Genomic DNA, 57,238 nt, shown 5'->3' on the forward strand with positions numbered 1-57,238 from the left:
CCAGCAACTGTCATAGCGGACTGCGCCGGATCAGCCCAGGGTTCCTGCGCTGACATGTTGTAACCGGACATTTTCGGCGGCGCGTTTCCCGGCCAGGAAGGCGTGATCCGAGTTGTAATATTCCCACTCGCTGTAGCGACCCGACAGATGAATGTCCTGGGTCAGCAGCCACTGGCGGATCAGCGCCACGTTATCGCTGCGCGCATGGTCATAGACCACGTAGGCATAAGGCATATCGACCTCCGAGGCGCAGAGCAGCGGATCGTCCTCAGTAATCATGCCGACCCGGATGCAATCCTGACGGCAGCGCTCGATCAGCGCATCGCCCTCCAGCGGCAGCGGATTGGCCGCGTTGTAGGTGATTTCGCAGGTTAAGCCGAAACCGCCCGGCGGGTTGCAGTGCGGACTGGCATTGCCCTGCACAAAGATGCGGTGAAACAGCGTATCGCCAGGATAGTAAATCCAGTGCTTTTCGGTCAGGTCAGCCCGGCCGATCCCCAGATTCACGCAGCGCACTGAGACAAACTGCAGCTGCTGCGCTGCCTGTTGCACACTCTGCGGTACCTCATCGCCCATCAGTTTAATCAGCTCCGGCAGCGGCATGGTGCTAATCAACTGCTCATAACGGTAGTGGCGACCATCCGCCAGCAGCGCGACATGCGCCTGCGGATAGATGCGGGTCAGCGTCGTATTCGTTTCCAGCGTACATTTCAGGTGCGGCAGGAAGCCGGACATCAGGGCCTGGAAACCACCGCGCAGCGGATAGCCGAATCGGGCATTGGGGCCGACCGGTTTCGCCAGCGGTTGCAGCGCGCCATCGATGATCTGCGACAGATCGGGTAGGGGTACGCGTCCGCCCAGCCACGATGTTTCCATATCGGTTAATGGCACTTTCCACAGTTTCTGGTTGTAGGGCAGGGCGAAGTGACGCGCGATGCCTTTGCCCCAGGTGCGCATAATGAAGTGCTGGAAATCCTCTTCGCCTTCCACCACGCCGCTGCTGCTGCCCTCATCAGGAATCGCGCCATCTGCACAGCAATCCCGTCGCGCCCGCGCCCGGTCCAGCGGTACGGCGGCGGCCGCCGTTTCGCCATAACGCGCCTCAATCGCCCCCAGCACGCACTCTTTCACCACCTCGACCGGCAAGCCGTGCAACGCAGACTGGAACGGGTAGCGGGTATAGACGCCGTCGCTGTAGACCCAGGCTTCACGCGCCTGCCAGTGCAGATTATCGCCCAGCAGCATTTCATAGAGCTGCAACACGTACGGGTCCTGCGAAAACATAATGTGACCGGCATAATCAAAGGTGAAGCCCTGATCGTCAATCTAGCGGCACCAGCCGCCAGGGGTGCTATTTTTCTCCAGCAGCACGGCACCTTCGCCATAGTGATAACCGGCGCTGAGCCCGGTCGGTCCGGCGCCGATAATCAGGCACGGCAAGGCTTCGCTCTCCAGCATCGCTGGTGTTAAACGCGTGACGTTGGGCTGCGCGCAGGTCTGGCTGGCTGACTTCAGCGCAGGCTGACGCTGCGTCAGCGCCTGCTGGATCAGTCCGTGAATCTGCTCAGCGGTGCGATCCCACGAGGTGGCATCCACTTTGGCCTGCATCCGTCCCGCCAGCGCCAGCCGTTCTGCGGCACCGATCGCTATTGCCTCTTCACAGGCGGCAATAAACTCTGCGTGAGTCTCTGCCACCGCCACTTCCTCGGCGTAGTGGCGTGCGACATCGACAATGGCGGTGATGACAATCGGCAGCTGCGCCGCCATATACTCCAGCACCTTGGTTGGCGAGATGAAGCGGGTCGAGGCATTAATCGCAAACGGCATCAGACAGACATCCCAGCCCGCCAGGAACTGCGGCAGCGCCTGATAGGGCTGCTGGCCGAGCCAGTGAATGTTGTCGCGCTGCGGCAGGCTGGCGGGATCAATTTTCACCACCGGCCCGACCATAATGATCTGCCACTCCGGATGGCTGTCTGCCAACGCCGCAATTAGCGGCAGGTCGATGCGCTCATCCAGCACGCCGTAATAGCCCAGGCGCAGCGGCGGAATCGCATCCTGCAGCGGATGACGGTTAGTGCGATCGCGCGCCTGCTCAAAATGGATGGCATCGACACTGCTGGGGAAGCAGTAAACCTGCGGATGTTTATCACGCTTCGCTTCATAGAGGCTGGAGCCGCCGGTAAAGACCAGATCGGCGCGGGTCATCAGCGCGGATTCACGCTGCTGCAGCTGGCGCGGCGCATTCCGGAAGGCGGAAAGCTCATCCATGCAGTCGTAAATCACCAGTGACGGATCAAACGGGGTCAGCAGCGGCAGCGCCATTGGCGTATAGAACCAGATCAGTGGCTGTTCATCCTCTTCCAGCAGCGGCGTCAGCAACAGATGCAGCGTGGCGATCTGGCTGTCGTGAAAGCCTGGCGCGTCGCTGTCGGTATGCGGCTGGATCACCGTGATGTTCGCGGCAGGCGAACTCTGATGCAGGCCCGGTGGCCCCGCCTGCCTGACCGGTTCCTCGACAAACAGCACGCGATAGTGCTGAGCCAGACGTGTCAGTAGCTGCTGCGGGCGTTGAAAAACAAAACCCCAGCGTAAATGGCTGAAAACGATGAGAACAGGTGGTTTCATGGTGTGCTCCTGGCTGGGATGTAATGGGGACTGGAGGTGCTGCAAAAAGCGCTGCGCCTGTTGTAAGGCGTCGGCATAAGGCTGCTGTAACTGGCGGGCGTAAGGATCCGGCCCCAGCAGATCGAGATCCCACAAACCGCTGCGGGTCCAGAAGGTGGTTTCCTCCCATAAGGGACGATCGAGAATCGGATAGAGGCAGATGCCGAGCAGTTCAGCGCCTGCCAGCTGCGCCTGCGCGACCTGTGCGGTGATTCCACTGATCCAGGCACCGCGTCCGCTGCCGACGTGGCTGGTTTCTGCCAGCAGCAGTGGCCGCTGATAACGCTGCCAGACCTGTTGCAGCATCTGATGCAGCGGCAGTCGGCGGCTGTCGCCCAGATGCCAGTAAAGTCGCTGGTTCGTTCCCTGTTCCCACTGGTTGTCGTGGTAATAATTCACGCCAATCAGATCGAGATAGCGGGGCGCACCGCCCAGCTCCGGATTGCGTCTGCCGCTGAGCATGTCCCACGCCTGATACTGGGTGTCGCACATCTCACGCGCCAGCACGTCGCTGGCCGGATCGGCAGGATCGGGCACGATATGGATCAGCGGATCGCAGTGCAGTAAACGGGCGCGCGGATCGGCCTGCCAGATTGCATCACAGGCGGCCAGCGTGGCGCGCACCAGCTGCTGCTTGGCGGCATCCGCCCGATCCGGCGCCGGGATTGCCTCACAGGCGAACAGCCCCACCGAGATGCCCCAGCTGACAAAGGAGATCTCATTCATCGGGGCGTAGACCGGCGGCTGCGAATACCAGGGAGCCAGGAAATGGGCCAGTGCGCCACAGAAGGCAGCGAAACGGCTGACAAAGTCGTGGTCAAACAGGCTGACGCCTGCAGGCCAGCCGTAGTGACAGATCGTCCAGCTTATCTGGATGCCCTGCTGCTCTGCGGCCTGCATCCGGGCGGCGACCGTCGAGAAGTCATAGCAGTCATCGCGTTCACATAAGCGCCAGCCGACGCTTTCGCGCACCGTGCAGATGGAAAAGTGGGCCAGCGCGCCATAGTCCTCTGCTACACGCGCCTGATGCTGGTTCAGATCGTTCATCGATAGCGCAAGGCCGGCAGGATTGATATGGTCGGCTCCTTCGTAGCCGGCCTGCCAGAAACTGGTAAAGGGCGTCATGGCATCTCCCGGAAAAAAGCAAAACGCTTCCCGCTGACGAGCCGTCGCGAAACGGGTCAGGGCGTGAGGTTTGCATTGCAGACTGGACGATCTGACCACTCTGAACGGATGGGCGATCCTTGCCATAAGGTACAGCCACTGAGGGACAGGCATCAGGTCCTGTGGCGATCTTGACGAGTGAGATAGCCGGTATCTACGTGCGGCGCTATCGGCAGGAAAAGGCCGGCTTCTCTGGATGTTATCGGGTTTGCGGAAGCCTTACTGGAAAGTATAGGTGTGAAGGGGTGGTTAGCAACTTACTGAAGTGAAAAGAAAAAAGCGTAGCGGTAAAAATCAGTCAGCCATAAACGGGAAGTTTCTGGATTAAATTTTATGAGATGTTCGATAAGCGCAGCGTGAACAGAATCAGCGCTATTTTCAGCTTTGTGAACCTTTTCCTCAACATGCAGAGCGGTCAGACTCGACTGCTTTCACGTTACTGCTTCGCTTGCCTTTTGGCGGACTGGCGACAAGATTTACTTATCACTGGCCTGAATCTGCGGGCCATCATTGGGCGGCTGTAACGATGTGCGCCCCTTTAAAACAGGATGTTTAGCAGACTATGTTCTCATTCGACTGGCACCGTTTCTTACTCAACGATCAACCGGCCACCTTTTTATTTGAAGTGGTGGCGCGTGTCCTGATCGCCTATCTGGTGGTTTTTACCTTTCTGAAAGTTTCAGGACGGCGCGGCGTGCGCCAGTTGTCGCTGTTCGAACTGGTGGTGATCCTGACGCTGGGTTCCGCGTCCGGTGACGTCACGTTTTACGATGATGTGCCGGTGCTGCCGGTCATTATGGTGTTTGTAGTCCTGCTGGCGCTCTACCGCTTCACGACCTGGCTGACGTCGCACAGCTCGCGCTTTTCACGGCTTATTCAGGGGGACGTTATCACGCTGATTAAAGACGGGCTGTATGTGCTGGAGAGTCTGGATCGGCTGAATATTTCTGAAGATGAGTTCTTTATGGAACTGCGCCAGAGCGGCGTGGAACATCTGGGGCAGATCCGGCTGGCGCTGGTGGAGGTGGATGGTCAGCTCAGCCTCTATTTCTACGATGACGATGAGATGCGCGCCGGGTTAAGCATCCTGCCGCCGGAGCACCGGCAGGATTACAGCACCATGCCGGTCAGCGCGCTCTACGCCTGCACCCATTGCGGCCAGACGCAGAGGATAGAAGCGAAGCAGCAGGCCGTCTGTCCGCGCTGCCAGCGACAGCGCTGGTCTGCGGCACTGAGCGTGCGTCGGCTGCATTAAAGGCCTCAGCGCTCCTGGCTTGTCGCGTCTGCATCGCCCCGATTAACCCCAGCGAAGCAGGCGCTGAGTGGGCGCTTTTGCTGACCGTCAGCGGTGAAATTATCCGCGCTCAGCCAGTCGCTCAGGGCGTGCTGAACCCCGGGCCATTCACCATCAATCATTGAGAGCCAGTCGGTATCGCGGTTGCGCTGTTTTCGCGTCATCACCTGACGAAAACGCCCCTCAAAGCGGAAGCCGAGCCGTTCTGCTGCGCGTCGGGACGCGACATTGGTGGAATCGCAGCGCCACGCCACCCGCCGGTAGCCGAGTGAGAAAGCCTTTTGCAGCAGCAGATAAATCGCCTCGCTGCCTATCACACTGCGCTGCATCAGCGGCGACCAGGTAACGTGCCCGATTTCAAGGGTGCCATGTTCGGGCTCAATGCTGGCAAAGCAGACCACACCGCAGGGCTGCTGATTCGGCGTGCAGACCGTGAAGGGCACCAGAGCCGCATCCGCCACTTTATCTGCAATCCAGCGCTGCATCTGCGGCAGTGAGGCGGGCCGCTCCGCGCTCAGCCAGGTCCAGTCACGATCGTCCGGTGCCAGCATAAAGGCCTGTAACAGCGATTCCGCATGATCCACGCTCAGTGGCACGAGAAGGCAGTGCTGACCGGTGAGTGGCGTGCGGGGCGGTCGGGTGACGGGTTGCCAGTCTGGCAGAGCCTCACCGACCGGCTGATCAAACTGATTGATGTTCAATAGCATCTTCCTGAAGGGAAACGGACGGTAAGCGGGGAAACTTAAAAACTATTCTGACGGGCTATCCTGAACCGCAGTTAAACCCGTCGCAGCTTGTTCCCGCTTCCCACATAACTTTGCCTGTTACTGACAGAAAATGAAAACCCTTCGGGCAGCATAGCGACACCGTTTTCAAAGAGGTGTGCGTATGAAGGTGAGGCTGGCCAGTGCAGTACTGTTTTTGCTGTTATCGTTTGGCGCGTTTTCACAACAGGTGATTAGCGAAAGTCATCCCCATTCACGCAGTGCGCGATTGCTGGAGCAGGGGAGTCAGGTGGATACGGCGGATTCGCCGGATGAACATTTGCTGGAGAGACGGGAGTGGAGAAGCAGTCTGGAACGTAAGCCATATTAACAAGACAATCCCGGCAGAGTGCTCTGCCGGGGACCCGTTCAGGGTCAGGCGATCAGATCGTGGCCTGTGTCGCCGCCATGCCAGGCACCAGAATCACCTTGCGGCACTCCTCTTCGCGTTTGGCGAAAATATCGTAGCCGCGAGCGGCATCTTCCAGCGGCAGATGGTGGGTCACAATCTCTTCCGGCGTCAGATGGCCCTGCTCAATCAGCTTCAATAGGTCAGGCAGATAAGCATGCACGTGCGTCTGTCCCATCTTAAAGGTCAGCCCTTTATCGAAGGCATCACCAAACAGGAAGCCGTGAATGAATCCGGCGTAGACGCCCGGCACGCTGACGATACCGCCACGTCGCACGGCGGCAATACACTGACGCAACGCTTTACCACTGCTGCCTTCCAGCTTGAGATTGGTGAGCACGGTCTCAGTCAGGCTGCCTTTCGCCTCGAAACCGACGGCATCAATCACCGCATCCACACCGCGATTGCCGGTGCTGTGCTCGATAATCCAGCCTGCCGGGTCATCGATCTCATCGAAGTTAATCGGGATAACGCCGTAGCGCTCGCGGGCAAAGTTTAAGCGATAGTTGTTGTGGTCAATCATATAAATCTGTTCGGCACCCTGCTGTCGGGCGCAGGCGGCACTGAGCAGGCCAACCGGGCCGGCACCGAAAATCGCCAGGCTGGAGCCAGGTTTAACTTCGGCGTTTTTAACGGCCTGCCAGGCGGTGGGCAGAATGTCTGAAAGGAACAGCACTTTCTCATCCGACAGTACCGACGGCACTTTGAACGGGCCGGTATTCGCTTTCGGCACCCGGACATATTCCGCCTGACCGCCGGGCACACCGCCATAAAGTTTGCTGAAACCAAACAGCGCCGCAGGTGGGGTGATGTTCTTGCGATTCAGGATGGCTCCCCGTCCGCTGTTGGTATTTTCACAGGCAGCATACTGGCTCATCAGGCAGAAAAAACAGTCGCCACAGGCGATAACGAACGGGATCACCACCCGATCGCCTTTGGCGACGGCGGTCACCGCGCTGCCAGCCTCAACCACTTCGCCCATAAACTCATGACCAAAGATATCGCCGTGCCCGGTGCCAGGGATTTTGCCGCGATAGAGGTGCAGGTCTGAACCGCAGATGGCGGTGGCGGTCACGCGCAGAATAATGTCATCGGCGGCTTCCAGACCCGGATCGGGCACGTTATCCACGCTGACTTTATGGGGGCCGTGATACGTTAATGCTTTCATCTGTTCATCTCCTGCTGACAAAGGGATGGCGGCCCGGCCAGAAGGCGTGGCTACCCGCGGGAAAGACTCAGGGAACCTGAAATCGCAACCCGTCTGAAGTGTAGTAACCCTTTGAAGAGTAAGCCGAGCGGTGCAGCAGGATGGCCTGTTTTAAACCTCTGGAGAGGGCAGATGCAACTGGGTGATGGCGACCGTCACGGGGGCAGAGTCGGGCTGCCAGCGTGTCAGATCGGCAAACGCACGACGATAAGCCGTGTCGATTTGTGCCGGAACCTGATCGATATAGTTATACGCGTGCTCACGCGTTTCACCGGTGAGACTCTGCAGGTAGTGTCGCGCGTCATCCAGCGTCGGGATCTGGCCTTCGACACCCGCCATGCGGGCAGGCAGACCGGTCCAGATTACCCCTTCGATGCCTTTCGCCTGCGCCCACTCCGCCAGTGGTCCCACCGAGGTTTCTGTTACCGTCATCATCCCGATGCCATCGGCACGGCTGTCCGGGATCGCCTCACGCAGGCGCAGTGCGCGACAGGCGCTCTCCAGTGACGCCGTGTTCAGCCAGGCCCATAAAACCGGCACCGGACGGGCATTCAGGCAGATCGCGGTCGACAACTCGCCGCCGTCCGCGATGCGCACAAACTCAATCGGGATCTCCGGGCCATCATGATGCCACTGACTGGCGACCGGCAGTGCACCGGTTTTCCAGATTAACGATCCCCATCCCAGGCAGGCAATTTTCATTTTTATCTCCTTTGCGGCTGTGCGATCGCGACAGCGTCCGTTTAAGCGTAGCCCGTTGCGCTGAATCGTTACAGGGATCACCTTTTCAGGGGCAGTAAAACCGCCACAAAGATGGCATGATCGTCGCGCAGTCACGTTGCACAACCTGACGGTTTTTTAGCCGATCCATGCGTGTTTATCTGCACGGCTTGAACTTTTATCGTCAGGTAGTGTAAAAAGTGGCGCACGCAATCGATTACCTATGCACGGGCGGGTCAGCATCACGCTTTTCTGATCCGGTTGCAGCTGAGGCGGAGAGCGGGGCAGACCTTTACCTGTCTGACGGCTCAGGTTAATGGCGGCTTTTAACACGGAAAATCTGATGAAAACCACGCAAACTGGCACGCTGGGCGCGCTTGAGAGTGACGTCGATACGGGATGGCGTAAAACCGACACCATGTGGATGCTGGGTTTATACGGCACGGCGATTGGCGCTGGTGTACTGTTCCTGCCCATTAATGCGGGCGTCGGCGGGCTGATTCCGCTGATCATCATGGCGGTGCTGGCCTTCCCGCTGACCTTCTTTGCGCACCGCGCGCTGACCCGATTTGTCCTCTCCGGTAAAAATCCAGCCGGTGATATCACCGAGGTGGTCGAGGAGCATTTTGGCGTCGGTGCGGGCAAGCTGATTACGCTGCTCTACTTCTTCGCTATCTACCCGATTCTGCTGATGTACAGCGTGGCGATTACCAACACGGTCGAGAGCCTGATGGTGCATCAGCTCGGCCTGGTACCGCCGCCGCGTGTGCTGCTGTCGCTGCTGCTGATTGTCGGACTGATGAGCATCGTGCGCTTCGGCGAGAAGATGATCGTCAAAGCGATGAGCGTGCTGGTTTACCCGTTTGTGGCGGTGCTGATGCTGATGGCCTGCTACCTGATTCCGCACTGGCACGGCGCGGTACTTTCGACGCTGAACGTTCAGCCCGCAGGCAGCAGCCTGTGGATGACACTGTGGCTGGCGATTCCGGTGATGGTCTTCTCGTTTAACCACTCGCCGATCATCTCCTCCTTTGCGCTGGCGAAGCGCGAAGAGTATGGCGATGCCGCTGAGAAAAAGTGTTCGCGCATTCTGGCCTGTTCGCACCTGATGATGGTGGTGACGGTGATGTTCTTTGTGTTCAGCTGCGTACTGAGCCTGTCGCCTGAGGATTTACTCGCCGCCAAGGCGCAGAACATCACGATTCTTTCCTATCTGGCTAACCATTTTAAGGTGCCGATGATTGCCTGGATGGGGCCGCTGATAGCGATTGTGGCGATCACCAAATCGTTCCTCGGTCACTATCTGGGTGCACGCGAAGGGTTCAACGGCATGGTCAATAAGGCGCTGCGCAGTCGCGGTAAAACCATCGCGCCCGCCAGACTGAATCGCCTGACCGCACTCTTTATGCTGCTGACCACCTGGCTGGTGGCGACGCTGGACCCGAACATTCTCGGCATGATTGAGACGCTGGGCGGACCGATTATTGCCATGATCCTGTTCCTGATGCCGATGTATGCCATTCAGAAGGTGCCCGCAATGCGGAAGTACAGCGGTCACATCAGCAATCTGTTTGTGGTGCTGATCGGACTGATTGCTATCTCTGCGATCTTCTATTCGCTGGTGAAGTAAACCTGAGCCAGCAGGCGCATCTCCCTCCCGTGGAGATGCGCCTGCCAGTCTTCCCGCCATTCGCCATTCTCCCTGTGACTCTACTGCCATTCAGCGACATCGCTCCCGTAATGTAATCCTGCAGCCGCGCCATGAATCCGCTCTCTCAGTAGCATCTGGTCAGCAATATTTACATTTGTTACTTTTTCGCATGGTAAAGTAAACGCGAATAATTATTATTCCTTTAAAGGACAGGAGACAAATGAAAATCGGGATAGCGGCTGCCACCACACTTTTACTCTCAACCGCCTGTGCGGCCACCACCTATCCGGTCACCGTGACCGATATGGATGGTCAGAAAATTACGCTGCAGAAAGAGCCGCAGCATGTGATTTTGCAGGACGGACGCGATGTGATGGCGCTGGCATTACTGGATCGACAGAATCCGTTTCAGCGCGTCGTCGCCTGGAACAACCTGCCGAAAAAGCAGGATACTCAGACCTGGGACCTGCTGAAGCAGCGCTGGCCGCAGGCGGCATCGATTGTGGACATGGGCTTTAACGATCAGGGGCAGGTCAATCTGGAGAGCGTGCTGGCGAAGCAGCCCGATATGATGATTGCGCAGCTGCGCGCCAAACCGGCCCTGACGCAGTCGGGCGTGCTGGCGACCCTGAAAAACCTGCACATCCCGGTGCTGTTCCTGGATGATGAGCTTCATCCGAAAGAGAACACCCTGAAGAGCGTGAAAGTGCTGGGTACCGTTCTGAACCGCGAAGCCGAAGCAAAAGCCTACGCCGATTTTTACCAGCAGCGCTGGGAGATGCTTCAGCAGAAAATTGCGCAGGTGCAGCACAAGCCGACGGTGTTTATTGAGCCGATTGCCGGTAACAGCGACAACTGCTGCTTTACCCACGGTCACAACGGCTGGGGCGGGCTGGTAGAAGCGGTCGGTGGAAAAAATATCGGCTCCGCGTTGCTGCCCGGCAGTTCCGGCTTTGTGTCGCTGGAGAAGATCATCGCCATGAAGCCGGACGTCTACATCATGACCGGCTCTAAACGCCCGAACAGCAACGTGCTGCCGTTTGGTTACGGTGCCAGCCAGGCCGAGGTGACTGCCACCTTCAACCGCCTGCAGAGCCGCACCGGTCTGGAGCAGATCGAACCGGTGAAACAGAAACGGGTTTATGGCGTTTATCACCATTTCTATAATCATCCTTACAACATCATCGGCATGGAAATCCTGGCAAAAGATCTCTATCCGGAGGTGTTCCGCGATCTGGATCCGACGGCCGATTATCACCATATCGTGACGCACTTTACCGGACTGCCGGACGCGCCGGTGATCCTCAGCACGCCATAATCACTCTTAACCGGTCAGCCTGATGCGTGATGCCCGGGCTGGCCGGTTAATCTGGATTTCGTCAGGAAAGATGTCCGGGCATGACCCGTGTTAAGAAAGCGCTAAGTAAGCGTAATAGTGTGTAAGTTACCGGATTTTAAGAGTTTTACAGATGTCTCCTGCCTTAATTATTGCCATCATGCCGATCAACGGTGCCTGAACAGCCGTTATTTTCGGAGGCAGTATCATGAAAAAAACAACACTCACGCTTATCGCTTCACTTTTGACATGCAGCACGCTCTTTTCTCAGGCCTCACGGGCAGACGATCACGATCACGATGACGGGCAACGTAAGCCGGTGCCGCATCAGAATGATGATCATCGTTCTGATAATCGCGGTCCTGAGCAGAATCGTGGCCGCGACAACAGTCGTCATGACCAGGATAATAACCGCCGTGGCAGAGACGCCCGCAATGACCGCGACCATTTCGCCTGGCAGGGGCACGACTTCCGTCGCGGCCATGCTATTCCTCAGGAGTATCGTGGCGACCATTACCGTGTCGCCGACTGGCATGAACGCGGTCTGCGTGAACCGCCGCGCGGTTATCACTGGGCAAACATCGACGGCAACTATGTGCTGATTGCTGCTGCAACTGGTGTCATTACCGCGCTGGTGCTGAACAGCGCCCTGAACTGATCCCCCGGGGATGGCTGTGCGGCCATCCCTGACTGCTGACAAACCCAATCAGGGTTGCTCTGACAGCAAAGTAATAGCTAAAAGCGCAGGGAACTCGGTCAGAAGAGGGAAGCGTCCCGCGCCACGGATGGCGCGGGCCGAGCGTGTCATGGATGACAGCTTTTGCGTCTTTCCGATCTGACCGTGTTCCCTAAGCAGGCTCGGTCTTACCGCTACCGGGCCGGAGTTTGTCAATAATCTCGGGGATGGCTAAGGCCATCCCTCTTTCTTTCCGTTTTGCTGCGCCAGCGGCTATCCTGAGACTCCACTCTGAAATTTCCTGTGTAAGGAGTTATGATGACGACGGTTAAGATGGTTGCGGTAGATATGGATGGCACGTTTCTGGACGATAACAAGCAGTACAATCGATCCCGCTTTCTCGCCTGCTATCAGCAACTCACCGCCCGTGACATCAAATTTGTGGTGGCCAGCGGCAATCAGTATTACCAGCTCAAATCTTTCTTCCCGGAGATCGCTAGCGATATCGCCTTTGTGGCGGAGAATGGCGCATGGATTATCGATCGCGATGAGGAGCTGTTCTGCGGTGCCTTTGAACGCCGGGATGTCGACGCGGTGATCGACACGCTGCAAAACGGCGACTATCCGGGCCTGCGCTACCTGCTGTGTGGACGTGACAGCGCTTACTACTTCGAGGGCATGGAAGAGACCTGGCTTAAGAAGATGCGCCATTACTGTCACCGGCTGAAGCCGATTCATCATCTGGATGACGTGCAGGATGACCGGTTGTTTAAGTTCGCGCTGAATCTCTCTGACGACTACATCGAGCCACTGATGGCGGATATTGAGCGACTGCATCAGGGCCGCGTAGCAGCGACCTCCAGCGGTCACGGCTCGGTTGATTTGATCGTGCCGGGAAATCATAAAGCGCACGGTCTGGATCTGCTGGCACAACGCTGGGGGATTACGCACGATCAGGTGCTGGCCTTTGGCGATGGCGGTAACGATCTGGAGATGCTTAAACAGTCCGGCTTCAGTTTTGCCATGGGCAATGCGCCACAGCGGGTGAAGCAGGCGGCGCGCTATGAAGCGCCCTCTAACAACGAGCAGGGCGTGCTGCAGGTGATTGAACAGATGCTGGCAGGCGAGGGGCCTTTCAGCGCCACGCAGGCTTAGCTGACGGGCTTTGTATGACCTGCCAGGGCTGGCAGGTCAGTGAAGGAGGCCAGCGGATTGATCACGCCGTGATGTGCCAGGCCTGCGCAATCATCATCTGCATCTGCTCGCGGCTGTAATTCACCAGCGAGTTTTTACTATTGGCTCGCGCCAGAATCCACTCTGCTTCGGAGTGGCTCAGCGAAGGACCCTCCTGCCAGAACGGGGTGATCGCCTGCTGCTGCAGCCACTGCTTCAGAAACTGTGCCGGTGAGTCCGTGGTTTCGCTAAAGAGCTGCGGATGCAGTTCCGCCATCAGCTTACGCTGTAACGGATGATCGCTGTCGGACAACAGATCCAGGAACGGAAACAGCAGACGCCCACAGACTTCGCCATGATGGAACGGCTTAATCGCGCCCAGTTCCCCCGCAATACCGTGGATCACGCCCAGACCCGCGCTGCTCAGACTGACTCCCCCCAGCCATGAGGCCATCATCATTGCCTCACGTGCCGCGTCGCCAGCCGCATCCTCGCGATTCAGTGCAGGCCAGGCCTGAACAAACTGACGCAGGCCGGTCAGCGCCAGCTGCCGGGTGAAGAAGTTGCCTTTGCTGGAGAGATAGGCCTCAAACAGGTGGGTAAAGGCATCGATACCGCAGGTCGCCAGCACGTGATCAGGCGCGCCTTTCAGCAGATCCGGATCAAGGATTGCCACCTCCGGCACAAAGACCGGATGGCGCAGCGACGCTTTGATCTGAATATCCTGCTGGTCGGTTACCACCGCATTTTGCGTCACTTCACTGCCGGTCCCGGCGGTGGTCGGGATCGCAATCAGCGGCAGCGTGATGGGCTGGACCGCGCTATCACCCACTTTTTCCAGATAGCGGGCAGTGGGCAACGGATGCTGAATCATCGCGCTAAACGCTTTCGCCGCGTCCAGCACGCTTCCCCCGCCAATCGCCACCACCCGATCGACATGACCGCGCCAGCGCGCCACCCAGCCATCGATCTCGGCGGGTGAGGCTTCATGGCTGACAATTTCATAACCGATGATGTGATCGTTGAGTCCGGCTTTCAGCCGGGCATAGGCCGGTCCCTGCAGGAAGGATTGCCCGCAAAACAGCAGGGTAGGCTGTGATTGGGCGGCCAGCAGCGGCACCAGCTTATCCAGGCTGCCCCGGCCAAAGAGGGTTCGTTGATTACTGTACAGCTCACTCAGGTTCTCACTCACCAGCGCATCCTTTTACATTTCGCTAAAATCTGAGTGTAACGAAAAGCGCGGCGTCGACACTGGCAAACTTTCTGATAACGCATCGGCAAAAAGTTGATCACCTTCGCAAAACAGAAATTCACCCCCGGCGGGGTGGTGCTTTCCTGCGGATGTTACCCTTAACATGTTATCGGTAACAGCGTTTGTCGGGATGTGTAAACATCTTACAGATGCACTGTTTTGTCGCCCTCCGGGGATCATGATAATAATTCGACACTGAATTCGGTTCGGTGCACAAGGTGGAGAAAAGCTATGCCATTACTCTATGTGGCGATCGGCGTCGCGCTACTGCTGCTGCTGATGATTCGCTTTAAGCTCAATGGATTTATCGCGCTGATCCTGGTGGCGCTGGCTGTCGGCGTGATGCAGGGCATGCCGGTCAATAAAGTCATTACCTCAATCAAAGCGGGCGTAGGCGGCACGCTGGGCAGCCTGGCGCTGATCATGGGCTTTGGTGCCATGCTCGGTAAGTTGCTGGCCGACTGTGGCGGCGCGCAGCGTATTGCCACCACCCTGATTGAAAAATTTGGTACGAAGCACATTCAGTGGGCGCTGGTGCTGACCGGTTTTATCGTCGGATTTGCGCTGTTCTATGAAGTGGGCTTTGTGCTGATGCTGCCGCTGGTGTTCAGCGTGGCGGCATCGGCGCGTGTGCCGCTGCTCTATGTCGGGGTGCCGATGGCGGCTGCTTTGTCTGTGACGCACGGTTTTCTTCCACCGCATCCTGGCCCGACCGCCATCGCCACGCTGTTTAACGCTGATATGGGTAAAACACTGCTTTTTGGTACGCTGCTGGGAATCCCAACGGTGATTCTGGCGGGTCCGGTTTACGCCCGTTTCCTGAAAAATATCGACAAACCGATTCCGCAGGGACTCTATAACCCGAAAACCTTCACCGAAGCGGAAATGCCCGGCTTTGGCGTCAGCGTCTGGACGGCACTGGTGCCGGTGGTGCTGATGGCGCTGCGTGCCGTGGCGGAGATGCTGCTGCCAAAAGGTCACGTGCTGCTGCCGTATGCGGAGTTCTTTGGCGACCCGGTGATGGCGACGCTGATTGCCGTGCTGATTGCGATCTTCACCTTTGGACTGAATCGCGGCCGCACGATGGAGCAGGTGATGGATACCCTGACCGACTCGATCAAAATCATCGCCATGATGCTGTTGATTATCGGCGGTGGCGGGGCCTTCAAACAGGTACTGGTGGACAGCGGCGTGGATAAATATATCGCCAGCATGATGCACTCGACTCAGCTGTCACCCATCTTTATGGCCTGGTCGATTGCCGCAGTGCTGCGTATTGCACTGGGCTCTGCCACGGTAGCGGCGATTACCGCCGGGGGCATCGTGGCACCGCTGATTGTGACCAGTGGCGCCAGCCCGGAACTGATGGTGATCGCCGTAGGGTCCGGCAGCGTGATCTTCTCGCACGTTAACGATCCGGGCTTCTGGCTGTTCAAAGAGTATTTCAACCTGACCATTGGCGAAACCATCCGCTCCTGGTCGGCGCTGGAGACCATTATTTCGGTCTGTGGTCTGGTGGGTTGTCTGCTGCTCTCCTGGGTGATTTAACCTCTGGCCGCTGGCAACCCTGCCAGCGGCTCTCTGCTTTAACCTCGTACGCAGCCTGCAAAATAAAAAGGGCCGCAAAGTGCGGCCCAACCTGTCACATCAATCTGACGCCTTAGTGAGGCGGTTCAAAACCGGCTTTCACCATCTGTTCCCGCAGCGCGCGTGCAATTTCACGGTTGCCGCCGGTGACCGGGTAGATCACGTTATTTACCACATCATCAAGGTAGTGCTCGTCAAACTCCTGCATAGAGAGCTGCGTGCCGCCTTCATCGTTGATGGCGAAAGAACCTTTGATGTGGTTACCGCTGTTTTTGGCCTTAAGGCTGTAGCGGCCCATGCTGGTATTAATCGTGCTCATAAGATCTCCTCGCGACTCATTTCAATCTCATCACTACTGAGGCCTGCCTTGCCGCCTAAATTTTAGCCAGGAGTGGGGAGGTTAACGAAGAAAGAGGGCCGGTAATAATGGGTGTTGCGATCGCTCTCTCAGAATATAAATAAAGGGCAGAATCGGTGAACTTTTGACCAGTTGAGGCCTAAGTGAAGCGGCATGACAAATTTTCCTGTCTATACTGCTTACAGGAAATGTGTCTAATCAGTGAGGGGAAAAGGAAATGAAAATTATTCTGTGGATTATCGCGATTATCTTTATCGTCGGCCTGCTGACCCTGACCGGGGTGTTCAAACTGATTTTCTGATTTCTGTTAAAACTTCAGCGACAGCGGGCACCTAATCAGGTGCCCGCACTGGTTTCTGGCTGGCGAGAAGAGACTGTGTAATGGGATCCATCGGCGTCCTGGGCAGCAGATCCTGCGAATCCAGCCGTTTTTTACAGCTCGCACAGCGGGCACCATGAACGTTGCGCTGGCCCTCCCGGTAATCGGTAAAAAAGAACCGGGCGCTTCCACATTGGCTGCAGCGTATCTTCATCACCATCCTGTGTCTTACCCTCCTTTAATCCTGCATTAACGGATGCCCGTCCCTGACCGCTTAAGCGGACGTTATCTATTGCCAGGTAATACTATTCCGGACGGCGATCAGAAAAGTAGTTTCTTATGAGGTTGATTGTTTGTTGCCAAATGCGAATCCAGCCCCTAAAAAGCACTTCATTGATCTTGCTCAAGGTTTCTCTCTTGTTGGCTAAAATATCTGCGAAAAGCCTGCCCTGACTGGTGTGGATGGCACGACAGGCTCATTTTTGCCAGGACGTGAGGCGGATTTGTGTTAAGAAATTTAAGATTTTCTGCTCATTTATTCACCAGCTGGCTCGCGGAGCCTGGTTGAAGCAGAAAATTCGGATTCAGGAGAGGGGAATTACGCTCGGCAGAACGACAAAAAGAGTCTCTTTTGAGACACTGACTGCCAGTAAGAACAGGAATACGTCTTGGTAAGATTTTTCTTTTTAACGTCAATGACGTAACTGTTTAATAGTGAAAAGGTGCGCCTTTCCAGCAGGTTAGCCGCAGGAGGACGTTACCGGCCTGATACCTGGTGAGGGGGGTTACGCAAGTCGAAAAGCAGGAAAGTGTGATGGATGTACGAAAAGTCGATATTTATCACTTTTTCATCAAATCATGCTGGACAAATCCCTCAGCAATTGCTGTACTAGACCCCGACACAGTTTAGTGTCCATTTTTCATGTAAAGGTAATATAGATGTCTAAGATCAAAGGTAACGTTAAGTGGTTTAATGAATCTAAAGGATTCGGTTTCATTACTCCTGAAGATGGCAGCAAAGATGTATTCGTACATTTCTCTGCAATCCAGAGCAACGGCTTCAAAACTCTGGCTGAAGGTCAGCGCGTAGAGTTTGAAATCACCGACGGCGCTAAAGGCCCATCTGCTGCTAACGTTATCAGTCTGTAAGTTAACAGTCAGAATTCTAAAAACCCGCCTTATGGCGGGTTTTTTTATGGCTGTAATCTGTGCTTCATCCCTTTCATCGTAACCTCCTTAATCGTCCCTGTTGCCGCACAAACTGCGCGGCGGTTCACAATAAATCCCCGTAACATATTTATAACAACCCGATATGCAGCTTTTTAGCTTGCGACGCTATATAACTGTGCGACAGAACCCGGTGAGTGAGGAGAGAGGATGAACATACGTCAGGCAGAGTTGAAAGACAGTTTTGCGTTGAGTGCCTTGCTGAGTGAGTTAGGCTACGGCGGCACGGAAAGCTTTATAGAACAGCGTCTGGCACAGTTGTGCAGCGATCCCAGTGAAGCGCTGCTGGTGGCGGAACATGGCAGTCAGGTGCTGGGTTTCCTTTCCCTGCATTTTATTCCTCAGCTGGCTCTGGCCGGTGATTTTGCCCGCATCAGTTACTTCTGTATTGCAGAGGGTGAGCGCAGCAAAGGCGTCGGCCAGCAGCTGCTTCAGCATGCCGAAGCGCTGGCGGCACGTCGTGGCTGCGATCGCATGGAAGTCCATTGCCACCAGTCACGTATCAAGGCGAATCAGTTCTACGCCCGCGAAGGCTATGCTGAGTCACCCTGTTATCTCATCAAAGATCTGCAAGCGGGTTAACTTCTCGTCCTGAGGCGATGACCAGCGCCTCGGCAATCATCTCCCGCTGTTCATCCCTGAGGCTGGCGATGCTGACGCGAATAAACTGCGTGGGACCAAGCCGGCAGCGCTCGCCCGGCACGACTGCAATACCGCGGGCCGCCAGGGTAATCATGGCAAACTGCTCCGACGCCACCGGGATATAGAGGCTTAACCCGTCGCGAAGCGGCAGAGAGAGGCCGCGCTGCGCCAGCGACGCCAGCATTGCTTCGCGTCGTTGCCGGTAGATGGCGCGTGCGTTTGCAATCTGCCGTTGCGTCTCCTCATCCTCCAGTAGCCATGCGACCGCATCCTGCAGAATGCGGCTGGTCCAGCTGACGCCAAAATTTCGCCATGACTGAATGCGTCTGACCATCTCCGAAGTCGCAGAGAGCACGGCCAGCCGCAGATCCGGTCCGTAGGCTTTTGAAAACGAGCGTATGTGCAGCGTTCGCTCAGGAAAACAGACGCCCAGGCTCCAGCTCGCTTCCGCGGAGAGATCGCCAATCCCATCATCCTCAACGATCAGCGTGCTGCTCTTTTGCAGAACCTGCGCCAGCGCCAGACGTCGCGCCGCGCTGATACTGTTCCCGGTAGCAGAGTGCGTGCGGGGCTGATAGATCAGCATCACCGGTGCCTGCTCCAGCAGAACAGACAGGACTTCAGGCAGCGGACCCTGCTCATCACACGCCAGCGGCAGGATTTCTGCGCCAACGTTATCCAGCATATCGAGCAGCCGGGTTGCAGTCGGGTCTTCAATAATTACCCGGTCGCCCGGCGAAACCAGAGTCTGCACCAGCAGGTTCATCGCATCAAAGCCGCCATCCGTTGCCAGAAACGCTTCTGCCGCGTAGGGCCAGCGCGGCTTAATCGCCTGAAGCAGCGGCGCTGAAATCGCTTCACGGGTGTAGCTGTTGAGCTGGGGTGAGTGCAGGGCCGCCTGCAGCGCGCGCTGCAGATCAGGCAGCAGGGCGGGGTCGGGCGAGGCCAGAGTCAGGTCAGCCCGGATGTTTTCGCCGTAGTTGCCAATCTTCTCAAAGCGAATCGGACGCGGCATCACCGTGTTGCCACTGACCCAGACACCACTGCGGCCCTTGCCCGCCAGTACTTTCTGCTTTCGCAGTTGCGCCCAGGCAGCAGAAACGGTTGCCGGACTGATACCCAGCTGCTCCGCGATATCCCGCACTGCAGGCATCTGCATACCCGTTGCAATCTGTCCGTCACGAATCAGCACGGAGGCGGCCTGGGCGATGCCTTTCACGGAAGGCGATTTTATCTGGCTGCAAAACCAGTTGAGGTCGACGCTCTCTGTCATAAGAAAATACTTTGTTCAGTAACATAATAGTGATTGTTCAGATAAGTATTCCGGATCTAGTATCAAATTCAAGCACTATTTATGAGCGTCCCAACGGCGCAGCGTAAACGGAGAGATCATGGCAAGGCTACTCATCAGACTGGCGGTACGCGACTGGGATTATTTCACCCCACTGGCGCTGGGCGATATCAGACCGGAAGGCTTCGAGTTACAGATCGACCGCGTCGGCACGCTGGTGAATGACCTGGCGACCAGCCCCGATTACGACGCCGGTGAAGTCTCATTCAGCCGTTACGCCCAAAGCCGTGCCAGAGGCGACGAATCACTGCTCGGCCTGCCGCACTTCCTGATGCGCGGCTTCCGCCAGCGCTGCATTATTACCACCGCCAGCAGCCCCATCACTACGCCAGCAGAGCTGAAAGGCAAACGAATTGGCGTCACCGGCTGGCAGGATTCGGGCAATACCTGGACACGCACGGTGCTGCGTGAAGCAGGCGTCGAAATTGATGATGTCTTCTGGTATGCAGGCCGTCTTACAGCCGATCATCCGATCGTCGATCGGCTGGCGGGATTTGGCCGGCCGGGCCGCATTGAAACGGCTCCCGGCGAACGCCCGCTGATAGAGATGCTGCAGGCGGGTGAGCTGGATGCCATCTTCACGCCGTTTATGCCGGAGGGCTTTTTCCTGCCTGATTCGGGTTTGCGGCAGCTGCAGACCGATTTTTATCAGGCGGAGCGGGACTACTTCAACCGGGTCGGCTACGTGCCGGGCATTCACATTCTGGCGCTTAAACCGGCGCTGGCGGCGGAGCATCCCTGGCTGCCTGCGGCGTTAAGTGAGGTCATCGATCGCTCTTACCAGCTGTGGATGCAGAAGAGAGAGAAATATGCCGACACCACGCCGTGGCTGCTGGACGATTTGCGACGCACTGCGCAGGAATTACCGGCGGACTGGAATCAGAATGGTTTTAGCGCTAACAGGAAGATGATTGCGGACTTTGGCCGCGAGCTCTATCAGCAGGGGCTGACCCACCAATTACTGACGCCGGAAGCGATGTTTCCGGCCGCTGCGGGAGAAGTGAAATGATGAAAGTGGCACTGGGACAATTTGCGGTGAGCCGTGAATGGCAGGACAACGCCCGTATCTGTCTGGACTTAATGCAGCGGGCGTCAGAAGGGGGAGCCGATCTGCTGGTCCTGCCGGAAGGCGTACTGGCGCGTGATATTGCCGACCCCGATTTAGTACTGAAGGCGGCGCAGCCGCTGGATGGCCCTTTCCTGAGCCAGCTGCTGGCTGCCAGTAAGCACACGGCGCTGACCACCATGATGAGCGTTCATGTTCCCACCGAACAGCAGAAAGCGCTCAACGTGCTGGTCGCTATCCGCAACGGTGAGATCATCGCCGCTTATGAAAAGCTGCATCTGTACGATGCTTTTGCAATGCAGGAGTCGCAGCGGGTCAATCCGGGCCACGTCATCCCGCCGTTGATTGAAGTCGCGGGTATGAAGGTCGGATTAATGACCTGCTATGACGTGCGCTTCCCGGAGCTGGCGCGTCGGCTGGTGCTGGATGGTGCAGACGTCCTGGTGCTGCCCGCTGCCTGGGTTAAAGGTCCGCTGAAAGAGATGCACTGGGAACTGCTGACCCGCGCCCGTGCGCTGGAGAATACCTGCTATATGGTGGCAGTGGGCGAGTGTGGCCCACGCAATATCGGCAACAGTATGGTGGTCGATCCGCTGGGTGTCGCGGTGGCGAATGCGGCGGAGTCGCCAGCACTGCTGTTTGCCGACCTCGATCCTGAGCGCGTCGCCTATGCCCGCCAGGTATTGCCGGTGCTGGAGAACCGACGCTTCGCCCGTCCCGAACTCAACTGATCCGCTGAACCAGGAATCCATTATGACGAAGAGAGCTACCGCCTTAATCGTGGCGCTGGGGCTGACTGCTTCCCTGGCGCAGGCTGCCGACGCTATTCCGGTGCAAAAAGTTGACCAGGCCCTGCACGATCGGCTGCCGGATGAGATCAAAAAAGCGGGCAAAATGATTTCCGTGAACAACGGTTCATTTCCGCCCTATGAAATCGTTAATGGTCCGCACTCAATGGAGGGGGCCTCAGCCGAGTTAACTACCGCGCTGGCGCAACTGCTGGGCGTGAAGATCGAGCACGCGACGGTGAGCGGTCTGTCAGGCGTACTCACCGGCATTAATGCGGGCCGTTACCAGCTGGCGATTGGCCCGATTGGGGATTATCCGGACCGTCAGCAGAAAGTGGACTTCATCGATTTTGTGCAGGAGTTTGTGGTGTTCGGTGTGCAGAAGGGCAACCCGGCAAAAATCAATCAGCTGGATGACACCTGTGGCAAGCGCATAGCCGTGATGGCGGCCGGTTCGGCAGAACAGGTCATCCGTAAGCAGTCAGCCCAGTGTGTGGCCGACGGGAAACCGGCAGTGACGGTGCAGGCCTTTACCGATCAGCCATCCTCTATTCTGGCTGTGCGCTCTAAACGTTCCGATGCGTTTTTCTCTTCCCAGGCGCCGCTGACTTACTTTGTGAATCAGGCGAAAGGGCAACTTGAGCTGGCGGGCAAAGGGCAGAAAAACGGTTTTGGCGATATCTTCCAGGGCACGGTCGTTCCCAAAGGCTCACCACTGGGTCAGGTGGTCCTGGATGCCTACAAAGCGCTGTATCAGAACGGCACCTATGCGGCGATCATGAAAAAGTGGCAGCTTGAGGGCAACATGACCCAGGCACCTGGACTGAATCTGGCGAAAGAGGCCAGCAAATGAGCCCGCCTCGCCATCTACACCGCGATGACAGTGGCGAGGCGCAACTGCGCGACGTGGCGTTCGCCCGCAGTGCGCCCACTTACGGACGCTGGATCAGCTGGATTCTGGTGCTGGTCATCGGCTCGAATCTGCTGTGGCTGGTGGCGACCAATCCGAACTTTGAATGGCAGGTGGTGCTGAAGTGGTTTACCGAAGAGTCCGTGCTGAAAGGGTTGCAGGTTACTCTGGGGCTGACGGTCGTGTCGATGATACTGGGAACACTACTGGGTCTGCTGCTGGGTGTCTGGCGGCTCTCTGAGAACAGGCTGCTGCGCGGCGTCGCCGGGCTCTATATCTGGTTCTTCCGGGGCACGCCGCTGCTGGTGCAGCTGATCTTCTGGTACAACCTCTCCACGCTGTTTCCCGCATTGTCGCTGACGCTGCCGTGGACCGACATTACGCTGGCCAGCTGGAACACCAACGATCTGATTACGCCGCTGACGGCAGCTATCGCCGGGCTGGCACTCAATGAAGCGGCTTATATGGCAGAGATTATCCGCGCCGGTCTGCTGTCGGTGGATAACGGTCAGGTGGAGACCACACAAGCCTTTGGCATGAGCCGGTCGCGGGCGTTGCGACGCATCATTATTCCGCAGGCGATGCGGTCAATTATTCCGCCCACCGGCAACCAGTTGATCAGCATGATCAAGGCGACGTCGCTGGTCAGCGTGATCGCAATGGGCGATCTGCTCTACTCGGTGCAGGCGATCTACAACCGCACCTTCGAGATTATCCCGATGCTGATGGTGGCGGTGATCTGGTATCTGCTGATCACCTCGATCCTCAATCTGGGCCAGTCCGCTATCGAGCGCTATTACGCGCGTGGCACCCGCCGGGTGGCCAGCGTCCCCAGACGCGCCGCCGCCGTAGCAGGTAATGCGCAACCCCAGCAGGAGGAGCGATGAGTCAGAGTGAACCCCTGGTCTGTGCCCGCAACGTGCAGAAGAATTATGGCGATAATCAGGTTTTGAAAGGGATCGATCTGGATGTTTATCCCGGAGAAGTCGTTGTGATTCTCGGGCCATCCGGTTCCGGCAAATCCACGTTTCTGCGCTGCATCAATCACCTTGAAGAGATGAACGCCGGATCGATTCGGGTCGGCGAAGAGCAGATTGGCTATGTGCTGAAAGGGCAGGTGCTGCACCGGCTCTCGCCACGCCAGATTGCCCGTCAGCGTCAGAAAATTGGCATGGTGTTTCAGCAGTTCAATCTCTATCCGCATATGACGGTGCTGCAGAACATCATTGAAGCGCCCATCGGTGTGCATAAATTCCCACGTCAGGAAGCGATGGCCCATGCCCGATCGCTGCTGGCGACAGTGGGATTAAGTGATAAAGCGGACGCCTGGCCGCGTCACCTGTCGGGTGGACAGCAGCAGCGTGTGGCGATTGCGCGGGCGCTGGCGATCAAACCGCAACTGATGTTGTTTGATGAGCCGACCTCGGCGCTCGATCCGGAGCTGGTGGGAGAAGTCCTGGCGACCATGCGTACCCTGGCCGATCAGGGATTAACGATGATCGTAGTGACCCATGAAATCAGTTTTGCGCGGGAAGCCGCCGATCGCGTCGTCTTTATGGATGGGGGAGTGGTGGTGGAGCAGGGCACGCCGGAAGAGGTGATTGCGAATCCGCAGCATCCACGAACTCAGGCGTTTCTCAGCCGCTTCATCTGAGTGCTTACTTACTCTGTTACAGATTCCACTTGTAGCCACAGGCAAACTGCGCGTAAATAACAGTCACCGTGATTCGATAAAGTTGAAAGGTTAAATATGGAAGGTATCAGTATTGCCAAGCTGCTGATTATCGGTGCGCTTATCGTACTGCTTTTTGGTACCAACAAGTTGCGCTCACTGGGTGGCGATCTGGGCTCCGCTATTAAGGGCTTCAAAAAAGCCATGAAAGACGAAGATACCAGTGCAACCCGAACAACGGCTGAAGACGTGCCTGCAGAACGCGTCGTTCATAAAGATTAATCGGTTATTTGCTGCAAATAACTGTTACTTTTTATTTCAGGCCATTTCAGGCACCTATAAAAAAACCAGGCTGTTTCCAGTCTGGTTTTTTGTTTTTCAGGCGTCTGATAGCAGAGGCGTGTTTATTTCACTTCTTCGCCTTTGGCCTGCATGTCCGCATGATAGGAAGAGCGGACAAACGGACCGCACGCGGCATGGGTGAAGCCCATCGCCATCGCTTCTTCTTTCATCTCATCGAATTCAGCCGGACTGACGTAGCGCTGAACCGGCAGGTGGTGACGGCTCGGCTGCAGATACTGGCCCAGCGTCAGCATGGTGACGCCGTGGCGACGCAGATCGCGCATCACTTCCACGATTTCGGCGTTGGTTTCACCCAGGCCAACCATCAGACCCGATTTGGTCGGGATATGCGGATGTGCTTCTTTGAAACGCTCCAGCAGCTTCAGTGACCACTCGTAGTTAGCGCCCGGACGCACCTGACGGTAGACGCGCGGCACGTTTTCCAGGTTGTGGTTAAACACATCCGGTGGCGTCGCGGTGAGAATCTCCAGCGCGCGATCCATACGGCCACGGAAATCCGGCACCAGTGTTTCAATTTTGATGGTGGGATTTTTTTCGCGAATCGCGCTGATGCAGTCGGCAAAGTGCTGAGCGCCACCGTCACGTAAATCATCGCGGTCAACTGAAGTGATCACCACATAACGCAGGCCCATATCGGCAATCGTCTGCGCCAGTTTTGCGGGTTCATTCGCATCGGGTGCATTAGGACGGCCATGTGCCACATCGCAGAACGGACAACGACGGGTACAGATTGCGCCAAGGATCATAAAGGTGGCAGTGCCGTGGTTGAAGCATTCGGCCAGGTTAGGGCAGGACGCCTCTTCGCAGACCGAGTGCAGTCCGTTTTTACGCATCGCGGCTTTGATGCCCTGAATACGACTGGAGTCAGCTGGCAGCTTGATTTTCATCCATTCCGGCTTACGCAACATCTCCTGCCGTTCAACAGCCACGGTTTTCACCGGGATCAGCGCCATTTTGTCTGCGTCACGATATTTGACGCCGCGTTCCATCTGAATTGGTTTACTCATAAATCAGCAGGTTCCGGTCGGATTGCGATTTGAAAGCGTTCCCAATCAAACCGGGAAGGGGGCTTTCAACTTTATTTTAAAAAAGTGCAAAAATTATATCATCACATCGCCTGCGAAGCAGCCACAGTCAGCGCGGATACGTTACATATTTGTAAATTCGCATTCTGCGCTAAGGCTTAACAGGGAGGTCGCCTGATATCCATTCAACATTTTCATAACCTGACAGCCGCGCAAAGGCGCTAACCAGCGGAGCGCGTACCTGCTCCGTCGTCACCTCTGGCTGGAAATTTTTTAGCTGGGTCATGCTCATCCCGGCATAACCACAGGGATTGATGCGCAGGAAAGGCGACAGATCCATGGCCACATTCAACGCCAGGCCATGAAACGAGCAGCCTTTGCGGATGCGCAATCCCAGTGAACAGATCTTCTCTTCCCCGACATAGACGCCCGGCGCATCCGCGCGGGCGCGGGCGCTGACGCCGAATGTTGCCAGAGTTGCGATCACCGTCTCTTCCAGAATGGTCACCAGCTGGCGCACGCCGAGTTTACGGCGTTTCACATCGATCAGGACGTACATCACCTGCTGTCCCGGCCCGTGATAGGTCACCTGACCGCCACGATCGCTCTGTACCACCGGTATATCGCCTGGCATCAGCAGATGCTCCGCTTTTCCCGCCTGGCCCTGAGTAAAGACCGGTGGATGTTCGACCAGCCAGATTTCGTCACGACTCTGGTCGTCGCGCTGGTCGGTGTAGTGATGCATGGCGTCGGAGACAGATTGCCAGTCGCACAGACCGGACTGACGGACAAAGAGGGTTTCAACTGACAAAACGAGAGCCCGCTAAAGAGAGTAACGCTGAGGAAAACGTCGGCAAACCGTCAGTCAGAGGCGCCTTGCCGACCCGTAAATTACAGTACCATCCGCACAATTTCGATGTTGCCCAGCTCTTCGTACAGGCGTTCAACCTGCTCGATGTGGGTGGCGTTGATAGTGATGTTTACGGAGTGATAGTTGCCCTTGCTGCTCGGCTTAACTTCAGGGCTGTAGTCGCCGGGCGCATGACGTTGCACCACTTCAACCACTTGATCAACCAGCTCCGGTTGCGCCAGACCCATTACTTTGTAGGTAAACGGGGTAGGAAATTCGAGCAGCTCATTCAGTTTGGTTTTCATATTCACTCCGGTGCATAAAAAAAGGCTCCCGCCTGAGCGGGAGCATCATAATATCCTGTAATGGGGGCAGAGGGGTGATTTTTCAATCACCCCTTGCGCTTAACCGAACCAGTGATGAAACATCAGTTTGATGTAATCAACGATACGACCAAAGAAACCACCCTCAGAGACTTCGTTCAGCACTACCAGCGGACGCTGTTCGATAGTCTTGCCATCCAGCTGGAAGTTGATGCTGCCGACGACCTGGTTTTTCTTCAGTGGCGCATGCAGTTCCGTGTTGGTCAGCACATAGCTGGCTTTGAGATCTTTCATGCGGCCACGTGGAATGGTCAGGTAAGCATCTTTTTCCACGCCCAGCTGCACACGGTCGTTATCACCGAACCAGACTGGCTCAGAAGCAAACTCTTTGCCCGCTTTCAGTGGCGCAACAGTTTCAAAGAAACGGAAGCCCCAGGTGAGCAGTTTCTTGCTCTCAGTTTCACGGCCTTTATAGGTATGACCGCCCATCACAGCGGAGATCAGGCGCATCTGGCCTTCGGTCGCTGACGCCACCAGGTTGTAACCGGCTGAGTTAGTATGACCAGTTTTGATCCCGTCCACGTTCAGGTTGGTATCCCACAGCAGACCGTTACGGTTCATCTGACGGATATTGTTGAAGGTGAACTCCTTCTCTTTATAGACAGCATACTCTTCCGGCACGTCGCGGATCAGCGCCTGGCCAATCAGCGCCATGTCGCGCGCAGAGCTGTACTGACCTTCAGCGTCCAGGCCATGCACGGTCCCGAAATGGGTGTTCTGCAGGCCAATCGCTTTGACGTAGTTGTTCATCAGGTTAACGAACGCATCCTGGCTGCCGGCGACATAGTCAGCCATCGCAACACAGGCGTCGTTACCAGACTGCAGCACGATCCCACGGGTCAGCTGAGAAACCGGAACGCGGTCGCCTGGCTTCAGGAACATCAGCGAGGAGCCTTTAAACACCGGGTTCCCGGTCGCCCAGGCATCCGGGCCGACGGTGACTAAATCGTCCTGATGAATTTTGCCCGCTTTAACGGCCTGACCAATGACATAGCTGGTCATCATCTTGGTCAGACTGGCAGGATCGCGGCGTGCATCGGCGTTTTTCTCTGCCAGCACTTTGCCTGAGTTGTAGTCGATAAGGACATACGCTTCGGCATCAATGTCCGGCACGCCCGGAATCATGGTCTTGAGATTGACGTCATCAGCAATAGCAGCATGGCTGAGAGAAAAAGCGATCAGTGATCCCACTGTCAGGCGTTTCAGCAAACGAGATGATTTCAGCGTGTTCATGTGTAGGACTACAACATCCGTGAGTTTGAGGTTAAAAATGTCACTCATCATACCCAATGCCAGATTATCTGGCACCGGGCATGATGCCTGGGTTGTTAGCAGACGTAACGTGCAGCGGTCTGATAAGCGGTTTAGCGACGCGTGTTCGTAATAAATGAAGCGGCCTGACCTTCACTGCTCAGGCGCTGTTGCAGCGCAGCCGCTTCAGCGCGTGAGGTGTAACCGCCAAGCTGCACGCGATAAACATTGTTGCCTGCGTCTTCGACCTTACCGGGCACGCCATAACGCTGGCTCAGGCTTTTCATCATCTGCTGAGCACGCGCCGGATCATTCAGCGCACCGACCTGCACCACATAGCCATCGGCGGAACCGCTGCTGGCTGCTGGCGCGGCGCTGGCGGCTACGGGAGCTGCACTGCTGGTTGCCGGTGCGGAACTGGCAGGCGCGGCGGCGGGCGGTTCATTCCCTTCCAGTACGCCGTTCGCTAATGGCTGAGGTGCGCCAAGAAAGCCGCTGCTCTGCACCGGTGCACCCATGTTGTCACTGCTCTGCAGCGTGCTGTTGCTGATGGCTTCAACATTCTGCGCAGGCGGTTCAGATGGCGCTGCGCTGCCGCCGTTCATCACTGCCCCACCACTCAGATCGGGGCGGGCAGGCAGAGAGTAGCTCTGTTTGGCTACCACGGTTCCGATGGTGCCGGGACCCGACAGCGTGCCGTCGGGTGCGACCTTGATATAGTCGACCCGCACCCGCGAATTGTTAGAGATATTCAGGCGGTCACCGGCAGCCCGCGACAGGTCGATAATGCGACCTGGCGTGTAGGGGCCGCGATCGTTCACGCGCACCACAATCTGACGGCCATTGGCGATATTGGTCACGCGCACATAGCTCGGCAGCGGCAGAGTAGGGTGGGCGGCAGTCAGCGCATCGGGATCGTAGGCTTCGCCGGTGGCGGTGCGGTTGCCCTGCGCCTCTTCACCGTACCAGGTTGCCAGGCCGACTTCACTGTAGTTCGATGGATCTTTGATAACGCGGTAATTTTTACCGTTAACGCTGTAATCCTGACTGGTGCCCGGATTGATCGGCTCATAACGTGGCTCAACGCCTGGAATCTCTACCACCGGTCCATTGTAAGCCGGTTGCGGCGGCGCCGTATTTTGGGGTTCGGGCGTGGTACAGGCCGCCAGAACCAGTGATGCCAGTGCAACGCCAAGCCATTCCTTACGCATCTGCAGCCTCTTAGACACTTTTAGATAACATTTTTCGGTGAGTGTGGATCGACATCACAATGCCGAATCCCGCCATAAGCACGATAAGCGCGGAGCCGCCATAACTGACCAGCGGCAGCGGCACGCCAACTACCGGTAAGATACCACTAACCATGCCAATGTTAACGAAAACATAAACGAATAAAATCAGCATCAAACCGCCCGCCATAACGCGGCCAAAGGTGGTCTGCGCCCGGGCAGCCACGACCAGTCCCCGCATGATCAGTAGCAGGTACAGGGCCAGCAGCAGCAGCACGCCCACCAGACCTAACTCTTCGGCCAGAACCGCAAAGATAAAGTCGGTATGACGTTCCGGCAAAAACTCCAGCTGAGACTGGGTGCCCTGCAGCCAGCCTTTGCCGCGCAGTCCGCCCGAGCCAATAGCGATTTTCGACTGGATAATGTGATAACCGGCACCCAGCGGGTCCGTTTCCGGGTCGAGCAGCATCATCACGCGGTCACGCTGATAGTCGTGCATCAGGAAGAACCACAGAATCGGGATAAACGCGGCGACCAGCAGCACCGCCACGCTAATCAGTTTCCAGCTCATCCCTGAAAGGAACAATACAAACAGGCCTGAGGCGGCAATCAGAATTGAGGTGCCGAGATCGGGCTGTGCGGCCACCAGCAGGGTAGGCAGGAAGATAAGAATCAGCGCAATACCGGTATTTTTCAGCGTCGGCGGACAGACATCGCGGTTAATAAAGCGCGCTACCATCAGCGGCACCGCGATCTTGGCTATCTCAGAGGGTTGAAAACGCACAAAGCCGAGATCGAGCCAGCGTTGCGCCCCTTTACTGATTTGCCCAAAGGCATCTACCGCCACCAGCAGGATGACGCAGACAATATAGAGATAGGGCGCCCAGCCTTCATAAACGCGCGGCGGCACCTGCGCCAGCACAATCATGATGACCAGACCCATCGCGATCTGACCGAGTTTACGCTCCATCATGCCGGGATCCTGTCCGCTGGCACTCCAGATCACCACGGCGCTGTAAGTCAGCAGCCCGAGAATGATCAGCATAAACATCGGATCGATGTGGATGCGCATCCAGATCGATCGTTTCTGCGGACTATCTTGCATCGACATGTTTATTCACCTTCATAACCGGGCGGCACAGGGGCGGCGTCCGGCAGAACTGTATTGTTATCACCCAACATAATGTGATCCAGAATCTGGCGCATCACGGTGCCGACAGCCGGACCGGCGCCACCGTTTTCCAGGATGATGGTCACAGCCACCCGAGGTTTGTCATAAGGGGCAAACGCGGTCATTAATTTATGGTCGCGTAATCGTTCAGCAATTCTATGGGCGTTATACGTTTCGTTCTCTTTCAGGCCAAAAACCTGTGCCGTACCGGATTTGGCGGCGATTTTATACGGGGCATCAGCAAAGCTCTTGTGCGCGGTGCCGTTGGGGCGATTCGCCACGCCATACATACCATCTTTGGCGATTTCCCAGTAGCCGGAATGGATATCACCAATCGGGGCCTCAGGCGGCTGGCGATAGGGCACCAGAGTCCGGCCTTCGCGGGTGGCGCGCAGCATATGCGGCACCTTGATGACGCCATCGTTGATGAGAATCATCATCGCTTTGTTCATCTGCAATGGCGTTGCCGTCCAGTAACCCTGGCCGATTCCCACCGGGATGGTGTCACCCTGATACCACGGCTTTTTAAAGCGCTTCTGCTTCCAGTCGCGGGTCGGCATGTTACCGGCGCTTTCCTGCGGTAAATCGATGCCGGTACGGCTGCCGTAACCAAATTTATTCATCCACTCCGACAGGCGATCAATCCCCATGTCGTAGGCGACCTGATAGAAGAAGGTATCGGCAGACTCTTCCAGCGCTTTGGTGACGTTCAGACGACCGTGGCCCCACTTTTTCCAGTCACGAAAACGCTTTTCTGAACCGGGAAGCTGCCACCAGCCGGGATCAAACAGGCTGGTGTTACGGTTAATGACGCCAGCGCTCAGGGCAGAGACTGCCACATAGGGTTTGACCGTCGAAGCCGGTGGATAGGCGGCCTGAATTGCGCGGTTATAGAGCGGACGGTTTTCATCTTCCAGCAGTCCACGGTAATCCTTACTGGAAATACCGTCGACAAATAAGTTGGCATCGTAGCTCGGCGTGGAGACCATGGCGAGAATTTCGCCGGTGCGCGGATCGCTGACCACCACGGCCGCGCGGCTGCCCGCCAGCAGGGTCTCGACATATTGCTGCAGTTTAAGATCGATCGTCAGATAGATATCGCGGCCTGCCTGAGGGGACTCCTCATGCAGCTGGCGAATGACGCGGCCACGGTTGTTAACCTCAACCTCTTCGAAGCCGGTTTTGCCGTGCAGCAGACTCTCGTAATACGCTTCAATCCCCAGCTTACCAATGTCGTGCGTCGCGGCGTAGTTCGGCCATATGCCCTCTTTGTCGAGGCGTGCAACGTCACGGTCATTGATTTTTGAGACGTAGCCGACCACATGCGTCAGCGTGGCGCCGTAAGGGTAGTAGCGGCGCTGATACCCTTTGACTTCCACGCCGGGGAAGCGGTACTGATTGACCGCAAAGCGCGCCACCTGGACTTCATTCAGACCGGTTTTTACCGGGATGGAGGTGAAACGACGCGAGCGTTTACGCTCTTTCTGGAAGTTTTCGAGGTCTTCGTCCGTCAGCTCAAGAACCGGGCGTAAGTTTTCCAGTGTCTGTTGCAGGTTATCGACTTTCTCGGGAACCAGCTCTGCCTGATAGATGGTGCGGTTCAGTGCCAGCGGGGTGCCGGTACGATCGTAAATTATGCCGCGGCTGGGCGCCACCGGCACCAGTTTGATGCGGTTCTGATTGGAGCGGGTGCTGTAATCATCAAAGCGAAGAATCTGCAGGTGGTAAAGGTTAACCACCAGTACTGAAGAGAGCAGTAAGATGCCGACGAAGGCGATAAAAGCCCGACGGACAAAGAGTTTCTGTTCGGCGCTGTAATCGCGAAAGGCGTTGCTTTGTAATTTCATCCGCTACTTGTCATGTCTGATGTGGGCTGATCGGTCATTCACGATGATAAGGATGATTTGTCGTTATACTCCAGGCCCGATACAGACTTTCGGCTACCAGCACGCGCACCAGCGGATGGGGCAACGTCAATGCTGACAGTGACCAGCTCTGCTCTGCCGCCGCTTTACAGGCGGGAGCCAGGCCTTCAGGCCCGCCAATCAGCAGGCTGACATCGCGGCCATCAAGCTTCCAGCGTTCAAGCTGCTGTGCCAGCTGCGGGGTTTCCCACGGATGACCAGGAATATCCAGCGTGACAATGCGATTGCCTTTGCCGACCGCTGCCAGCATCGCTTCGCCCTCTTTTTCAAGAATGCGTTTGATATCAGCATTTTTACCGCGTTTACCCGCGGTGACTTCGATCAGCTCAAACGGCATATCTTTCGGGAAGCGGCGCAGATATTCCATAAAACCGGTCTGCACCCAGTCTGGCATTTTCGTGCCCACGGCAACAAGTTGCAGTTTCACCGATTAGCCCCAGAGTTTTTCCAGCTCATACAGCTGGCGACTCTCTTCCTGCATCACATGCACGATCACATCACCCAGATCAACCACGACCCAGTCTGCCGCGCCTTTGCCTTCAATGCCTAATGGCATCAGGCCCGCTAAACGGGACTCCTGCTCAACGTGTTCTGCGATCGAAGTCACATGACGCGTCGAGGTGCCGGTGCAGATGATCATGAAATCGGTGATGCTGGATTTGCCCTGAACGTCGATGGTGACAATGTCCTGGCCTTTGAGATCATCAATCTTATCAATAACGAAGTCTTGGAGTGCTTTACCTTGCAAAAGGTTCCCCTTGGAATCTGGTGGTATCGGGCCGGCTGTAAGCCCGGAGAGTGCAGCCAAAAATTTAAGCGGCGTAGTATATCATGCCCGGATCAGTCGCGATATAAGCCTTCGCGGTCGATATAGTCGATAACTGCCGCGGGCAACAGGTCGTCGCAGGGCTGATTCTGATGGCGACGGCGGCGAATTTCGGTCGCCGAAATGTCATAGAGTGGGGTTTCCGCCAGCCAGACATGGCCTGCGGGCTGCTGATGCAGCTGCCGGATATCCTGAGCAAGGTGCTGATCAAGCCAGTCCTGCATCTCCGGCGAGTCGAACCGGGTCGCATAGCCAGGGCGCTGGCATACCAGCAGATGGCAGAGTGACAGCAGATCCTGCCAGCGATGCCATTTCGATAAGCTCAGCAGGGAATCCTGACCAATGATAAAAGCCAGCGGCTGCTCTGCACCGCGTTCGGCGCGCCAGGCTTCTAAGGTGGTTACGGTCCAGGAAGGCGTGTCGCGTTCCAGCTCACGGGTATCAATCTCAAACAGCGGTAAGCCGCGGATAGCGCAGCGCAGCATAGCAACCCGCTGGGTCGCGCTGGCTTCCGGTTGTGGACGATGGGGCGGCACATTGTTGGGCAGCAGCGTCACACGCTGTAAGCCAGTCTGCTGAGCCAGCGCTTCGACCGGGCGCAGATGGCCAAAATGAATCGGATCGAAGGTGCCACCAAACAGCGCGTGTAACTCAGACATGGGCAAAGCTCGTTGGAAAAGCGCGACTGCTGATCAGCAGCGTCAGAGTCTGTAACTGCGGCCACACCGGTTGACCATAATCCTGCTTCAGGGTGATCTCAATCTGACTCAGCAGATGAATGGCGCGTTGCAGACGGGTGGCATCCAGTCGCTGGAGTGCGTCGGTGAACAGCGCGCGGCGGTTCTGCCAGATGCGCTGCTGATCCATTAGCGTACGCAGCGGTTGCTGGGCCTGATGGCGTTGCAGATGCAGCAGTGTCAGCAGATCGCGCTGCAGGGTACGCAGCAGAATCACCACTTCGCTCTCTTCTTTCTCCAACTGATGCAGGATGTGCAGTGCGCGGCGGCTCTTACCCGCCAGCAGGGCATCCACCCAGTGGAAGGGCGTGAAGTGCGCGGCATCACTGACCGCTTCTTCCACCCGGGGCAGCGTCAGCTTGCCATCCGGCCATTGCAGTGAGAGCCGCTCCAGCGCCTGAGCCAGCGCCAGCAGATTGCCTTCATAGCAGTAACACAACAGCTGTACGGCCGCGTCATCTACCGAGAGTTTCAGCGCTTTAGCGCGATTAACGACCCAGCGCGGCAGTTGTGCCTGTTCGGGCGTCTGGCAGGGCACTAAAACCGCAGAGGCGGATAGTGCTTTAAACCAGGCGCTGTTTTCCTGCGCTTTGGTCAGCTTTGGCATCCGGCAGATCAGCAGAATATCGGCGTGCAGCAGCTGCGAGAGTTTAACCAGCTGCTCGGCCATCGCGGCGTTGGGGCCATTATCGGGGAATTGCAGCGTCATGGTCTGACGCTGGGCAAACAGACTCAGCGACTGGCAGCTGACAAACAGGCTCTCCCAGTCGGTCTGGGCATCCAGCGTAAAACTGAAATGTTCTTCAAATCCCTGCGTGGTTGCGGCGGCACGGATGGCATCCGAGCTTTCCTGCAACAGCAGCGGTTCGTTACCAGCTAACAAATAACAGGCGCGCAGCCCCTCACGGAGCTGCGCGCTGAGTTGCTCAGGATAAATCCTGATCATTGCAGGCTGGTAGCAGAGGAAGAAGGCGCTTCCTGTGAACCCTGACCCGGTACCGAAATCACGGACGCTGGCAGGCTATCTTTGCTGTTCATCTGCGCAGCATGCACCGTCAGCAGTTTACGAACCAACTGTTCAGCCGCGCGCTGACGCATCTCCTGCGTGATCAGATCCTGTTCGGCATCTTTTGCCAACGCCGCATTCGGGTTATCGAAGAACGAACGATAAACCGTGGTACTGATTGGATAGATACCTTTGCCCGGCAACAGAACCTGCGCCGTCAGGGTCATGACCAGCTGATACTCAGCCGAGGTGCCGCTGATAAAGACCGACGCTGTGTTACGTCCCGACATTTCAGGACCCAGACGCAGCGTTGGAATATCGGTGCGGGTCTGCTTGCTGTCTTCAACAATGGTGACATCGTTGATACGCAGTTGCTGACGCACAGTACGTGCCAGCGGGCCATAAGGATCGCCGGTTGAAACAATCAGGGTTTTCAGTTCGCTGGGCACCTGAGTGGTGCCGCGCGGATGAAAACCACAGCCAGCGGTGATCACCACCGCCAGCATGACAAACAGCCTGATAATCGGATGTCGCACAGTTCCTCCTGAACTTAACCTACGACCAGGTTAAGCAGTTTGCCCGGTACATAAATGACTTTACGGATAGTCACGCCGTCCAGATACTTCGCCACCAGATGCTCCTGCGCAGCGCGTGCCTGAACCTGTTCCTGTGTTGCATCGGCGGGTACGGTAATTTTGCCGCGCACTTTACCGTTAACCTGCACCACCACCAGCAGTGAATCTTCAACCATAGCGGCTTCATCAGCAACCGGCCAGCTCGCTTCATCAATGGTGCCTTCGCCACCCAGCGTCTGCCACAGAACATAACAGGCATGCGGGGTAAACGGATAGAGCAGACGGACGATGGCCAGCAGCGCTTCCTGCATCAGGGCGCGATCCTGCTCGCTTTCCTGTGGGGCGCGTGCCAGTTTGTTCATCAGCTCCATGATCGCCGCGATGGCGGTGTTGAAGGTCTGACGACGGCCAATATCATCCGCTACTTTGGCGATGGTTTTGTGCAGGTCACGACGCAGTGATTTCTGCTCGTCATTCAGGCTGTCCACATCCAGCGCCACAGTCGCACCCTGTGAGGTGTGTTCGTAGACCAGCTTCCAGACACGTTTCAGGAAGCGGTTAGCCCCTTCAACGCCTGACTCCTGCCACTCCAGCGTCATATCCGCCGGTGAAGCAAACATCATAAACAGACGCACGGTATCCGCGCCGTAACGCTCAACCATCAGCTGTGGGTCGATGCCGTTGTTTTTCGACTTCGACATTTTGCTCATGCCCGCGTAGATCACTTCGCGGCCCTGCGTGTCCACCGCTTTAGTAATGCGGCCTTTCTCGTCACGCTCAACCTCAACGTCAACCGGTGACACCCAGTTACGTTCGCCATTGTTACCCAGGTAGTAGAAGGCGTCAGCCAGCACCATGCCCTGACACAGCAGACGTTTGGCTGGCTCATTGGAGTTCACCAGGCCTGCGTCACGCAGCAGCTTGTGGAAGAAGCGGAAATACATCAGGTGCATGATGGCGTGTTCGATACCACCCACATACTGATCGACCGGCAGCCAGTAGTTGGCCGCAGCCGGATCCAGCATGCCTTCCTTGTAACTGGCGCAGGTATAGCGCGCGTAGTACCAGGAGGACTCCATGAAGGTGTCAAAGGTGTCGGTTTCACGCAGCGCGGGCTGGCCGTTTACCGTGGTTTTCGCCCACTCCGGATCCGCTTTGATCGGGCTGGTAATGCCATCCATCACCACATCTTCCGGCAGGATCACCGGCAGCTGGTCTTCTGGTGCAGGCATCACGGTGCCATCTTCCAGCGTCACCATCGGGATCGGTGCACCCCAGTAGCGCTGACGGGAAACACCCCAGTCGCGCAGACGGTAGTTCACTTTACGCACGCCCACGCCTTTTGCCGCCAGTGAATCCGCGATGGCGTTGAAGCCTGTTGCGTGATCCATGCCGTTGAACTCACCCGAGTTGAACAGCGCGCCTTTATCCGTCATCGCCGCAGCGCTGACGTCAGGAATTGAGCCATCCAGGTTGAGGATAACCGGCTTGATTGGCAGATCGTATTTAGTGGCAAACTCCCAGTCGCGCTGGTCGTGTGCCGGAACCGCCATCACGGCGCCGGTGCCATATTCCATCAGGACGAAGTTGGCAACCCAGACCGGGAGCAGCTCGCCGGTCAGCGGATGAATAACAGACAGGCCGGTCGCCATGCCTTTCTTCTCCATGGTCGCCATATCGGCTTCGGCCACTTTGGTATTACGGCATTCTGCAATAAAGTCAGCCAGTGCCGGATTATTTACCGACGCCTGCGTCGCCAGAGGATGACCCGCCGCGACAGCAACATAGGTTGCGCCGATAAAGGTATCCGGACGGGTGGTGTAGACGGTGACTTTCTCTGCGCTCTCCGCCACGTCAAACGTGATTTCGACACCTTCCGAACGGCCGATCCAGTTACGCTGCATGGTTTTGACCTGCTCAGGCCACTCTTCCAGCGTATCCAGGTCGTTCAGCAGCTCTTCCGCATAATCGGTGATTTTGATAAACCACTGCGGGATCTCTTTGCGTTCAACTTTGGTGTCGCAGCGCCAGCAGCAGCCATCGATGACCTGCTCGTTGGCCAGCACCGTCTGATCGTTCGGGCACCAGTTCACGGCGGAGGTCTTTTTGTAGACCAGACCCTTTTCATACAGTTTGGTGAAGAACCACTGTTCCCAGCGATAGTACTCTGGCTGGCAGGTTGCCAGTTCACGACTCCAGTCATAGCCAAAGCCCAGCAGTTTGAGCTGGTTTTTCATGTAGGCGATGTTGTCGTAAGTCCATGGAGCAGGCGCGGTGTTGTTTTTAACCGCAGCGCCTTCCGCAGGCAGGCCGAAAGCATCCCAGCCAATCGGCTGTAGCACGTTTTTGCCGAGCATACGCTGATAACGCGCGATTACGTCGCCGATGGTGTAGTTACGAACGTGACCCATGTGCAGGCGGCCAGAAGGATAGGGCAACATGGAGAGGCAATAGTACTTCTCTTTACCTTCCTGCTCAGTCACTTTAAACGTTTCGTTTTCATCCCAGTGCTGCTGCACACGGGATTCAATTTCTTCCGGGCGGTATTGCTCTTGCATGGCTGCCTGTGGTCCTTTATGAAAAACATTTTTCTGGCTCTAAGATCCGCATAGCATACCCATAAGGCCGCGTATCAACAACACTTCCCACTTTTGCCGGCACGATTTCTGCCGAAAGCGTCAGCCCCTTCACCCTTTTGTAATTCACTGTACAGACGACACGGCAAAAGCAACATTCCGACTAAACTTAGTTCAGCGCGGGTCTGCATAAAGGAGAACAAAATGAATAAAGTGGCTCAGGAATATCGCGAGTCGTTAGCTGTATTGACCGAACGTCTTCGTCAGGGCGATCGTAACCTTGATGAGCTGATTGCCGGACGGCGAAGCCAGCTGCTGGTGCGCGAGGATATGTCGGAAAGTGAGATTGACCAGGCGCTGAGTTCGGTGCGCCGTGATCTGGGCGAGTTTGCACGCAGCTATACTGATGTTGAAGAACCGCTGGGCGATTCGCTGTTTATGCGCATCATCCGCGAGAGTGTCTGGAAAGAGCTGGCGGATATCACGGATAAGAGTCAGCTGGAGTGGCGTGAGGTGTTTCAGGATCTGCATCACCACGGTGTGTATCAAAGCGGTGAAGTTGTGGGACTGGGCAATCTGGTGTGTGAGAAGTGCCAGTTTACCCGGGCAATCTATACACCTGAAACTTTGTCTCGCTGTCCGGAATGCGGCAACGACCAGTTTCAGCGTCAGCCTTTTGAACCCTGATAATAAAACCTGTGCGGGCCACTCTGCGTGACCCGCACACGTTATTTAGTGCAGAATTTTAGCGAGGAAATCTTTAGCGCGGTCTGACTGTGGATTATTAAAGAAGTCATCTTTGTTGGTGTCTTCGATAATTTTCCCTTCATCCATGAAGATTACGCGATTGGCGACTTTACGGGCGAAGCCCATTTCGTGTGTCACCACCATCATCGTCATCCCCTCCTGTGCCAGTTCAACCATCACATCCAGCACTTCATTGATCATTTCCGGATCCAGCGCGGAAGTCGGTTCATCAAACAGCATCGCGATAGGATCCATACAGAGCGCACGCGCTATCGCCACGCGCTGCTGCTGACCGCCAGAGAGCTGGCCGGGAAACTTCTCAGCATGCGCTGACAGTCCCACACGCTTCAGCAGCTTCAGACCTTTATCGCGGGCCGCCGCTTTATCGCGCTTCAGCACTTTCACCTGCGCCAGCACCAGGTTGTTGATAATGCTCAGATGCGGGAATAGCTCGAAGTGCTGGAACACCATGCCGACCTGACTGCGAAGCTGTGCCAGATTGGTTTTTTTGTTGTTCACCTCGGTGCCGTTTACCGCAATCACGCCCTGCTGAACCGGCTCAAGTCCGTTCACCGTTTTGATCAGCGTCGATTTACCGGAGCCGGACGGGCCGCACACCACCACCACTTCACCGGTTTTGACTTCGGTTGAGCAGTCGGTCAGCACCTGAAAGTGACCATACCACTTAGAAACATTTTTCAGGCTAATCATTTAAACCGTCCTTTTTCTTTTTAGATAGCTGACCAACAGCGATGCGCTCAGGCTGATAACGAAGTAGACCAGACCTGCAAACAGAACCATTTCAACCTGGGTACCGTCGCGCTCACCAATGGTGGACGCGGTACGGAAGAAGTCCGCCAGGCTTAAGACATAGACCAGCGAGGTATCCTGGAACAGCACGATACCCTGCGTCAGTAACAGCGGAACCATCGCGCGGAATGCCTGCGGCAGAATAATCAGTTTCATGGACTGCCACTGCGTCATGCCCAGCGCCAGCGCAGCATTGCCCTGTCCACGGGAGATACTGATGATGCCGGCACGAATGATCTCTGAGTAGTACGCCGCTTCGAACAGCGAAAAGGCGACCATGGCTGAAATCAGGCGGATATCGGTTTTAGGCGACAGGCCCAGCACCTGCTGCAGGAAACTCGGCACCACCAGATAGAACCACAGCAGCACCATGACCAGCGGTACTGAGCGGAACAGGTTGACATAAATTTTGGCGAACCAGCTGATCGGCTTAAAGGTCGACAGACGCATCACCGCCAGCAGGGTGCCCCACAGAATGCCGAACACCACCGCGGTAATCGTGATCTTGAAGGTAATCACTAAACCGTTAAGCAGATAGGGCAGGCTGGGCGCAATCGAACTCCAGTCAAAATCGTACATTACTTGCCTCCCGCATTGCCTGGCAGCCGGACTTTGCGCTCGACCAGACTCATCAACAACATAATCACCAGGTTAATCGCGACGTAGGCCAGCGTAATAGCGGTAAAGGATTCATAGGCGTGCGCAGAATAGTCGAGCAGTTTGCCCGCCTGTGCCGCCATATCGACCAGACCAATGGTAGAGGCGATAGCGGAGTTCTTCACCAGGTTCAGCATTTCCGAGGTCATCGGCGGGACAATCACGCGATACGCATTCGGCAGCAGCACGTAGCGATAGGTTTGCGGCAGGGTTAATCCCATCGCCAGACCGGCATTCTTCTGTCCACTCGGCAGTGACTGAATCGCCGCGCGCACCTGCTCGCAAACGCGGGCGGCGGTAAAAAGGCCAAGACAGATCATTGAAGAGAGGAAGAACTGAATATTGGGGTCCAGCTCAGACTTAAACCACATGCCGAGCTTTTCGCCCACCAGCTCGGGTGCCACCAGATACCAGAAGAAGAACTGGACGATCAGCGGGATGTTACGAAACAGTTCGACATAGCAGGTGCCAATGGTCGAGAGCAGGCGATTCGGCACGGTGCGCAGAATGCCAAAAAATGAACCCACGCAGAAGGCGATAATCCAGGCGCAGCAGGAGACAGCGATCGTCACCTGAAAACCGGACCACAGCCAGCCGAGGTAGGTCGTGTTACCGAACGGGGCCTGTTCGAGGAATATGCCCCAGTTCCAATCGATACCCATAACGAGCTCCGGAAAAAAAGGGTAGCTAAGCTACCCTGAAGATTGATGAACGGCGTTTTATTTCCTGACTCAGGGGAACGACCCGTGTCAGTCTGTCTGTCCATGCCGCGGTTTCAGCAATCGAGAGGGCAGCCAGGCCGCCCTTGTTATACCCGTCGTCATTCAGGCTGAATGTTTGTTGGCCAGGTTTACTCACCCGAAGCACTTACCGGAGTAAGCGCATCCGGAGTCATTCTCCTGCCGCCTCAATGCAACCTGAAATCCATTGGGTATTTTTTTGTTAATTCAGTGCTTTGTCATTTGGCGTTTTGAACAGCGCTTTCATGTCGTCAGACAGTTCAAAGTTCATGTTCAGGTTCTTTGGCGGGATGGGTTTTTTGAACCAGTTCTCAAACCATTTTTCTGCCTGACCTGATGTCTGGGCTTTGGCGATGGTGTCATCCACCAGGGTTTTGAACTGCGGATCATCTTTACGCAGCATGCAGCCATAAGCCTCTTTAGACTGTGGCGTGCCTAAGATTTCCCAGTTGTCCGGCTTTTTGGCTTTGGCGCGTTCGCCAGCCAGCAGGGCATCATCCATCATAAAGGCCACGGCACGACCGGTTTCCAGCGTACGGAAGGAGTCACCGTGATCTTTGGCGCTGATGATGCGCATATCCAGTTTCTGTTCGTCGTTGAGTTTGTGCAGCAGCACTTCAGACGTGGTCCCTGAGGTCACGACGACGGTTTTGCCTTTCAGATCAGCGAAATCTTTGATCGGGCCATCTTTCTTAACCAGCAGACGAGTGCCGATGACAAAAATGGTGTCAGAGAAGGCAGCCTGTTTCTGGCGCTCAAGGTTATTAGTGGTAGAGCCACACTCATAATCGTAGGTGCCGTTTTGCAGCAACGGAATACGGTTTTGTGAGGTGATTGGAATCATTTTGACCTGCAGGTCAGGCTTGTTCAGCTTCGCTTTGATGGCTTCCACGATGGCGTTTGAGTAATCCTGTGAATAGCCGACGACTTTTTGCTGGTTGTCATAATAAGAAAAGGGAACTGATGATTCGCGATGCCCGACCACAATGACGCCATTGTCATTGATCTTCTTCAGGGTGCCGCTGAGATCTTCCGCCTGGGCCGCTCCCGCCGCTGCGCTGATCAGCAGAAGAGATAATGCCACTTTGCGTAGTTGCATGTTCCAACTCCTTCGTATGAAAAAGGCACAGGATATAACCTGTGCTGATTATGATGTTGTGTCTGTTTTCTGCTGCGTTTCTGCTCATTCTGCGGATTAATTGGGCGCAGAAGAGTCACTAACATAGCGGATTGTTAACGCAATGAAACAAAAAAGTTTCTTTTTTGCGAGGTGATCCGCACCAAAAAAAGGCAAATTTCTCACACTGCGCGTTAACGGTGCAGGAGGTGCGACTGTTTTGGTGCAGCCCGCCTCGCGGCAGCGCCTGCAATCAGCCTGTTAGCGAAAAACAGTGAAACATTTTGCAATCATCGTGCCAGAAAGCGGTGCAGGGCGAGAAAGGCAGCAGAGTATGCGGTCAGGGGAGTGAGTTATATCGGGGGAAGAAACAAAAAAGGCGAAGCCTGCGCTTCGCCTTTTAGTGACTGATGAGTTATCGACGTCGGCGCAGCAGGGCTATCAACGCCGCCAGCAGCGTCAGTGACCACACAGGCCAGATGCCAGCCCGCGCATACGGGGTTTCCCCTTGCGTCGGCGTGACCTTGCTGGTCAGCACATCGCGGGTAAACTGCGGCAGCATGGCTTCCACATCACCGCTGGCATTGACCACCGCCGTCACACCATTATTGGTGCTGCGCAACAGCGGACGACCCAGTTCCAGCGCCCGCATCCTCGCCATCTGGAAGTGCTGCCACGGGCCGATAGAGTGACCAAACCAGGCATCGTTCGACACGGTCAGCAGGAAGTTAGTATCAGGATGGAAGTTGGCTCGCACCTGTTCACCCAGCACGATCTCATAACAGATAGCGCTGGTCAGATTGTAGCCCGCTACGCTCAGCTGCGGCTGAAGATAGTTGCCACGACTGAAGGCTGACATCGGCAGATCGAAGAACGGGGCGAGCGGACGCAGCAGATCGGCCAGCGGCACAAACTCGCCAAACGGCACCAGGTGATTCTTCTGGTAACGATTGCCGCTGAAGTAGTTGTACGGCGCCTTACCGCCCAGCACAATCACGGTGTTGTAATCGTGATAACGGTTCTGCTCCAGCCGGGAGTCCACGATACCGGTGACCAGCGAACTGCCGCGTTCACGCAGTTCATCATCCAGCGAACGCAGGAACGGCTGCTGATTACTTTCCAGATCGGTAATCGCCGATTCCGGCCAGATGATAATCGGCGCTTTGCCGATCAGCGGTTGGCTCAGACCGTTGTAAATGCGCAGGGTTGTGAGCAGTTGCTGCGGATCCCACTTCATCGACTGCGGGATGTTTCCCTGCACCAGCGCCACCTCGACGGCACGCTCGGGCATCGGCTGAACCCACTGGATGTAGCGCAACGGCCACGGCAGGGCCAGCAGCAGCAGCGCGGCGACCAGACTTCTGACATTGCGCTGCTGCAGGGCATAGGCCAGCAGACCCGCGACCACCATCAGCAGGAAGGTCAGCGTCTCGACACCCGCCAGCGGGGCCAGGCCTTTTAGCGGGCCATCAATCTGGCTGTAACCAAACTGCAGCCACGGAAAGCCGGTCAGCACCCAGCCACGCAGGAACTCGGTCATCTGCCACAAGGCCGGTGCGGCCAGCGCCAGTCGCCACAGCGTCGTGCGCGGCCAGATGCGATTCAGTACGCCAGCAAACAGCGCCGGGTAGATCGACAGATAAGCTGCCAGCAATGCCACGATAAAGACATTAACCGGGCCAGGCATGCCGCCAAAGGTGGCGACGCTGACGTAAACCCAGTTGATGCCGCTGCCGAACAGACCCAATCCCCAGACAAAGCCGATCGCGGTGGCCTGCGGGCTGGTACGGTTCAGAGTCAGCAACTGTAAGCCGCATAGCGACAGCAGTGCGGCAGGCCAGAAATCATAAGGAGAGAAGGCGAGGGTGCCAACTGCACCCGTTATTAAAGCCAGCAGCAGGCGAACCCGCTGGCGCGGGTAGAGTGAGGCTAAAGCCATAGACTTATTCGTCTTCCAGTTGAGGTTGTGGCGAATTTTCCGGGATAGTCACGTGAACCTGGATGATGCGGCGGCTGTCAGCCATCGCCACCTTGAACTGGTAACCCTCAATCTCGATGCTTTCACCGCGCGCGGGCAGATGGCCGAAGCCCTGCATCACCAGACCACCAATCGTGTCGACTTCATCGTCACTGAACTGGGTGCCAAACACCTCATTGAAATCTTCAATGGCGGTCAGCGCGCGCACGGTAAAGGTGTGACGGTTGAGCTGACGGATATCACGATCTTCTTCATCGTCATACTCATCTTCAATCTCACCGACGATCAGTTCCAGAATGTCTTCAATGGTCACCAGACCGGAGACACCACCAAACTCATCAATGACGATCGCCATGTGGTAGCGCTGGGAACGGAACTCTTTCAGCATCCGGTCAACACGCTTACTTTCAGGCACCACCACCGCAGGACGCAGGACTTTCTCAATGCTGAAAGGCTCAGATTCGCTGCTCATAAACGGCAGCAGATCTTTCGCCATCAGAATCCCTTCCACATGATCTTTATCTTCGCTGATCACCGGGAAGCGGGAATGGGCGGATTCGATGATGACATCCAGACACTCTTCGAGGCTCTGATTACGTTTCAGGGTGATCATTTGCGAGCGCGGGATCATGATGTCACGCACGCGCTGCTCCGCAATATCCAGAACCCCTTCGAGCATGTCGCGGGTATCCTGGTCAATCAGCTCTTTGTTATTCGAGTCGCGGATCAGCTCCAGTAACTCATCACGGCTTTTCGGTTCACCGTGGAAGAGTTGGTTGATCAACAGGGAGAAAAATCCCTTTTTACTACTGGGTGCATCGCTGTTTTGAGAATGGTCGTCGCTCATGGCGGTTTTTAAAGATCTCTCTGGTGAGGAATAGGTGCTGTCAGCAAACGGTGCTGACAGCCGGATAGCCAGAATTCAGGATTCAGGCGTCTTCTTTCTCCGAAATGTACGGATCAGGATACCCAAGAGCAAGCATTATCTCGGTCTCCAGTCCTTCCATCTCGTCAGCTTCGTCGTCTTCAATATGGTCGTAACCCAGCAGATGCAGCGTGCCATGTACCACCATATGCGCCCAGTGGGCTTCAACGCTTTTACCCTGTTCAGCGGCTTCCTGCTCAACCACCTGGCGGCAGATAATCAGATCGCCAAGCAAAGGCAGCTCAATGCCCGGCGGCGCTTCAAACGGGAAGGAGAGCACGTTGGTCGGTTTGTCTTTTCCACGATAAGTCAGATTAAGCTCATGACTCTCCGCTTCATCAACCAGACGTACCGTCACTTCGCTGTCGGGCTGGAAAGGGGTGACAGCGGCTGACAGCCAGCGATGAAACTGGCTTTCATCCGGCAGGTCCGCGCTGTTTTCACAGGCGACCTGCAGGTCGAGAATGACCTCGCTCATTTGTTCTCCTGCGTGGCGCTCTGTGCAGCCAGGGCTTCGCGTTTACGCTCTTCGGCCTGCTGGTCGCGACGGGTCTGATCGGCCGCTTCCCAGGCTTCATAGGCGGTGACGATGCGGGCAACCACCGGATGGCGCACCACATCTTCGCTGTGGAAGAAGTTAAAGCTGATCTCTTCAACGTCCGCCAGCACCTCAATAGCATGACGCAGGCCTGACTTAACGTGACGCGGCAGGTCAATCTGGGTGACGTCGCCGGTGATCACTGCTTTAGAGTTAAAGCCGATACGCGTCAGGAACATCTTCATCTGTTCGATGGTGGTGTTCTGGCTCTCATCAAGAATGATGAACGCATCATTCAGGGTACGACCGCGCATGTAGGCCAGCGGGGCAACTTCAATGACGTTGCGCTCCATCAGCTTTTCTACCCGCTCGAAGCCAAGCATTTCGAACAGCGCATCGTAGAGTGGACGCAGATAAGGGTCGACTTTCTGGCTCAGGTCGCCTGGCAGGAAGCCGAGCTTTTCACCCGCTTCAACGGCAGGGCGGGTCAGCATGATGCGGCGAATCTCCTGACGCTCCAGCGCATCGACGGCTGCGGCGACCGCCAGATAGGTTTTACCGGTACCGGCCGGGCCGACACCAAAGGTGATGTCGTGGTCGAGCACGTTGGCAATGTACTGGGCCTGGTTTGGCGTGCGCGGTTTAATCACACCACGCTTGGTCTTGATATTGACCGCTTTACCGTACTCCGGCACGCTTTCGGCCGTTTGCTCCAGCACCCGGCTCTCTTTGATCGCCAGGTGAATCTGGTCAGGCTCGATATCCGGGATCTCACCACGCATCGGCGCGGTGTCGACATACAGGGTTTTCAGAATATCTGCGGCGGCATTGACGCAAAGTGGACGTCCCACCAGCTTAAAGACGTTGTCGCGACGATTGATCTCAATGCCCAGACGACGCTCAAGTTGTTTCACATTGTCGTCGAAAGGCCCACACAGGCTCATCAGTCGACGGTTATCAGCCGGTTCAAGGGCGATTTCACGAGTTTCGATATTCAAACGAATCCTTTGGGTCACTCAGGGCCAGTTATGGGATGTGTCTGACGCACCGTTGGGCTTAACCGGATGCACCATAACGAAATTATTTATGCCGTAACGCCTGGGCGCAAGCTTAAGGAGAGATATTTGGGCGACACTGTCAGAAACCAAGTGGCGCAAAATGAAATTGGCGGCAACGCGATGCGCGCTGCCGCACAGTATAGCAGGCATCACGGCTGGAACAGGCTCACGCCGATTTCGTTTTCTTTGCGGGTACGGGCAATCACTGACGCCGGACTTTCCGCCATACGCAGCCCCATCTCATCTTCTGTACGCACCAGTATGCCGCGCAGCGAGTTGGTATAGACATCGACGATTTCCACATCCACAAAGCGGCCAATCATCTCAGGCGTGCCTTCGAAATTAACCACACGGTTATTTTCGGTGCGGCCAGAGACTTCCATGACGTTCTTGCGGGAGATACCTTCCACCAGAATACGCTGCACGGTGCCCACCATGCGGCGACTGACCGCCTGCGCCTGCTGGTTGATGCGCTCCTGCAGGATCCACAGACGCTGCTTTTTCTCCTCTTCGCTGACATCATCCGGCAGGTCAGCGGCTGGCGTGCCGGGACGGGCCGAGTAGACAAAGCTGAAGCTGACATCGAAATTGATTTCGGCGATGAGCTTCATGGTCTGCTCAAAATCCTGCTGCGTCTCACCGGGGAAGCCGATGATGAAGTCGGAGCTGATCTCAATATCCGGGCGCGCCGCGCGCAGCTTGCGGATAATCGACTTATATTCCAGCGCAGTATGAGCACGCTTCATCAGCGTCAGAATACGGTCTGAGCCACTCTGAATCGGCAGGTGCAGGAAACTCACCAGTTCTGGGGTATCACGGTAGACCTCGATGATGTCATCGGTGAACTCAATCGGGTGGCTGGTGGTGAAACGAATGCGGTCGATACCGTCGATGGCGGCCACCAGGCGGAGCAGCTCAGCGAAGGTACAGATCTCACCATCAAAGGTGGCACCGCGGTAGGCATTGACGTTCTGCCCGAGCAGGTTAACTTCACGCACACCCTGCGCCGCCAGCTGCGCGATCTCCAGCAGAATGTCATCGCTGGGACGGCTCACTTCCTCACCGCGGGTGTAAGGCACCACGCAGAAAGTACAATATTTGTTGCAGCCTTCCATGATGGAGACAAAGGCTGTCGGACCTTCTGCACGCGGTTCCGGCAGACGGTCGAATTTCTCGATTTCCGGGAAGCTGATGTCGACCACCGGGCTTTTGGTGCCGCGCACGGTGTTGATCATCTCAGGCAGGCGATGCAGTGTCTGCGGACCAAAAACGATATCGACGCAGGGCGCACGCTGGCGGATATGATCCCCTTCCTGCGACGCCACACAGCCCCCTACGCCGATAATCACATCCGGATTGCGCTCTTTAAGTTTTCTCCAGCGTCCCAGCAGGTGGAACACCTTCTCCTGCGCTTTCTCACGAATAGAACAGGTGTTAAGCAGCAGAATATCCGCCTCTTCAGGGACCTCGGTCAGCGTATAGCCGTGCGTACTGTTCAGCAGATCAGACATCTTCGATGAATCATACTCATTCATCTGACATCCCCAGGTTTTGATATGCAGTTTTTTTGTCATCGCGCTAGCCATTGATTCAGTGCAGTGAAGTGAGGGGCGCGTATTGTAATGCTTTGATGCTGTGGTGACCAGCCTGAGGGCTTTTCTGCCAGCCATCGCGTTTTCCGGTACACTTTGCTCTATTCAGACCCGTGTTGCGCAGGCTGGCGGGAATCAGAGAAGGACATAATCAATGCAGGATAATCAGTTTGATGTCGTGATTGTCGGCGGTGGCATGGTCGGTGCTGCGCTGGCATGTGGACTGACACAGCAACATTTTCGCGTGGCGGTGATCGAGCGTGCCGAACCGGCACCGTTTGATGCCGACAGCGATCCCGATCTGCGCATTTCAGCGATCGGCTCCTCCTCGGTGGCGTTGCTGAAGCAGCTCAACGTCTGGCCCCGGGTCGAAGCGATGCGCAGCGCGCCCTATCGCAGGCTGGAAACCTGGGAGTGGCAGACGGCGCAGGTGAGTTTCGATGCGGCTTCGCTGGGGCTGCCCGAGCTGGGCTTTATGGTCGAGAACAGCGTGCTTCAGCGGGCGTTATGGGAAGAAATGCAGTCGCTGGGCGTGACATGCTTTTGCCCGGCCACGCTGGAGAACCTGCAGCCAGAAAATGGTGGCTGGCGCGTTGATCTCGATGACGGCGTGGCCTTACACACCCGGCTGGTGGTTGGCGCAGATGGCGCGAACTCTCAGGTGCGGCAGATGGCGGGCATCGGGATTCATGGCTGGAGCTATGCGCAGTCCTGCTTACTGATCAGCGTGACCTGTGAACATCCGGCAGGGGACGCCACCTGGCAGCACTTTACGCCGCAGGGGCCGCGCGCTTTCCTGCCGCTCTATGGCAACCGGGCCTCACTGGTCTGGTATGACGCGCCCGCAAGAGTGCGTCAGCTGCAGGCGATGCCGATGGCTCAGCTGGAAAAAGAGATCGCCAGCCACTTCCCGGCGCGATTAGGGCGTTTCAAAGCCCATGCGGCGGGTGGCTTCCCGCTGGTGCGCCGTCATGCGTCACGCTATGTCCTGCCGGGACTGGCGCTGGTCGGAGACGCTGCACATACCATTAACCCGCTGGCCGGGCAGGGCGTGAATCTGGGCTATCGCGATATCGATGCGTTGATTGATGTGTTGGTCAGTGCGCGCGGTGCGGCTGAAGACTGGGCGTCGGAGCGGATACTGCAGCGCTATCACCGGCAGCGTCGTAAAGACAATATGCTGATGCAGGGCGGAATGGATCTGTTTTACTTTGCCTTCAGCAATCAGCTGGCACCCCTGCGTTTCGCGCGTAATCTCGGACTGATTGCTGCCGAGCATTCCGGCGTACTGAAGCGGCAGGTATTGCGATACGCACTGGGTTTATAGCCGATTGCGCATTGAGGCTCGCCGCGGGGCGGGCCAGCAATCATTAAGAGTGGAAAGTTTGGGAAGGTACAAAAACAACAAAGCCCGCAAAAGCGGGCCTGGTTGTGCAATTTGGCTGGGGTGCAGGGATTCGAACCCCGGAATGCTGGTATCAGAAACCAGTGCCTTACCGCTTGGCGACACCCCAATAATGGGTTTTTCAAATTGTCTTTGTATGGCTGGGGTGCAGGGATTCGAACCCCGGAATGCTGGTATCAGAAACCAGTGCCTTACCGCTTGGCGACACCCCAATTATATGGTGGCTACGACGGGAATCGAACCTGTGACCCCAGCATTATGAGTGCTGTGCTCTAACCAGCTGAGCTACGTAGCCAAATTGTACTGCATTTCAATGATGGCTGGGATACCTGGATTCGAACCAGGGAATGCCGGTATCAAAAACCGGTGCCTTACCGCTTGGCGATATCCCATTCGTCCGTTCTCAGCATACAAGAATCATCGAAATTGGCTGGGATACCTGGATTCGAACCAGGGAATGCCGGTATCAAAAACCGGTGCCTTACCGCTTGGCGATATCCCATCCACGCTGCCGAATAATGAAATGGTGCGGGAGGCGAGACTTGAACTCGCACACCTTGCGGCGCCAGAACCTAAATCTGGTGCGTCTACCAATTTCGCCACTCCCGCAAAAAAAGATGGTGGCTACGACGGGAATCGAACCTGTGACCCCAGCATTATGAGTGCTGTGCTCTAACCAGCTGAGCTACGTAGCCATCTTTTTTTCGCGTTACCTTCATCGGCGTTGCGGGGCGCATTATGCGGAGTTGACCAGACAGCGTCAACAAGTTTTTTACCGTTTTTTGCCAGATAATTGCTGTTTGACTGGCTTATAACCAGCCTGGCGGTTTATTCGGCAATTTTTCAGTGAATACAATGCTAATCGTAAAAAAAATGGGCCGCAGCGGGCCCATTCTGGCGGCTCTCTGTCAGCTTATTTGTAAGCTGACTGATGCACACCCACGGCACGTCCTGATGGATCGTCCATGTTTTTAAACGCTTCATCCCACTCAATCGCTTTGGCAGATGAACAGGCGACCGATGGACCACCAGGCACACACTCTGCCGCGCTTGCTAACGGGAACAGCTCTTCAAAGATCTCACGATAGAGATAAGCCTCTTTCGAACCCGGCGTGTTGAACGGGAAGCGGAAGTGGGCGGTGGCCAGCTGCTGATCGCTGATTTGTTTCGCAGCGACTTCTTTCAGTGAGTCGATCCAGCTGTAACCCACGCCATCCGAGAACTGCTCTTTCTGACGCCACGCCACGCTCTCCGGCAGGTAAGAGGAGAAACATTCACGCAGAATGTGCTTCTCCATTTTACCGTTGCTGCCACACATTTTGTCGGCCGGGTTGATACGCATTGCCACATCCAGGAATTTTTTATCCAGGAAAGGTACGCGGGCTTCAACGCCCCAGGCGGACATTGCCTTGTTGGCACGGGCGCAGTCGAACATATGCAGCGCCTGCAGTTTACGCACGTTTTCTTCGTGGAACTCTTTGGCGTCTGGCGCTTTATGGAAATAGAGATAGCCGCCAAACACTTCGTCTGCACCTTCGCCGGACAGCACCATCTTAATACCCATCGCTTTGATTTTACGCGACATTAAGTACATCGGTGTAGAAGCGCGAATGGTCGTGACGTCATAGGTTTCAATGTGATAAATCACATCGCGAATCGCATCCAGACCTTCCTGCACGGTGAAATGAATTTCGTGGTGCACAGTGCCCAGATGTTCCGCCACGGTTTTCGCCGCTTTTAAATCGGGTGAACCTTCCAGTCCCACCGCGAAGGAGTGTAGCTGCGGCCACCAGGCATCACTTTTATCCTGATCTTCAACCCGCTTCGCCGCGAAACGCTTGGTCACGGCAGAAATGATGGAGGAGTCCAGACCGCCTGACAGCAGCACGCCGTAAGGCACATCGGACATCAGGTGGCTTTTCACAGACTCTTCCAGCGCGTGTTTCAGGCCAGCGGCATCGGTGGTGTTGTGCTCAACGTTTTTGTATTCCATCCAGTCACGCTGCCAGTAACGACGGATCTCGCCATCGGTGCTGGAGAGGTAGCTTCCCGGCGGGAACTCTTTGATCGAACGACAGGCTGGCACCAGCGCTTTCATTTCTGATGCAACAAACAGGTTGCCGTGCTCATCGTTACCCATATAGAGCGGGATGATGCCGATGTGGTCGCGGCCAATCAGATACGTTTTTTTAACGGTGTCATAGAGGATAAAGGCGAACATGCCTTCCAGCTCATCGAGGAAATCGACACCTTTCTCCTGATAGAGCGCCAGAATGACTTCACAGTCAGAACCGGTCTGAAATTCGTATCGATCGCTGAGTTCAGCGCGCAGTGCCTGATGGTTGTAAATCTCGCCGTTGACCGCCAGTACGTGGGTGTGATCAGCGTTATACAGCGGCTGTGCGCCATTGTTAACGTCAACAATTGAGAGGCGTTCATGCGCCAGAATAGCATGGTCATCCGCATAGACGCCTGACCAGTCCGGGCCGCGATGACGCATTAAGCGTGAACATTCCAGCGCTTTTTTGCGCAGCTCAACAGGATCGGTTTTCAGATCCAGCACACCAAAAATTGAACACATAACTGACTCCTGAGCTCACCTTACGGCGATGTTATCTTTTACGTTTGTCCGGCAGCCTGACGCTGCGTGATACATAAGAAAATGCGCTATTTAGTGCATTCAATGCAAGAGTAATCGTGATTTACTGATAAAAATATTGCTCACATGGCAATAAAATTGAATAAACGATAATTTAAATGTTGTTTTGTTGTTGGATCTGCAATGGAATGGGTTTTGTGAGCAAAAAACAGGCAGCAAAAGCAGAGGGGAATGGGCATAAATGGGGTGACGCATCACAGATTAGCCGGATGCGTCATAAGAGAAATGAATCAGAACAGGTCAATGTCGGCAACAGAAGGGTAGATCCAGTCCGGACGGAACGGCATGGCATCAATATCACTCAGCGTCGAGACGCCGGACAGCACCAGTACCGTCTCCAGACCCGCCTGAAAACCAGCCAGAATATCGGTGCGCAGGTTGTCACCGACAATCACCGTCTCTTCCGAGTGGGCCTGCATCTTGTTCAGCGCGGCACGCATAATGTAGGGGCTGGGTTTGCCGACCACAAACGGGCGACGGCCAGAGATCTTCTCAATACCCGCACAGAGCGCGCCACAGGCGGGAATAAAACCGCGCGCATGCGTATCCGGGTTAGTGGCAATAAATCGGGCGCCGTTAGCCACAAAGAAGGCCGCTTTATGCATCATGTCCCAGTTAAACGAACGCGTTTCTCCGACGATGACAAAATCAGGATTCACATCGGTAATGGTAAAGCCCGCTTTGTAGAGTTCATGAATCAGCGCGCCTTCACCAATCACATAGGCCTTTTTGCCTTCCTGGCGGCGCAGGAAGTCGGCTGTAGCCATCGCAGAGGTATAGAAAACAGATTCAGGGACTTCTACGCCAGCCGAAGCAAACCGGTTAGCCAGATCCTGCTCGGTCTGCGAGGGATAGTTCGTCAGCACCACCAGCGGCATCTCTTTGGCCAGAATACGCTGTAAAAACTCCTGTGCGCCGGGAACGGCCGTGTTGTCGTGCATCAGCACGCCATCGATATCACAAATTACGCTTTTAATGGTCATAGTCAGATCCGATGTGGCCCGCCAAAGCAGCGGGTTAGCTTAGTCTTCCAGAAGATGTTGCAGCAGAATGCCGTTAAGCATGGCACGTTTAGCGAGCGCAAACGCGCCAATCGCAGAACGATGATCCAGAGTGGAACGCACCACCGGCAGATTTTTACGGAAGGCCTCTAAGGCCTGGGTATTGATGCAGCCCTCAATCGCGGGCAGCAGCACTTTTTCTGCCTCAGTAATCTCACCCGCCAGCACCACTTTTTGTGGATTAAACAGGTTGATCGCAATCGCGATAGCTTTGCCGAGATAACGACCCACGTGCTCGACCACTTCGCAGGCCAGTGCATCACCGTGATTAGCCGCTTTACAGATGTGAGACATCTGGCACGCTTCCAGCGTCAGCGTGCTGGGATGGCCCTGACTCAGCAGATGTCGTACCCGATTCTCAATGGCGCCGTTGGCGGCAATGGTTTCCAGGCAGCCAAAGTTGCCGCAGTGACAGCGCTCGCCAAGTGGGTCGACCTGAATATGGCCGATCTCGCCGACGTTGCCGTTGCTGCCGAGAAAGATATGGCCGTTGGCAATAATGCCGGCACCGGTGCCACGGTGTAAACGCACCAGGATCGAGTCAGCACAATCGCGGCTTGCACCGAAGTAGTGCTCAGCCAGCGCCAGGCTACGAATATCGTGACCGACAAAACTGGTGACGTTGAAACGTTTTTTCAGGCTGGCGACGAGCGGCCAGTGGCTGACAGAGATGTGCGGCATATAACGGATCACGCCGTTAATCGGATCGACCAGTCCTGGCAGAATGACAGAAATCGCGATCAGCTCACGTATCTTGCGCTGGTGCTGTTCAATGAAGCCGCTGATGGCGTTAAACAGCGCATGTTCCAGCGTCTCCTGAGTGCGTTCCGGCAGCGCATAATCTTCCTGCGCCAGCGATTTACCGCTGAGGTCGAACAGAGTCAGGGTGGCATCGTTGCGGCCGAGGCGAACCCCGATGGTATGGAAATGGCGGGTTTCAGTGATAATCGAGATGGCGCGGCGACCACCGGTAGACGCCTGCTGGTCTACCTCTTTGATCAGGCCGCGCTCAATCAACTGGCGGGTAATTTTGGTGACGCTGGCGGGGGCGAGCTGGCTGAGTTCGGCAATCTGAATGCGCGATATCGGCCCCTGTTGGTCGATCAGCCGGTAAACCGCTGCACTATTGAGTTGCTTAACAAGATCGACATTTCCTATTTGAGACTGGCCGCCAGTGGTCATTCAGTGCTTACTCGCTCAGGACGTCGTCTCCGTTGACAAACGTCTTAATGATTTTAAAGTCGCGCGTAAACACAGTCAGGTTCGCGATTTTTCCTGCTTCGATCGAGCCCAACCGTCTTTCCACGCCCATCGCCCGTGCCGGGTAGAGTGATGCCATGCGTAACGCTTCGTCCAGTGCGATGCCCACATGCTCGACGCTGTTTTGTACCGCTTCAATCATTGTCAGGGCAGAACCACTTAATGTGCCGTTTTCATCGACACAGAGCCCATCGCGATAATAGATTGTTTTACCTGCAAAAATAAACTCACTGATGTCAGCGCCAGCCGGTGCGGTGGCATCCGTTACCAGTATCAGTTTGTCGCCTTTAATGCGTTTTGCATTCCGTACGTTAGCGTAATGTACATGTAAACCATCCGCAATAATGCCGCAGTATACATCAGGCGAATCAAACAGCGCACCGATAAGGCCTGGTTCACGTCCGGCAAACACCGGCATGGCGTTATAGAGGTGGGTTGCGAAACTCACGCCAGCAGAAAAGCCCGCTTTCGCCTCTTCATAGGTCGCATTCGAGTGACCCGCTGAGACAATGATTCCGGCGTCGGTCAACTGACGAATCACATCGCTGCCGGCGTTTTCGGGTGCCAGGGTGACTTTAGTGATGACGTCGGCGTTGTCACAGAGATACTGCACCATCGCGGGATCGGGCAGACGAATCAGCGCCGGATCGTGGGTGCCTTTCTTCGCCTTACTCAGCCACGGGCCTTCCAGATGCAGACCCAGCGCCTGATGCTGATGCTTCTGCAGATAAGCGCGCATGGTTTCAATCGCCCGCTTCATCAGAGCGTCGCTGCTGGTGATCAGCGTGGGTAAAAAGCTGGTGCAGCCAGACTTTTCATTGGCGCGCTGCATCGTTTCCAGCGTCTCAATGCTGAGCGCATCCAGGCTGTCATTGAACTGCACGCCACCGCAGCCATTAAGCTGCAGATCGATAAAGCCCGGCGCAATAATCGCACCCGCCATATCCCGCTGCTCAATATCGGCCGACAGCGATTCCCGTGGGCAGACGCGCGCAATATGCCCGTCAGCCACTACGACGGCGTGATTATCCAGAACCTCATGGCCGCTGTAGATTCGACCGTTTACTAATGCGTACATCTCTCTTCTCCCGTCCTGGCCCGCTGTCACTCAGCGTAACAGCAGGGCAAGACAATATTCTGTTACACGCCTTTCATATTTTCCGCTTCCATTTCGCGGAAATATTTCACGGTTTTCACTTTCAGTTCCATGGTGGCTGGCTCATCACAGACCACAACCGATTTCGCATGCAGCTGCAGGCAGCTGATGGTCCACATATGATTCACGTTGCCTTCAACCGCCGCCTGCAATGCCTGCGCTTTAACATGGCCGGTAACCAGAATCATCACTTCCTCAGCATCCAGCAGCGTGCCGACGCCGACCGTCAGGGCATATTTAGGCACCTGATCAACATCGCCGTTAAAGAAGCGAGAGTTCGCCACGCGGGTGTCATGGGTCAGGGTTTTAATACGGGTACGTGAAGCCAGTGAAGAAGCCGGTTCGTTAAATGCGATATGACCGTCGTTGCCGACACCGCCCATGAACAGGTGAATTTTACCCAGTGCGAGAATTTTCTCTTCGTACTGACGACATTCTGCGTCAATATCGGGCGCATTACCATTCAGCAGGTTGATATTTTCCGGTTGAATATCAACGTGATCGAAGAAGTTGCGATACATGAAGCTGTGATAGCTTTCGGGATGCTCTTTTGGCAGGCCAACATATTCGTCCATATTGAAGGTCACGACATGTTTAAAACTGACCTGGCCCGCTTTGTGCATATCAATCAGGTGTTTGTACGCCTCCAGTGGCGTGCCGCCGGTAGGCAGACCCAGAACAAACGGTCTGTCCGCTGTCGGGTTAAACGCATTGATGCGGTTAACAATATGTCGGGCGGCCCATTTACCTACCTGGGTTGGCGTCGCTAAAGGAATCAGTCTCATGTTTCACCTCATTAGAAAATGGAAAGGGGATCGCTAAACCGTTGCGTTAGTCATCAGCCTGAGCAGATTATCTATTCTCGCTGCGGGCGGAGCGTAATTCAATATTTCGGATCATAAAATAAGTTTGGGGTCATAGCCAGATGTTGCCGTATGAAACGATGTTTTTTAGTGATAAAAATCACAGTTACACTGGTTTTAATTTGCGAGGCGAATTAATTTATCATTACACTTCGCTGCGTGATATGAAGTGTATTAACGATCTTTGCAGCTGACATAACAACATTAAGCGGCGCAAAGCGACTAGTCAGGCTCATAGGGGGAAGGGGATATGTTAGGTTACTTACAAAAGGTGGGGCGCGCACTGATGGTGCCGGTAGCAACCCTGCCAGCAGCAGCAATATTGATGGGGGTAGGCTACTGGATCGACCCAGACAGCTGGGGTGCCGGTAATGCGCTGGCTGCATTACTGATCAAGTCCGGTTCTGCCATCATCGAAAACATGTCAGTGTTGTTTGCGATTGGTGTCGCCTATGGCATGTCGAAAGATAAAGATGGTGCCGCAGCCCTGACTGGCTTCGTCGGATTCCTGGTGGTTACCAC

At 55.9% G+C, this 57,238-nt stretch carries 52 protein-coding genes, 7 tRNA genes and 1 pseudogene (2 of these 60 only partly in view); 19 read left to right on the top strand and 41 right to left on the bottom strand.

Annotated features, from left to right (window positions below; genetic code table 11):
• A protein-coding gene (locus ACN1CO_RS01145; protein WP_419137053.1) for a hypothetical protein crosses the window boundary here: on the top strand, positions 1-16 show its 3' end. 314 nt of this gene lie to the left of the window's left edge; the window shows 16 of its 330 coding nt (coding positions 315-330); the start codon falls outside the window, past its left edge; the stop codon is at positions 14-16.
• A 14-nt stretch (positions 17-30) separates the two neighbouring features.
• On the opposite strand, the pseudogene ACN1CO_RS01150 reads toward ACN1CO_RS01145, so the two are convergent.
• Positions 31-3,792 (bottom strand): annotated as a pseudogene (locus ACN1CO_RS01150) (FAD-dependent oxidoreductase).
• 601 nt (positions 3,793-4,393) lie between these two features.
• Between ACN1CO_RS01150 and ACN1CO_RS01155 the strand changes: the two are divergent.
• Entirely contained in the window at positions 4,394-5,086 is a 693-nt protein-coding gene (locus tag ACN1CO_RS01155) for a YetF domain-containing protein (protein ID WP_419137055.1), read from the top strand.
• A gap of 5 nt (positions 5,087-5,091) precedes the next feature.
• On the opposite strand, the gene ACN1CO_RS01160 is transcribed toward ACN1CO_RS01155, so the two are convergent.
• The gene (locus ACN1CO_RS01160) at positions 5,092-5,826 is read right to left on the bottom strand and encodes a GNAT family N-acetyltransferase (protein ID WP_419137057.1); all 735 of its coding nucleotides are present in this window, start codon (positions 5,824-5,826) and stop codon (positions 5,092-5,094) included.
• Between the two features lie 187 nt (positions 5,827-6,013).
• On the opposite strand from ACN1CO_RS01160, the gene ACN1CO_RS01165 reads away from it, so the two are divergent.
• On the top strand, positions 6,014-6,220 hold the full coding sequence (locus tag ACN1CO_RS01165) for a hypothetical protein (protein WP_419137059.1): 207 nt from the start codon (positions 6,014-6,016) through the stop codon (positions 6,218-6,220).
• Positions 6,221-6,272: 52 nt separating this feature from the next.
• Here ACN1CO_RS01165 and ACN1CO_RS01170 read toward each other — a convergent pair whose 3' ends face one another.
• Positions 6,273-7,466 carry a zinc-dependent alcohol dehydrogenase gene (locus ACN1CO_RS01170; RefSeq protein ID WP_283546006.1) on the bottom strand — a complete coding sequence of 398 codons (1,194 nt, stop codon included), beginning with the start codon at positions 7,464-7,466 and terminating at the stop codon, positions 6,273-6,275.
• Between the two features lie 150 nt (positions 7,467-7,616).
• Positions 7,617-8,207 carry a hypothetical protein gene (locus tag ACN1CO_RS01175; protein WP_419137062.1) on the bottom strand — a complete coding sequence of 197 codons (591 nt, stop codon included), beginning with the start codon at positions 8,205-8,207 and terminating at the stop codon, positions 7,617-7,619.
• Between the two features lie 361 nt (positions 8,208-8,568).
• On the opposite strand from ACN1CO_RS01175, the gene ACN1CO_RS01180 reads away from it, so the two are divergent.
• The 4 genes from ACN1CO_RS01180 to ACN1CO_RS01195 all read left to right on the top strand — a co-directional run bounded on the left by ACN1CO_RS01180 (position 8,569) and on the right by ACN1CO_RS01195 (position 13,043).
• Positions 8,569-9,855: an HAAAP family serine/threonine permease gene (locus tag ACN1CO_RS01180; RefSeq protein ID WP_419137063.1), complete on the top strand. Its 1,287-nt coding sequence runs from the start codon at positions 8,569-8,571 to the stop codon at positions 9,853-9,855.
• A 241-nt stretch (positions 9,856-10,096) separates the two neighbouring features.
• Positions 10,097-11,194, top strand: a complete 1,098-nt coding sequence (locus ACN1CO_RS01185; protein WP_419137065.1) for an ABC transporter substrate-binding protein — start codon at positions 10,097-10,099, stop codon at positions 11,192-11,194.
• A gap of 226 nt (positions 11,195-11,420) precedes the next feature.
• The gene (locus ACN1CO_RS01190; RefSeq protein WP_419137067.1) at positions 11,421-11,870 is read left to right on the top strand and encodes an RcnB family protein; all 450 of its coding nucleotides are present in this window, start codon (positions 11,421-11,423) and stop codon (positions 11,868-11,870) included.
• Between the two features lie 336 nt (positions 11,871-12,206).
• A complete protein-coding gene (locus tag ACN1CO_RS01195; RefSeq protein ID WP_419138948.1) occupies positions 12,207-13,043 on the top strand; it encodes a Cof-type HAD-IIB family hydrolase in 837 nt (278 codons plus the stop codon).
• Positions 13,044-13,104: 61 nt separating this feature from the next.
• On the opposite strand, the gene ACN1CO_RS01200 is transcribed toward ACN1CO_RS01195, so the two are convergent.
• Positions 13,105-14,253 (bottom strand): iron-containing alcohol dehydrogenase, encoded by a 1,149-nt coding sequence (locus ACN1CO_RS01200; RefSeq protein ID WP_419137069.1) that lies wholly within the window; start codon positions 14,251-14,253, stop codon positions 13,105-13,107.
• A 291-nt stretch (positions 14,254-14,544) separates the two neighbouring features.
• Here ACN1CO_RS01200 and gntT point away from each other — a divergent pair, with 291 nt between their 5' ends.
• Positions 14,545-15,861, top strand: a complete 1,317-nt coding sequence (gntT, locus tag ACN1CO_RS01205; RefSeq protein WP_090963068.1) for a gluconate transporter — start codon at positions 14,545-14,547, stop codon at positions 15,859-15,861.
• Positions 15,862-15,973: 112 nt separating this feature from the next.
• On the opposite strand, the gene ACN1CO_RS01210 is transcribed toward gntT, so the two are convergent.
• A complete protein-coding gene (locus ACN1CO_RS01210) occupies positions 15,974-16,219 on the bottom strand; it encodes a hypothetical protein (RefSeq protein ID WP_013357084.1) in 246 nt (81 codons plus the stop codon).
• Between the two features lie 1,297 nt (positions 16,220-17,516).
• Here ACN1CO_RS01210 and cspE point away from each other — a divergent pair.
• Positions 17,517-17,726 (top strand): transcription antiterminator/RNA stability regulator CspE, encoded by a 210-nt coding sequence (cspE, locus tag ACN1CO_RS01215; protein ID WP_006118399.1) that lies wholly within the window; start codon positions 17,517-17,519, stop codon positions 17,724-17,726.
• A 228-nt stretch (positions 17,727-17,954) separates the two neighbouring features.
• Complete coding sequence (locus ACN1CO_RS01220; protein ID WP_419137073.1) at positions 17,955-18,386, top strand: N-acetyltransferase family protein; 432 nt, start codon at positions 17,955-17,957, stop codon at positions 18,384-18,386.
• Here ACN1CO_RS01220 and ACN1CO_RS01225 read toward each other — a convergent pair.
• The gene (locus ACN1CO_RS01225; protein ID WP_419137075.1) at positions 18,364-19,719 is read right to left on the bottom strand and encodes a PLP-dependent aminotransferase family protein; all 1,356 of its coding nucleotides are present in this window, start codon (positions 19,717-19,719) and stop codon (positions 18,364-18,366) included. The genes ACN1CO_RS01220 and ACN1CO_RS01225 overlap by 23 nt on opposite strands.
• A 118-nt stretch (positions 19,720-19,837) precedes the next feature.
• On the opposite strand from ACN1CO_RS01225, the gene ACN1CO_RS01230 reads away from it, so the two are divergent.
• From ACN1CO_RS01230 to tatE, 6 genes are all read left to right on the top strand, one after another.
• Entirely contained in the window at positions 19,838-20,806 is a 969-nt protein-coding gene (locus tag ACN1CO_RS01230; RefSeq protein WP_419137077.1) for an ABC transporter substrate-binding protein, read from the top strand.
• Positions 20,806-21,594, top strand: a complete 789-nt coding sequence (locus ACN1CO_RS01235) for a deaminated glutathione amidase (RefSeq protein ID WP_419138949.1) — start codon at positions 20,806-20,808, stop codon at positions 21,592-21,594. Before ACN1CO_RS01230 ends, ACN1CO_RS01235 begins: the two co-directional genes overlap by 1 nt.
• Positions 21,595-21,616: 22 nt before the next feature.
• A complete protein-coding gene (locus ACN1CO_RS01240; protein ID WP_419137079.1) occupies positions 21,617-22,504 on the top strand; it encodes an ABC transporter substrate-binding protein in 888 nt (295 codons plus the stop codon).
• Positions 22,501-23,448, top strand: a complete 948-nt coding sequence (locus tag ACN1CO_RS01245) for an amino acid ABC transporter permease (protein WP_419137081.1) — start codon at positions 22,501-22,503, stop codon at positions 23,446-23,448. Before ACN1CO_RS01240 ends, ACN1CO_RS01245 begins: the two co-directional genes overlap by 4 nt.
• On the top strand, positions 23,445-24,215 hold the full coding sequence (locus ACN1CO_RS01250; protein WP_419137083.1) for an amino acid ABC transporter ATP-binding protein: 771 nt from the start codon (positions 23,445-23,447) through the stop codon (positions 24,213-24,215). The genes ACN1CO_RS01245 and ACN1CO_RS01250 overlap by 4 nt, the downstream gene beginning before the upstream one ends.
• 96 nt (positions 24,216-24,311) lie before the next feature.
• The gene (gene tatE, locus ACN1CO_RS01255) at positions 24,312-24,515 is read left to right on the top strand and encodes a twin-arginine translocase subunit TatE (protein ID WP_003854033.1); all 204 of its coding nucleotides are present in this window, start codon (positions 24,312-24,314) and stop codon (positions 24,513-24,515) included.
• Positions 24,516-24,637: 122 nt separating this feature from the next.
• On the opposite strand, the gene lipA is transcribed toward tatE, so the two are convergent.
• The 13 genes from lipA to leuS form a co-directional block, all read right to left on the bottom strand.
• Positions 24,638-25,603, bottom strand: coding sequence for a lipoyl synthase (lipA, locus tag ACN1CO_RS01260; protein WP_010258979.1), 966 nt, complete (start codon positions 25,601-25,603; stop codon positions 24,638-24,640).
• A gap of 169 nt (positions 25,604-25,772) precedes the next feature.
• Positions 25,773-26,432, bottom strand: a complete 660-nt coding sequence (gene lipB / locus ACN1CO_RS01265) for a lipoyl(octanoyl) transferase LipB (protein ID WP_419137085.1) — start codon at positions 26,430-26,432, stop codon at positions 25,773-25,775.
• 80 nt (positions 26,433-26,512) lie between these two features.
• Positions 26,513-26,776, bottom strand: coding sequence for a DUF493 family protein YbeD (gene ybeD, locus ACN1CO_RS01270; protein ID WP_279769707.1), 264 nt, complete (start codon positions 26,774-26,776; stop codon positions 26,513-26,515).
• 99 nt (positions 26,777-26,875) lie between these two features.
• On the bottom strand, positions 26,876-28,087 hold the full coding sequence (dacA, locus tag ACN1CO_RS01275; RefSeq protein ID WP_090963598.1) for a D-alanyl-D-alanine carboxypeptidase DacA: 1,212 nt from the start codon (positions 28,085-28,087) through the stop codon (positions 26,876-26,878).
• 131 nt (positions 28,088-28,218) lie between these two features.
• Complete coding sequence (rlpA, locus tag ACN1CO_RS01280; protein WP_419137088.1) at positions 28,219-29,316, bottom strand: endolytic peptidoglycan transglycosylase RlpA; 1,098 nt, start codon at positions 29,314-29,316, stop codon at positions 28,219-28,221.
• 10 nt (positions 29,317-29,326) lie between these two features.
• Positions 29,327-30,439: a peptidoglycan glycosyltransferase MrdB gene (gene mrdB / locus ACN1CO_RS01285; RefSeq protein ID WP_419138950.1), complete on the bottom strand. Its 1,113-nt coding sequence runs from the start codon at positions 30,437-30,439 to the stop codon at positions 29,327-29,329.
• An 8-nt stretch (positions 30,440-30,447) separates the two neighbouring features.
• A complete protein-coding gene (mrdA, locus tag ACN1CO_RS01290) occupies positions 30,448-32,352 on the bottom strand; it encodes a peptidoglycan DD-transpeptidase MrdA (protein WP_419137090.1) in 1,905 nt (634 codons plus the stop codon).
• 34 nt (positions 32,353-32,386) lie between these two features.
• Positions 32,387-32,857: a 23S rRNA (pseudouridine(1915)-N(3))-methyltransferase RlmH gene (gene rlmH / locus ACN1CO_RS01295; protein ID WP_283545990.1), complete on the bottom strand. Its 471-nt coding sequence runs from the start codon at positions 32,855-32,857 to the stop codon at positions 32,387-32,389.
• Between the two features lie 3 nt (positions 32,858-32,860).
• On the bottom strand, positions 32,861-33,178 hold the full coding sequence (gene rsfS / locus ACN1CO_RS01300; RefSeq protein WP_283545989.1) for a ribosome silencing factor: 318 nt from the start codon (positions 33,176-33,178) through the stop codon (positions 32,861-32,863).
• A gap of 92 nt (positions 33,179-33,270) precedes the next feature.
• Positions 33,271-33,915, bottom strand: coding sequence for a nicotinate-nucleotide adenylyltransferase (gene nadD, locus ACN1CO_RS01305; protein WP_419137093.1), 645 nt, complete (start codon positions 33,913-33,915; stop codon positions 33,271-33,273).
• Positions 33,908-34,939: a DNA polymerase III subunit delta gene (gene holA, locus ACN1CO_RS01310; RefSeq protein ID WP_419137095.1), complete on the bottom strand. Its 1,032-nt coding sequence runs from the start codon at positions 34,937-34,939 to the stop codon at positions 33,908-33,910. The genes nadD and holA overlap by 8 nt, the downstream gene beginning before the upstream one ends.
• Positions 34,936-35,535, bottom strand: a complete 600-nt coding sequence (lptE, locus tag ACN1CO_RS01315; RefSeq protein ID WP_419137096.1) for an LPS assembly lipoprotein LptE — start codon at positions 35,533-35,535, stop codon at positions 34,936-34,938. Before lptE ends, holA begins: the two co-directional genes overlap by 4 nt.
• Positions 35,536-35,549: 14 nt before the next feature.
• Positions 35,550-38,132: a leucine--tRNA ligase gene (gene leuS / locus ACN1CO_RS01320; RefSeq protein ID WP_419137098.1), complete on the bottom strand. Its 2,583-nt coding sequence runs from the start codon at positions 38,130-38,132 to the stop codon at positions 35,550-35,552.
• A 222-nt stretch (positions 38,133-38,354) separates the two neighbouring features.
• Between leuS and ACN1CO_RS01325 the strand changes: the two genes are divergently transcribed.
• Entirely contained in the window at positions 38,355-38,837 is a 483-nt protein-coding gene (locus tag ACN1CO_RS01325) for a zinc ribbon-containing protein (RefSeq protein WP_419137099.1), read from the top strand.
• Between the two features lie 45 nt (positions 38,838-38,882).
• Here the strand turns inward: ACN1CO_RS01325 and ACN1CO_RS01330 are convergent, their stop codons facing one another.
• From ACN1CO_RS01330 to miaB, 9 genes are all read right to left on the bottom strand, one after another.
• Positions 38,883-39,608 carry an amino acid ABC transporter ATP-binding protein gene (locus tag ACN1CO_RS01330; RefSeq protein WP_013357105.1) on the bottom strand — a complete coding sequence of 242 codons (726 nt, stop codon included), beginning with the start codon at positions 39,606-39,608 and terminating at the stop codon, positions 38,883-38,885.
• A complete protein-coding gene (gene gltK, locus ACN1CO_RS01335) occupies positions 39,609-40,286 on the bottom strand; it encodes a glutamate/aspartate ABC transporter permease GltK (protein ID WP_419137102.1) in 678 nt (225 codons plus the stop codon).
• A complete protein-coding gene (locus ACN1CO_RS01340) occupies positions 40,286-41,026 on the bottom strand; it encodes an amino acid ABC transporter permease (RefSeq protein ID WP_010258960.1) in 741 nt (246 codons plus the stop codon). Before ACN1CO_RS01340 ends, gltK begins: the two co-directional genes overlap by 1 nt.
• Before the next feature lie 280 nt (positions 41,027-41,306).
• Positions 41,307-42,203: an amino acid ABC transporter substrate-binding protein gene (locus tag ACN1CO_RS01345; RefSeq protein WP_419137104.1), complete on the bottom strand. Its 897-nt coding sequence runs from the start codon at positions 42,201-42,203 to the stop codon at positions 41,307-41,309.
• A gap of 433 nt (positions 42,204-42,636) precedes the next feature.
• Positions 42,637-44,160, bottom strand: a complete 1,524-nt coding sequence (gene lnt / locus ACN1CO_RS01350) for an apolipoprotein N-acyltransferase (RefSeq protein ID WP_419137106.1) — start codon at positions 44,158-44,160, stop codon at positions 42,637-42,639.
• Positions 44,161-44,164: 4 nt separating this feature from the next.
• Positions 44,165-45,046 carry a CNNM family magnesium/cobalt transport protein CorC gene (gene corC / locus ACN1CO_RS01355; protein WP_008925004.1) on the bottom strand — a complete coding sequence of 294 codons (882 nt, stop codon included), beginning with the start codon at positions 45,044-45,046 and terminating at the stop codon, positions 44,165-44,167.
• Between the two features lie 82 nt (positions 45,047-45,128).
• Entirely contained in the window at positions 45,129-45,602 is a 474-nt protein-coding gene (ybeY, locus tag ACN1CO_RS01360) for an rRNA maturation RNase YbeY (protein ID WP_419137107.1), read from the bottom strand.
• Entirely contained in the window at positions 45,599-46,660 is a 1,062-nt protein-coding gene (locus ACN1CO_RS01365; RefSeq protein WP_136198207.1) for a PhoH family protein, read from the bottom strand. Before ACN1CO_RS01365 ends, ybeY begins: the two co-directional genes overlap by 4 nt.
• 209 nt (positions 46,661-46,869) lie before the next feature.
• Positions 46,870-48,294, bottom strand: coding sequence for a tRNA (N6-isopentenyl adenosine(37)-C2)-methylthiotransferase MiaB (miaB, locus tag ACN1CO_RS01370; protein WP_419137110.1), 1,425 nt, complete (start codon positions 48,292-48,294; stop codon positions 46,870-46,872).
• Positions 48,295-48,466: 172 nt separating this feature from the next.
• Between miaB and ubiF the strand changes: the two genes are divergently transcribed.
• A complete protein-coding gene (gene ubiF / locus ACN1CO_RS01375; protein WP_419137111.1) occupies positions 48,467-49,639 on the top strand; it encodes a 3-demethoxyubiquinol 3-hydroxylase in 1,173 nt (390 codons plus the stop codon).
• Positions 49,640-49,751: 112 nt separating this feature from the next.
• On the opposite strand, the gene ACN1CO_RS01380 is transcribed toward ubiF, so the two are convergent.
• The 12 genes from ACN1CO_RS01380 to nagB form a co-directional block, all read right to left on the bottom strand.
• Positions 49,752-49,826, bottom strand: a tRNA-Gln gene (locus ACN1CO_RS01380).
• A 28-nt stretch (positions 49,827-49,854) separates the two neighbouring features.
• Positions 49,855-49,929, bottom strand: a tRNA-Gln gene (locus ACN1CO_RS01385).
• 6 nt (positions 49,930-49,935) lie between these two features.
• Positions 49,936-50,012: transfer RNA gene (locus ACN1CO_RS01390), tRNA-Met, on the bottom strand.
• A gap of 22 nt (positions 50,013-50,034) precedes the next feature.
• Positions 50,035-50,109, bottom strand: a tRNA-Gln gene (locus tag ACN1CO_RS01395).
• 35 nt (positions 50,110-50,144) lie between these two features.
• Positions 50,145-50,219, bottom strand: a tRNA-Gln gene (locus ACN1CO_RS01400).
• 22 nt (positions 50,220-50,241) lie between these two features.
• Positions 50,242-50,326 (bottom strand) — tRNA-Leu (locus ACN1CO_RS01405).
• 9 nt (positions 50,327-50,335) lie between these two features.
• A tRNA-Met gene (locus ACN1CO_RS01410) sits at positions 50,336-50,412 on the bottom strand.
• A gap of 218 nt (positions 50,413-50,630) precedes the next feature.
• A complete protein-coding gene (gene asnB / locus ACN1CO_RS01415; protein WP_419137113.1) occupies positions 50,631-52,298 on the bottom strand; it encodes an asparagine synthase B in 1,668 nt (555 codons plus the stop codon).
• Between the two features lie 308 nt (positions 52,299-52,606).
• Positions 52,607-53,359: an HAD-IIA family hydrolase gene (locus ACN1CO_RS01420; RefSeq protein WP_090963012.1), complete on the bottom strand. Its 753-nt coding sequence runs from the start codon at positions 53,357-53,359 to the stop codon at positions 52,607-52,609.
• A 39-nt stretch (positions 53,360-53,398) separates the two neighbouring features.
• Positions 53,399-54,619: a DNA-binding transcriptional regulator NagC gene (gene nagC, locus ACN1CO_RS01425; RefSeq protein ID WP_419137115.1), complete on the bottom strand. Its 1,221-nt coding sequence runs from the start codon at positions 54,617-54,619 to the stop codon at positions 53,399-53,401.
• 7 nt (positions 54,620-54,626) lie between these two features.
• Positions 54,627-55,775, bottom strand: a complete 1,149-nt coding sequence (nagA, locus tag ACN1CO_RS01430) for an N-acetylglucosamine-6-phosphate deacetylase (protein ID WP_419137117.1) — start codon at positions 55,773-55,775, stop codon at positions 54,627-54,629.
• A gap of 62 nt (positions 55,776-55,837) precedes the next feature.
• Positions 55,838-56,638, bottom strand: coding sequence for a glucosamine-6-phosphate deaminase (gene nagB / locus ACN1CO_RS01435; RefSeq protein WP_419137119.1), 801 nt, complete (start codon positions 56,636-56,638; stop codon positions 55,838-55,840).
• A 328-nt stretch (positions 56,639-56,966) separates the two neighbouring features.
• On the opposite strand from nagB, the gene nagE reads away from it, so the two are divergent.
• A protein-coding gene (gene nagE / locus ACN1CO_RS01440; protein ID WP_419137121.1) for an N-acetylglucosamine-specific PTS transporter subunit IIBC crosses the window boundary here: on the top strand, positions 56,967-57,238 show its 5' portion. Its footprint extends 1,765 nt past the window's final position; the window shows 272 of its 2,037 coding nt (coding positions 1-272); its start codon is at positions 56,967-56,969; its stop codon lies beyond the right edge, outside the window.

This window comes from Pantoea sp. R13S299 (genome assembly GCF_048515925.1).
Lineage (GTDB): Bacteria > Pseudomonadota > Gammaproteobacteria > Enterobacterales > Enterobacteriaceae > Pantoea.

What these genes read in the sequence shown, in the direction of transcription:
- ACN1CO_RS01235 (WP_419138949.1), top strand. Translation starts at nt 20,806, where the DNA reads ATGAAAGTGGCACTGGGACAATTTGCGGTGAGCCGTGAATGGCAGGAC.
- ubiF (WP_419137111.1), top strand. Translation starts at nt 48,467, where the DNA reads ATGCAGGATAATCAGTTTGATGTCGTGATTGTCGGCGGTGGCATGGTC.
- ACN1CO_RS01190 (WP_419137067.1), top strand. Translation starts at nt 11,421, where the DNA reads ATGAAAAAAACAACACTCACGCTTATCGCTTCACTTTTGACATGCAGC.
- ACN1CO_RS01345 (WP_419137104.1), bottom strand. Translation starts at nt 42,203, where the DNA reads ATGCAACTACGCAAAGTGGCATTATCTCTTCTGCTGATCAGCGCAGCG.
- tatE (WP_003854033.1), top strand. Translation starts at nt 24,312, where the DNA reads ATGGAAGGTATCAGTATTGCCAAGCTGCTGATTATCGGTGCGCTTATC.
- nadD (WP_419137093.1), bottom strand. Translation starts at nt 33,915, where the DNA reads ATGTCTGAGTTACACGCGCTGTTTGGTGGCACCTTCGATCCGATTCAT.
- mrdA (WP_419137090.1), bottom strand. Translation starts at nt 32,352, where the DNA reads ATGAAATTACAAAGCAACGCCTTTCGCGATTACAGCGCCGAACAGAAA.
- cspE (WP_006118399.1), top strand. Translation starts at nt 17,517, where the DNA reads ATGTCTAAGATCAAAGGTAACGTTAAGTGGTTTAATGAATCTAAAGGA.
- ACN1CO_RS01165 (WP_419137059.1), top strand. Translation starts at nt 6,014, where the DNA reads ATGAAGGTGAGGCTGGCCAGTGCAGTACTGTTTTTGCTGTTATCGTTT.
- holA (WP_419137095.1), bottom strand. Translation starts at nt 34,939, where the DNA reads ATGATCAGGATTTATCCTGAGCAACTCAGCGCGCAGCTCCGTGAGGGG.
- asnB (WP_419137113.1), bottom strand. Translation starts at nt 52,298, where the DNA reads ATGTGTTCAATTTTTGGTGTGCTGGATCTGAAAACCGATCCTGTTGAG.
- ACN1CO_RS01180 (WP_419137063.1), top strand. Translation starts at nt 8,569, where the DNA reads ATGAAAACCACGCAAACTGGCACGCTGGGCGCGCTTGAGAGTGACGTC.
- mrdB (WP_419138950.1), bottom strand. Translation starts at nt 30,439, where the DNA reads ATGCAAGATAGTCCGCAGAAACGATCGATCTGGATGCGCATCCACATC.
- ACN1CO_RS01155 (WP_419137055.1), top strand. Translation starts at nt 4,394, where the DNA reads ATGTTCTCATTCGACTGGCACCGTTTCTTACTCAACGATCAACCGGCC.
- ACN1CO_RS01250 (WP_419137083.1), top strand. Translation starts at nt 23,445, where the DNA reads ATGAGTCAGAGTGAACCCCTGGTCTGTGCCCGCAACGTGCAGAAGAAT.
- leuS (WP_419137098.1), bottom strand. Translation starts at nt 38,132, where the DNA reads ATGCAAGAGCAATACCGCCCGGAAGAAATTGAATCCCGTGTGCAGCAG.
- ACN1CO_RS01340 (WP_010258960.1), bottom strand. Translation starts at nt 41,026, where the DNA reads ATGGGTATCGATTGGAACTGGGGCATATTCCTCGAACAGGCCCCGTTC.
- nagB (WP_419137119.1), bottom strand. Translation starts at nt 56,638, where the DNA reads ATGAGACTGATTCCTTTAGCGACGCCAACCCAGGTAGGTAAATGGGCC.
- nagC (WP_419137115.1), bottom strand. Translation starts at nt 54,619, where the DNA reads ATGACCACTGGCGGCCAGTCTCAAATAGGAAATGTCGATCTTGTTAAG.
- rlpA (WP_419137088.1), bottom strand. Translation starts at nt 29,316, where the DNA reads ATGCGTAAGGAATGGCTTGGCGTTGCACTGGCATCACTGGTTCTGGCG.
- gntT (WP_090963068.1), top strand. Translation starts at nt 14,545, where the DNA reads ATGCCATTACTCTATGTGGCGATCGGCGTCGCGCTACTGCTGCTGCTG.
- ACN1CO_RS01185 (WP_419137065.1), top strand. Translation starts at nt 10,097, where the DNA reads ATGAAAATCGGGATAGCGGCTGCCACCACACTTTTACTCTCAACCGCC.
- ACN1CO_RS01170 (WP_283546006.1), bottom strand. Translation starts at nt 7,466, where the DNA reads ATGAAAGCATTAACGTATCACGGCCCCCATAAAGTCAGCGTGGATAAC.
- ybeD (WP_279769707.1), bottom strand. Translation starts at nt 26,776, where the DNA reads ATGAAAACCAAACTGAATGAGCTGCTCGAATTTCCTACCCCGTTTACC.
- ybeY (WP_419137107.1), bottom strand. Translation starts at nt 45,602, where the DNA reads ATGAGCGAGGTCATTCTCGACCTGCAGGTCGCCTGTGAAAACAGCGCG.
- ACN1CO_RS01220 (WP_419137073.1), top strand. Translation starts at nt 17,955, where the DNA reads ATGAACATACGTCAGGCAGAGTTGAAAGACAGTTTTGCGTTGAGTGCC.
- ACN1CO_RS01240 (WP_419137079.1), top strand. Translation starts at nt 21,617, where the DNA reads ATGACGAAGAGAGCTACCGCCTTAATCGTGGCGCTGGGGCTGACTGCT.
- ACN1CO_RS01330 (WP_013357105.1), bottom strand. Translation starts at nt 39,608, where the DNA reads ATGATTAGCCTGAAAAATGTTTCTAAGTGGTATGGTCACTTTCAGGTG.
- ACN1CO_RS01175 (WP_419137062.1), bottom strand. Translation starts at nt 8,207, where the DNA reads ATGAAAATTGCCTGCCTGGGATGGGGATCGTTAATCTGGAAAACCGGT.
- miaB (WP_419137110.1), bottom strand. Translation starts at nt 48,294, where the DNA reads ATGACAAAAAAACTGCATATCAAAACCTGGGGATGTCAGATGAATGAG.
- gltK (WP_419137102.1), bottom strand. Translation starts at nt 40,286, where the DNA reads ATGTACGATTTTGACTGGAGTTCGATTGCGCCCAGCCTGCCCTATCTG.
- corC (WP_008925004.1), bottom strand. Translation starts at nt 45,046, where the DNA reads ATGAGCGACGACCATTCTCAAAACAGCGATGCACCCAGTAGTAAAAAG.
- ACN1CO_RS01225 (WP_419137075.1), bottom strand. Translation starts at nt 19,719, where the DNA reads ATGACAGAGAGCGTCGACCTCAACTGGTTTTGCAGCCAGATAAAATCG.
- lipA (WP_010258979.1), bottom strand. Translation starts at nt 25,603, where the DNA reads ATGAGTAAACCAATTCAGATGGAACGCGGCGTCAAATATCGTGACGCA.
- ACN1CO_RS01420 (WP_090963012.1), bottom strand. Translation starts at nt 53,359, where the DNA reads ATGACCATTAAAAGCGTAATTTGTGATATCGATGGCGTGCTGATGCAC.
- dacA (WP_090963598.1), bottom strand. Translation starts at nt 28,087, where the DNA reads ATGAACACGCTGAAATCATCTCGTTTGCTGAAACGCCTGACAGTGGGA.
- lnt (WP_419137106.1), bottom strand. Translation starts at nt 44,160, where the DNA reads ATGGCTTTAGCCTCACTCTACCCGCGCCAGCGGGTTCGCCTGCTGCTG.
- ACN1CO_RS01210 (WP_013357084.1), bottom strand. Translation starts at nt 16,219, where the DNA reads ATGAGCACGATTAATACCAGCATGGGCCGCTACAGCCTTAAGGCCAAA.
- nagA (WP_419137117.1), bottom strand. Translation starts at nt 55,775, where the DNA reads ATGTACGCATTAGTAAACGGTCGAATCTACAGCGGCCATGAGGTTCTG.
- ACN1CO_RS01325 (WP_419137099.1), top strand. Translation starts at nt 38,355, where the DNA reads ATGAATAAAGTGGCTCAGGAATATCGCGAGTCGTTAGCTGTATTGACC.
- ACN1CO_RS01230 (WP_419137077.1), top strand. Translation starts at nt 19,838, where the DNA reads ATGGCAAGGCTACTCATCAGACTGGCGGTACGCGACTGGGATTATTTC.
- ACN1CO_RS01245 (WP_419137081.1), top strand. Translation starts at nt 22,501, where the DNA reads ATGAGCCCGCCTCGCCATCTACACCGCGATGACAGTGGCGAGGCGCAA.
- ACN1CO_RS01195 (WP_419138948.1), top strand. Translation starts at nt 12,207, where the DNA reads ATGACGACGGTTAAGATGGTTGCGGTAGATATGGATGGCACGTTTCTG.